Origin of the sequence: Hoylesella buccalis ATCC 35310 (genome assembly GCF_000177075.1) — a bacterium.
GTDB lineage: Bacteria > Bacteroidota > Bacteroidia > Bacteroidales > Bacteroidaceae > Prevotella > Prevotella buccalis.
The window spans coordinates 1-41,641 of record NZ_ADEG01000092.1 but is presented as its reverse complement, the minus strand read 5'-3'; the positions used below and the strand labels follow the sequence as shown (position 1 = coordinate 41,641).

35 protein-coding genes and 4 tRNA genes are annotated in these 41,641 nt (G+C 44.6%); 17 read left to right on the top strand and 22 right to left on the bottom strand.

All coding sequences use genetic code 11. From position 1 onward, the window contains the following. Positions 1–218: 218 nt before the first annotated feature. The 9 genes from HMPREF0650_RS10365 to rfbA all read right to left on the bottom strand — a co-directional run bounded on the left by HMPREF0650_RS10365 (position 219) and on the right by rfbA (position 11,113). Positions 219–1,067 carry an N-acetylmuramoyl-L-alanine amidase-like domain-containing protein gene (locus tag HMPREF0650_RS10365; protein ID WP_004350599.1) on the bottom strand — a complete coding sequence of 283 codons (849 nt, stop codon included), beginning with the start codon at positions 1,065–1,067 and terminating at the stop codon, positions 219–221. 8 nt (positions 1,068–1,075) lie between these two features. Further along, complete coding sequence (locus HMPREF0650_RS10360) at positions 1,076–2,167, bottom strand: DUF4421 domain-containing protein (protein ID WP_155813632.1); 1,092 nt, start codon at positions 2,165–2,167, stop codon at positions 1,076–1,078. A gap of 16 nt (positions 2,168–2,183) precedes the next feature. Then, positions 2,184–3,167 carry a Gfo/Idh/MocA family protein gene (locus HMPREF0650_RS10355; protein WP_004350597.1) on the bottom strand — a complete coding sequence of 328 codons (984 nt, stop codon included), beginning with the start codon at positions 3,165–3,167 and terminating at the stop codon, positions 2,184–2,186. Position 3,168: 1 nt separating this feature from the next. Then, a complete protein-coding gene (locus HMPREF0650_RS10350) occupies positions 3,169–4,470 on the bottom strand; it encodes an NCS2 family permease (protein WP_004350596.1) in 1,302 nt (433 codons plus the stop codon). A 31-nt stretch (positions 4,471–4,501) separates the two neighbouring features. Further along, positions 4,502–5,281 (bottom strand): NAD(+) diphosphatase, encoded by a 780-nt coding sequence (nudC, locus tag HMPREF0650_RS10345; protein WP_004350595.1) that lies wholly within the window; start codon positions 5,279–5,281, stop codon positions 4,502–4,504. Beyond that, on the bottom strand, positions 5,278–7,059 hold the full coding sequence (locus HMPREF0650_RS10340; protein WP_040563174.1) for a bifunctional metallophosphatase/5'-nucleotidase: 1,782 nt from the start codon (positions 7,057–7,059) through the stop codon (positions 5,278–5,280). The genes nudC and HMPREF0650_RS10340 overlap by 4 nt, the downstream gene beginning before the upstream one ends. A 102-nt stretch (positions 7,060–7,161) precedes the next feature. Next, positions 7,162–7,596, bottom strand: coding sequence for a BT0820 family HAD-type phosphatase (locus HMPREF0650_RS10335; protein WP_004350593.1), 435 nt, complete (start codon positions 7,594–7,596; stop codon positions 7,162–7,164). A gap of 63 nt (positions 7,597–7,659) precedes the next feature. Beyond that, complete coding sequence (locus HMPREF0650_RS10330; RefSeq protein WP_004350592.1) at positions 7,660–10,176, bottom strand: GumC family protein; 2,517 nt, start codon at positions 10,174–10,176, stop codon at positions 7,660–7,662. Positions 10,177–10,231: 55 nt separating this feature from the next. Next, positions 10,232–11,113, bottom strand: coding sequence for a glucose-1-phosphate thymidylyltransferase RfbA (gene rfbA / locus HMPREF0650_RS10325; protein WP_004350591.1), 882 nt, complete (start codon positions 11,111–11,113; stop codon positions 10,232–10,234). Between the two features lie 300 nt (positions 11,114–11,413). Between rfbA and HMPREF0650_RS10320 the strand changes: the two genes are divergently transcribed. The 4 genes from HMPREF0650_RS10320 to rny all read left to right on the top strand — a co-directional run bounded on the left by HMPREF0650_RS10320 (position 11,414) and on the right by rny (position 14,491). Beyond that, the gene (locus HMPREF0650_RS10320; protein WP_004350590.1) at positions 11,414–12,043 is read left to right on the top strand and encodes a DUF8491 family protein; all 630 of its coding nucleotides are present in this window, start codon (positions 11,414–11,416) and stop codon (positions 12,041–12,043) included. A gap of 138 nt (positions 12,044–12,181) precedes the next feature. Then, a complete protein-coding gene (locus HMPREF0650_RS10315; RefSeq protein WP_040563173.1) occupies positions 12,182–12,475 on the top strand; it encodes a coiled-coil domain-containing protein in 294 nt (97 codons plus the stop codon). A gap of 8 nt (positions 12,476–12,483) precedes the next feature. Then, positions 12,484–12,786, top strand: coding sequence for a cell division protein ZapA (locus tag HMPREF0650_RS10310; protein WP_004350588.1), 303 nt, complete (start codon positions 12,484–12,486; stop codon positions 12,784–12,786). Between the two features lie 172 nt (positions 12,787–12,958). Next, complete coding sequence (gene rny, locus HMPREF0650_RS10305; protein ID WP_004350587.1) at positions 12,959–14,491, top strand: ribonuclease Y; 1,533 nt, start codon at positions 12,959–12,961, stop codon at positions 14,489–14,491. Positions 14,492–14,880: 389 nt separating this feature from the next. Here the strand turns inward: rny and HMPREF0650_RS10300 are convergent, their stop codons facing one another. Then, positions 14,881–15,546 carry an MgtC/SapB family protein gene (locus HMPREF0650_RS10300; RefSeq protein WP_004350586.1) on the bottom strand — a complete coding sequence of 222 codons (666 nt, stop codon included), beginning with the start codon at positions 15,544–15,546 and terminating at the stop codon, positions 14,881–14,883. Between the two features lie 143 nt (positions 15,547–15,689). Between HMPREF0650_RS10300 and HMPREF0650_RS10295 the strand changes: the two genes are divergently transcribed. Continuing rightward, positions 15,690–16,895 (top strand): L-serine ammonia-lyase, encoded by a 1,206-nt coding sequence (locus tag HMPREF0650_RS10295; protein WP_004350585.1) that lies wholly within the window; start codon positions 15,690–15,692, stop codon positions 16,893–16,895. A gap of 27 nt (positions 16,896–16,922) precedes the next feature. On the opposite strand, the gene HMPREF0650_RS10290 is transcribed toward HMPREF0650_RS10295, so the two are convergent. From HMPREF0650_RS10290 to HMPREF0650_RS10280, 3 genes are read right to left on the bottom strand one after another with little or no spacing between them, the layout of a single operon-like run. After that, entirely contained in the window at positions 16,923–18,461 is a 1,539-nt protein-coding gene (locus tag HMPREF0650_RS10290; RefSeq protein WP_050774871.1) for a DUF5687 family protein, read from the bottom strand. A gap of 57 nt (positions 18,462–18,518) precedes the next feature. Continuing rightward, positions 18,519–19,151: an outer membrane lipoprotein periplasmic chaperone LolA1 gene (gene lolA1, locus HMPREF0650_RS10285; RefSeq protein ID WP_040563172.1), complete on the bottom strand. Its 633-nt coding sequence runs from the start codon at positions 19,149–19,151 to the stop codon at positions 18,519–18,521. A 13-nt stretch (positions 19,152–19,164) separates the two neighbouring features. Further along, the gene (locus HMPREF0650_RS10280; RefSeq protein ID WP_004350582.1) at positions 19,165–21,639 is read right to left on the bottom strand and encodes a DNA translocase FtsK; all 2,475 of its coding nucleotides are present in this window, start codon (positions 21,637–21,639) and stop codon (positions 19,165–19,167) included. 103 nt (positions 21,640–21,742) lie between these two features. Here HMPREF0650_RS10280 and HMPREF0650_RS10275 point away from each other — a divergent pair, with 103 nt between their 5' ends. From HMPREF0650_RS10275 to tilS, 3 genes are read left to right on the top strand one after another with little or no spacing between them, the layout of a single operon-like run. Continuing rightward, positions 21,743–22,411: a 3'-5' exonuclease gene (locus HMPREF0650_RS10275; RefSeq protein WP_004350581.1), complete on the top strand. Its 669-nt coding sequence runs from the start codon at positions 21,743–21,745 to the stop codon at positions 22,409–22,411. Beyond that, entirely contained in the window at positions 22,386–23,570 is a 1,185-nt protein-coding gene (locus tag HMPREF0650_RS10270) for a class I SAM-dependent rRNA methyltransferase (RefSeq protein WP_004350580.1), read from the top strand. Before HMPREF0650_RS10275 ends, HMPREF0650_RS10270 begins: the two co-directional genes overlap by 26 nt. Further along, on the top strand, positions 23,563–24,888 hold the full coding sequence (gene tilS / locus HMPREF0650_RS10265; RefSeq protein WP_004350579.1) for a tRNA lysidine(34) synthetase TilS: 1,326 nt from the start codon (positions 23,563–23,565) through the stop codon (positions 24,886–24,888). Before HMPREF0650_RS10270 ends, tilS begins: the two co-directional genes overlap by 8 nt. A gap of 172 nt (positions 24,889–25,060) precedes the next feature. Here tilS and kdsB read toward each other — a convergent pair whose 3' ends face one another. Beyond that, complete coding sequence (gene kdsB / locus HMPREF0650_RS10260; protein ID WP_004350578.1) at positions 25,061–25,813, bottom strand: 3-deoxy-manno-octulosonate cytidylyltransferase; 753 nt, start codon at positions 25,811–25,813, stop codon at positions 25,061–25,063. Positions 25,814–25,919: 106 nt separating this feature from the next. Here kdsB and HMPREF0650_RS10255 point away from each other — a divergent pair, with 106 nt between their 5' ends. Genes HMPREF0650_RS10255 through HMPREF0650_RS10245 form a run of 3 tightly spaced genes read left to right on the top strand, consistent with a single transcriptional unit; the run spans position 25,920 to position 30,337 of the window. Further along, positions 25,920–27,053 (top strand): MORN repeat-containing protein, encoded by a 1,134-nt coding sequence (locus HMPREF0650_RS10255; RefSeq protein ID WP_004350577.1) that lies wholly within the window; start codon positions 25,920–25,922, stop codon positions 27,051–27,053. 43 nt (positions 27,054–27,096) lie between these two features. Further along, on the top strand, positions 27,097–29,166 hold the full coding sequence (locus HMPREF0650_RS10250) for an alpha amylase C-terminal domain-containing protein (RefSeq protein WP_004350576.1): 2,070 nt from the start codon (positions 27,097–27,099) through the stop codon (positions 29,164–29,166). A gap of 49 nt (positions 29,167–29,215) precedes the next feature. Then, positions 29,216–30,337, top strand: coding sequence for a DUF6057 family protein (locus HMPREF0650_RS10245; protein WP_004350575.1), 1,122 nt, complete (start codon positions 29,216–29,218; stop codon positions 30,335–30,337). Positions 30,338–30,387: 50 nt separating this feature from the next. Here HMPREF0650_RS10245 and HMPREF0650_RS10240 read toward each other — a convergent pair whose 3' ends face one another. The 5 genes from HMPREF0650_RS10240 to HMPREF0650_RS10220 all read right to left on the bottom strand — a co-directional run bounded on the left by HMPREF0650_RS10240 (position 30,388) and on the right by HMPREF0650_RS10220 (position 33,467). Further along, positions 30,388–30,855, bottom strand: a complete 468-nt coding sequence (locus HMPREF0650_RS10240; protein ID WP_040563170.1) for a hypothetical protein — start codon at positions 30,853–30,855, stop codon at positions 30,388–30,390. A gap of 84 nt (positions 30,856–30,939) precedes the next feature. Beyond that, positions 30,940–31,533, bottom strand: a complete 594-nt coding sequence (gene ruvC / locus HMPREF0650_RS10235) for a crossover junction endodeoxyribonuclease RuvC (protein ID WP_004350573.1) — start codon at positions 31,531–31,533, stop codon at positions 30,940–30,942. Positions 31,534–31,545: 12 nt separating this feature from the next. After that, positions 31,546–32,190 (bottom strand): MBL fold metallo-hydrolase, encoded by a 645-nt coding sequence (locus tag HMPREF0650_RS10230; protein WP_004350572.1) that lies wholly within the window; start codon positions 32,188–32,190, stop codon positions 31,546–31,548. Positions 32,191–32,226: 36 nt separating this feature from the next. Next, on the bottom strand, positions 32,227–32,853 hold the full coding sequence (rsmG, locus tag HMPREF0650_RS10225) for a 16S rRNA (guanine(527)-N(7))-methyltransferase RsmG (protein WP_004350571.1): 627 nt from the start codon (positions 32,851–32,853) through the stop codon (positions 32,227–32,229). Next, complete coding sequence (locus tag HMPREF0650_RS10220) at positions 32,850–33,467, bottom strand: DUF3298 domain-containing protein (protein WP_004350570.1); 618 nt, start codon at positions 33,465–33,467, stop codon at positions 32,850–32,852. The genes rsmG and HMPREF0650_RS10220 overlap by 4 nt, the downstream gene beginning before the upstream one ends. Before the next feature lie 253 nt (positions 33,468–33,720). Here HMPREF0650_RS10220 and HMPREF0650_RS10215 point away from each other — a divergent pair, with 253 nt between their 5' ends. From HMPREF0650_RS10215 to HMPREF0650_RS10195, 5 genes are all read left to right on the top strand, one after another. Continuing rightward, positions 33,721–34,356: an HAD family hydrolase gene (locus HMPREF0650_RS10215; protein ID WP_004350568.1), complete on the top strand. Its 636-nt coding sequence runs from the start codon at positions 33,721–33,723 to the stop codon at positions 34,354–34,356. A gap of 110 nt (positions 34,357–34,466) precedes the next feature. Beyond that, positions 34,467–35,903: a right-handed parallel beta-helix repeat-containing protein gene (locus tag HMPREF0650_RS10210; RefSeq protein ID WP_004350567.1), complete on the top strand. Its 1,437-nt coding sequence runs from the start codon at positions 34,467–34,469 to the stop codon at positions 35,901–35,903. A 5-nt stretch (positions 35,904–35,908) separates the two neighbouring features. Continuing rightward, complete coding sequence (gene cdd, locus HMPREF0650_RS10205; protein WP_004350566.1) at positions 35,909–36,388, top strand: cytidine deaminase; 480 nt, start codon at positions 35,909–35,911, stop codon at positions 36,386–36,388. Between the two features lie 129 nt (positions 36,389–36,517). Continuing rightward, positions 36,518–36,604: transfer RNA gene (locus HMPREF0650_RS10200), tRNA-Ser, on the top strand. Positions 36,605–36,625: 21 nt separating this feature from the next. Further along, positions 36,626–36,697: transfer RNA gene (locus HMPREF0650_RS10195), tRNA-Glu, on the top strand. Between the two features lie 240 nt (positions 36,698–36,937). Here the strand turns inward: HMPREF0650_RS10195 and HMPREF0650_RS10190 are convergent. From HMPREF0650_RS10190 to feoB, 3 genes are all read right to left on the bottom strand, one after another. Then, positions 36,938–37,010: transfer RNA gene (locus tag HMPREF0650_RS10190), tRNA-Lys, on the bottom strand. 15 nt (positions 37,011–37,025) lie between these two features. Then, positions 37,026–37,098: transfer RNA gene (locus HMPREF0650_RS10185), tRNA-Lys, on the bottom strand. 103 nt (positions 37,099–37,201) lie between these two features. After that, entirely contained in the window at positions 37,202–39,631 is a 2,430-nt protein-coding gene (feoB, locus tag HMPREF0650_RS10180) for a ferrous iron transport protein B (RefSeq protein ID WP_004350565.1), read from the bottom strand. A 1,205-nt stretch (positions 39,632–40,836) separates the two neighbouring features. On the opposite strand from feoB, the gene HMPREF0650_RS10175 reads away from it, so the two are divergent. Beyond that, on the top strand, positions 40,837–41,641 hold an 805-nt coding region (locus HMPREF0650_RS10175; protein ID WP_004350564.1), incomplete at its 3' end, for a glycosyltransferase family 2 protein.

The following is a 41,641-nucleotide window of genomic DNA, read 5'->3' as shown; positions in this document are numbered from 1 at the left end:
ATTTTGTCATCACTCTGTAGCTTGATTGATTCCATTGTTTTTCTTTAGAAAACCAATCTCCATGACTTTGACTGCCAATGTCATTGACCTTAACTGCCAAACTCTATGACTTTGATAGTCAAACTCAATGAGATTACACGGCAATGGGAAAAACCTGTAAATAACAGCGTTTTGAGGTTGAATAAAAGAGCTGTTCAATTGGCCGGCAACCCTTGTGCTTACAGCCCGGCACACCTGACCGCCCTGATGCCAATTTGTGAGCGTTGCCCACTCATGTACGTCTTGAGCGTCATCGGTTCTTCCACCACTTTCCCGTGAATGGAGGAGGCATTGAGCAGATGCAGGCCATCGTCGTGCCAGATGGCGATGCCGACGTGACTGGTATCCAGCCCTTTTCGGCTGGTGAGCATGGCCAGGATGTCACCGTCTTTGATGCACCGCCTGAGGAGGGGCGTATTGCGAATGCTGTCCTTGGGAATGTACAGATATTCGTTGCCACTTAGCTCAATCTCCATTTCTCGAATGGCTGCGATGACCTCCGGCTTGCCCTTCATCATCGGATAATATTGCGGATGGGTTGTCATGTAATGCAGGTCAAGCACCTGTGTAGCCGAGAAAGGCGGGTCAAGCTCTTCAACATGCTGGATGTAGCCCATGCGCACGTTGTCTTCTATCCAGGATGAGAAGTAGTGAAGACGGTTGGGATAAGCTACTTTTCCATTGCGATATCTGACGAGTCGCAGAAATTGACAAAAGTCTTGAAAACGCTTTTGATGGTTCTTGTGGCATAAGAAAAGTGCCAAAACATTTTCCACATACGTTGTACAGTCAAGTTCGCGCAAGTTGATAACCAGGTTCTCCCGGTCGTTGTTTTCCAAGGTCTTGGCGATATAGGGCGTTCCAATCAACTGACGAGCAAAAAATATCACCATGTTTGTGCCTTTGTCTTGCTGACGGGCAGAAGCGAGAAGTTGTTCAACCTTGACACTGTCAGCTTTTTCATATTGCAGGGTTTGCCCGAAGACCTGTAGGCTGAAGGTGGATAATAGTAAAAATAGCAGTCGCATATATCAAATTATTTTTGTTTTATTTTTCCAAAATTAAATCCTACATAGATGTTGAAGTTACCGAAAATGGTACTTGTAGAAAACTGACCTTTCTGATAGTTGTATACGTGGAATATGGTACTTGTGCCTACATAATAGCGCGTATTGTTCCACACAACGCCAAGCCGGCCTACTGCATCGACGTTGAATTTTTTCAGATTGTAATCATGGGTGGTCGTTTGTTCTTTCAAAACGTCACCCACGCTGTGCTTGTACGCCAGCCCTAAGCATAGGGACGAGGCGAACAGCCAGTTGTGGGCAAACACCCAGTTGTAAGCATATCCGCCAGAAATTGAAATGTCGGAGTAGTGATAATTACCAAATGTCAGACGTGTGTCTTCTTTCGTTTTTCCCTCTTCCCCTGGTTTTAACACCGATCTGACCAGATGATTGAGTTCAGACAGGTCGATGCTCATCTTGTGCTTGGTATAGCCAATGCCCACCATAGGCGACCCATAACTTCTTCGTTGCACCGTAGATTGGCTGAAAGCGGCTGGGTAAGAGAATTTGCGGTGATTGAAAATGTAGTAGAGATTGAAGCCCTTGATGCTCGACTTGAAGCCATTGAACGGTTGTTTCTCAAGAGGTTTGGTGTCGATTTTATCATCAATATACAGGCTTCTGATATTATATAAGTTACCCGTTTTACGATAAAACAAATCTACGGTGAGGCGCGAAGAATAGAGGCTCAGGTCTATTTCTTGGCGATCCTTATTCTTGTCGTAGTGTTTGAGGTCGAAGGTATAGCCCAGAAAAAACCACCTATAGCCAACAAAAGGGCCTATCTTGATGCTCGGTTGAGGTGCCAAAGTGACAGATTGTCCTTTGTGGTTGCGCAAGCGATAGCCCTCATAGGTGTTGGTGTTTTGCAGCATCACGGTGTAGTAGTAATGCTGTGGTTCGACATAATTGGTGTCTACTTCCGAGAAACTCTCTACGAACCTGACCGCCCCCTGGGTTAGTTTCTTGAAGAAACCTTTTCTCTCAGGGATGGTATCAGCCAGCATGTGGGTCGAAAATACGACCAACAACAGTAGTGTGTATCGTTTGTAGTGTAGCATCAAAATAGGTATGCAGTTAAAATTTACCCAATATTCTGTCCATCACCCAATTTACTGGCGTGGCACTGACGCTCGTGCAGGTGCAGACACCGATACCTTGCAGGTCTTCGGTAACCGCTTTGATGATGGGTAGCTGAACGTATGATGGGTTAGGAACCGTGATGTTTCGGATGCCGTCAGAGGTGATTAACTGAATGGGATGATAGTTGTAAACCGAGAACGACAGTGAGCCTTGCTCGCCAACCACGTCGATGCTGTCTTCCTTTGCACTCTGATGACCCACGAAGCACCATGACCCGCTTCCCGGAAGACCATTCTCAAAAAGAAAACAGGCACTGATGGTGTCCTCGGCAGAGTATAGGTGTGCGCGGTTGGCACAATAGCCATGCGCTTGGGTAATCACACCAAAGAATTCTTGCAGCAAGTCAAGTTGATGGGGTGCCAGGTCATAAAAGTAGCCACCGCCAGCGATGTCGGGTTGCAGTCGCCATGGAAGATGACGGCTGCCGCTGTAGTCCAGATCCCGAGGAGGAACAGAAAAACGCACCTGCACGTTGGTCACCGTACCTATGGTTCCACTGTCCAGGATGCTTTTCACCTTCTGAAAATAGGGTAGGTATCTTCTGTAATAGGCTACAAAGCAGGGAACTCCCGTTTGCTGGCTTACTCTGTTGATGCGCGCACAGTCTTCATAACTGGCAGCCAAAGGCTTCTCAATGTAGACCGGCTTGCCCGCCTTCATGGCCATGATGGCGTAGGTGGCATGGCTAGAGGGTGGGGTAGCGATGTAAATGGCGTTCACCTCGGGGTCATCGATGAGCTGCTGCGCATCGGTATACCATTTCTTGATGTGGTGACGCTCGGCATACGATAGCACTTTTTCCTTGCTCCTACTGTACACAGCTTCTACATGCGACCCTTCAACCTCATTGAAGGCGGGCCCCGATTTCAATTCGGTGACTTCGCCGCATCCGATGAATCCCCAACTGATATGTTTCATATTAATTGAAAACGAAGTTAATGATGAACAGAATGGCTAACGTTACGAGTGTGATGTTGAGTTGTTTCCAACGGCCAACACACAACTTCAAAATCACGTAGCTCAAGATGCCAAGGCAGATACCGTCGGCAATGGAATAGCAAAGTACCATGGTAATCATGGTAATGAAGGCAGGGAATGACTCGCTTACATCACTCAAATCGAGCTTTTTCACCGAGTCGAGCATCAGCACACCTACCAACACCAATGCGCCACTGGTAGCAGCACCAGGGATGAGGAGAAAGATGGGCGATACCAAAAGGGAAAGGAGGAAGAGAATACCCACAAATGCTGACGTCACTCCGCTTCGGCCACCTTCCGCAATACCCGATGCACTTTCAATATAGGTGGTGATGGTGGAGGATCCGAGCATGGCGCCACAGGTGGTACCAATGGCATCGCTCATCATCGCTTCTTTCACTCTTGGAATGGAACCGTCGGGTTGTACGATGCCCGTTTTCTCTGCCAAACCGACCAAGGTGCCGATGGTATCGAAGATGTTGACAATGAGCAACGAGAAAAACACCAACAGGGTCTTGATGTTGAAGAACCCATTAAAATCGAAATGACAGAAGATGGGAGAGATGTCTTGTGGCGCGGAAACCGGCAGCCAGCCATCAGGTATCATGGTGACGCCCATAGGTATGCCAATGAGCGTTGCGGCAACGATGCCATAGAACAGCGACCCTTTGACATTGCGGGCCATCAGGATACCACTCAGCAGAATGGCGATGATGCCCAATGTCGACTCGGGGGTGAAGGCACCCAAGCCCACAAACGTGCCTTCTTTGGCCACGATGATGCCCGCATTCTTGAGGCCGATAAACGCAATGAACATGCCAATGCCCGCAGAGATGGCGTACCGCAGGTTTTTGGGTATGCTGTCGAGAATTAATTCGCGTACATTGAAAAAGGTAATGAGTAGAAACACGAGCCCCTCAATGAGCATGATGGCCAGGGCTTGTTCCCATGAATAGCCCATAGCCTGACAGAGCGTGTAGGCAAAAAAGGCATTCAGTCCCATGCTGGGAGCCTGTGCAAAGGGCAGTTTGGCCATGAAGGCCAGCAGCAAGGTGGCTATAGCAGCTGACAAAGCCGTAGCCGTGAAGAGCGCGCCCTTATCCATTCCCGTGCTCGAGAGAATGGCAGGATTGACGGCGAGGATATAACTCATTGTTAAGAATGTGGTTGCTCCGGCAATCAATTCTGTTTTCATTTTCATGTTCTTGGTATCGAAGCCAAGAAGTTTTGTGAATGGTTTCATGAGATATAATTTGAAGATTCTTACAGTTTGGTTATTCTTCGCCTTTCTCCAGCCAGGCATCTATGAGCATTCTGGCAATGGAAAGCTTCTCTGGGATGGTGGGGAGATTGTTTTTGGAGAACCAATCCCCCTTGCTTAATTCTGAACGCTGCAACCGTACCTCACCGCTCACATAGTCGGCATTGAAGCCCACCATCAAGCCGGAGGGGTAGGGCCATGGTTGCGAACTGAAGTAGGTTACGTTCTTGATCTTGATGCCCGTTTCCTCCATGACTTCGCGATGAACGGCTTCCTCCAGCGTTTCGCCAGTTTCAACGAATCCCGCCACCAGTCCATAGAAGTCGGTTTTGAAGTTTTTTGCATGAACCAAAAGCACCTCATCTCCGCGGTGTATCAGCACGATGACGGCTGTAGCCAGCTGTGGCCACACTTCTTTTCCGCATTGGGTGCAGCGTTTTGAAATGGCGGTGTGCATCTGCATGGGGCCACCACATACGCCGCAAAACTTGGTGTTGAAGTCCCAATAGAGCAGCTCGTGGCACTTTCCGGCCATTAAATATAAGTCGTGGGGCAGCTTGTAGAATGAAGCGCGCAGTCCACACATCTCATATTGTGGGTTGTTGGTGATGGGCTCATCTATTCGAAATGCCCGAACAGGAGTGCCGTCTGCCTGGTTTTCCACATCCATGATGTGTGTCCAAGGCTTAGTGGGTATGGGAGGTTCATCGGCAAGCGGTATGGTATATAGACCGTTTGCTTGTTTTTCGAGCACGAGGTCTGTTTTACAAAATATAAAAAACAGGGTTTTCATTTCTCATCTTCCTCTCTTTGTGGTTGTCCAAAGATAAGCATTTTATCTCGTTTCAATGCAGGTATGGTCCACGCTGCGGGTACAAACTTCCAATTGTTATTGGGTTTGGGATTTATTTCTCCACATTTTTCAATCCATTGCATGAGATAATAACGCTGATCATGCTTACTCTCGAACACAATACGTTGTTTCAATTCGGTCATGAAGATGCCCGCGCCACGTGTCAAGAGTTCACCACCGCCGTTGCCTCTGTAACTGTTCATAGCAACCTTATACGTCTTCTTGAGGCTGAATGGCGTACCATCACTCATTTTCAAGATGTTAACTTTGTTTCCTTTTGGCTTGGTGACATCAACTTCATAATCGATGCCGGCAGCACTATCAAAATTGAATGTGAAGTTTTTAAAGCCATAACGTTGTTGGTCATCCTTGGTCTTGTTGTCGATGAGGAGAATGTGGTCGTCAGGAGAGATCATGGTGTTGACCCACAAATCGTAGCTCATTTCTAAGTAATTGCGAATCTCTTCGCCAGTCATCTTGAGCACATAGATGTTGTTTTCGTATTTGTAGAGGTTGAAAAGGTCACTTACAAACACGTCGCCTGCCTTGATTTGGGCATCAAAAGCAAGGGGTGCGTTGAACGAGATGTCGGCCCCTGTAACCGTCAGCTGTAGGTTGTGAATCAAATCAGTAAAGGCTGAACTGCCAAAATAGCAATCACGGCTGTAAATAGTGTGTTGAAATGAGCCAATCTTCCTATTGACAAATGCGTTGACGGCATTAATTTCGTCTTGAAAATGTGCCAAGAATTTTTGGTCAATCTGCTCATTTCGAATGTCTACCACGCGTCCGTTGACCTGCTTGCGTAATACGACATGGGTTTTCTTTCCTTTTCGTATCTGCTCATTCAGCGTTATTCTAATTTCGCTGTCGGTTACGTTGATGGCGTTACAACCAGGATTAAGACAAACAACAGGTTGGCCTTTGCTGTTGAGAATGGTGCTGCTGTGAGGGGTATGATCGTGTCCAAAGAGTATCAAATCGAAGCCCGGAACCTCTTTTGCCACGCGCAAGGAGGCATCTTCTTCGTAGGTTGGGGTGGTAATGCCACCCTGTTTGCCCGAATGAAACAAACCAATGACGATGTCGGGGTGTTCGGTTGTTTGCAATACATTCATCCAGTGGCGTGCCGATTGCACCATGTTTTCAAACCGAAGTCCACTCCATAACTTTTCTTGAAGCCAGTTGGGTATGGCCGGAGTGAGCATGCCAAGGACGGCAATCTTGATACCATCCCGCTCAAGAATGGTGTATGGATGAACGTATGGTTGTTGAGTTTGGGTATTGACAATGTTGGCTCCGAGGGTAGGACACGACACTTCTCGAATCCACTTGTCGTATACGGCATGCCCAGTTTCGATGTCATGGTTGCCTATGGTCTGTGCGTCATACCGCATGTAGTTGATAACAGAGGCTGCGATGTTGGGACCTTGCGTGTTGACATAGTTGCTGTAATAACAGATTGGCTGTCCTTGTAATATGTCACCGTTGTCCAGTAGAATGAGATTCTTCCCATATTTTTCCCGCAGAGAGTCAACATACGTCGTCACTCGGGCAAGACTACCTGCCTTTGGTCTGCGATTGATGAAGTCGTAAGGGAAGAAACTACCGTGGACATCACTGGTTTGGATGATGCGTAGATCAATTGTTTTGTTCTTGGCCATGATGCTTGTACTGCAACAAAGTGCAATGAGGCACCCCGTAATATATCTTTTCATGTTTATCACTCATTTGTGCAAAGTTAGCAGAAAAAATGATTAACCGAAGCGAATGATAAGGTTATTTGGTCAATTCGTATACAGGTTGTTTGGCAGCACAACTCACCATTTCCACCAACGCTTTTTGGGTTTGGCCTCTTCGGCAGTTTGTCCTCGTAAGTATGCTTCACGAATCAAGTCTTTAGTTGTTTTATGGTCGTGTATCATGTGATATATTTGTCCCCAGTCGGGCAATCCGCCAATGTTGCGATCATCGATGAAAAGGTCGGCCTTAATCTTTCTAGAGAAGTGGTTGTTGTTGGAGGTACCTTCCTCTTCTGGATAGTCCTTGTTGACCGTCCAAAACTCTACCCCGCGTTCTTTGCACCAATCTACAGCTTCTTGCAGGAGAGTTCCTTCTCGTACGCTCCATAAGATGAGTCGATGATGCTCCTTGATGAGCATTTTGAGTGTTTCGGTAGCGAAAGGTATCTCTTGTCCTATCGCGGGGTACTTATGTTCTACGATGGTTCCGTCAAAATCAACTGCTATTGTCATCTATTTGAAATCAGTTTAAATGGTGGCAAATATAAAAATGATATTAGCACGCCATCAAGTGCATTAACGCTTGATGGACGTGTCGTTCTTGTCTCCATAGTGGCTGTTTGCATAGTTGCCGTAAGTACCGTAATTGCCATAGTGACCGTACGATCCGTATTTCCCATATTTTCCACCGTATCGTCCATACCTCCCATACTTTCCGTATCTGCCATATCCATAATAATATCCATGCTTCTTCTTGGACATGTCGATACCATTGATGACGATGGATATGTTAGGAAGTTTCTTCTCTTTTGCCAAGCTGTTGATCAGTCCGAAGCTTTCTTTTGGCGTATAATCAGCACGGCACATGTAAACTGTGGCGTCTGCTACACGTCCTATTTGCAACGTGTCGGTGACGAGACCAACCGGAGCAGTGTCGATGAGAATGTAATCGTACTTTTCCTTTAAGTGGTTGATGATGATGTCGAGCGATGGGCGAGCTATTAATTCGGCAGGGTTGGGAGGAATGGGTCCTGACATGAGAAGATCCAGGTTGTTGTTCACGCCCGATGGCAAAATTTGGCTTTGGATTTCTTCCCAGTTAGGCTGCTCCTTGGTCAACAACATGGTAATGCCATGATGATGGTCGTTTATTTCAAAGAGCTCGGCCAAGCGTGGCTTGCGGATATCCAATCCAACGATAATCACTTTTTTGCCAAGCAGTGCGAAGCTGACTGCCAGGTTGGACGCATTGAATGTTTTGCCTTCGCCAGAGGTACTCGACGTGAAGAGGATGACCTTCTGGTTTTCTTTCAACATGAACTGGAGATTGGTTCGCATGCTTCGGAAGATTTCTTCCATCTGGTTGTTCTGGTTCTCGTGAACCACGATGTCGGCTTTTGTCTTGGCTGTGTCACTTGCAACAGCGACGTCGGCCAAGATGGGAAGCTTGGTAAGCTTGGCAACATCGTCGTGTCCTTCAATCCTATAGCGGAAGAAGTTGATTAAGAATAAGATGAGTGCAGGAATACCCAGTCCCAAAAGCAAGGCGATGAGGAAGATGATTTGTCTTTTAGGACTTACTTGTCCACCGTTGGCGGGTTCGTCTATCAATATGCCTTTGTCGGCAGTTGCAGCAAGCGAGATAGAGTTCTCTTCTCGCTTCTGTAATAACATCAAATAGAGTCCTGACTTAACATCTTGCTGTCGGCCAATCTGAGTAAGCATTCTTTCTTGCTCTGGACTTGCTGTGAGTTGTCCTTGATACTTTCCGTATTGCGAAGCAACATTGTTGCGCTGAATTTGAAGTCCTTTCTTGGCCTGGGCCATGGCACGGTGGATGCTGTTGTTCAAATCATCCAATTGAGAGGTGAGGGGGGTTACCGTTGGTGAGGTTTCGGAAGCACTGCGAAGAAGTCTTTTTCTTTCCAATGCAATTTCATTGTACTTACTGATCAAGCCGTTCACCGTAGGGTCTGAGATGCCCACGTTGGCTGGTAGAGTCTGATATTGGTTGCTGGGTTGCGACATGCTTTCTTGTACGCTGTTGAGCAGGGCTACCTGTGTATTGGCTTCTGCCAGCTTCTGGTCGTACTCGTTTGCATTTTGCATGGCTTGACCAGCATTCATCGCTTGATCTACCATTCTGTTGCGTTTCTTGTAGCTTTCCAGCTGTCCTTCAGTAGCTCCCAATTCTTCACTGATCTTTTCCAGACGGCTATTGATGAAGGCTTCTGTATTGCGTGCTACCTCATTCTTGTCCATGTTGGCCTGTCGGTTATAACAGATGACCAATTGCTTTAAGTAATCGCTGGCGCGAGTAGGTACTTCGTCCTTGACTCCCAGAAGAGCAATGGATGTTGTTTTATTGTTCTGTGCTACAGAGAAAGCGCCTCTGTATCCTGCTGCTACGCTTTTGGGTGGAAGAATGGAAACCTTGAACGATTGTCCGTCTTTCATGGAGCCTGCATTTTCGTTCATGAACGATAGAATACCAACTTTGGTAACTATTGTGGATGGCAGTTGACTAATCTTCTTGTCAATGTTCGTGGTTTGCCATCCTCTTCCTTCGACGGGGCTATTGTAACTTCCTGTGACATGATATGTGTTGCCTACTCTCTGGATAACCATAGAGATGGGTGAGCGCAGCTTATCGAGATGGGCAGGATCGAGGTCCACGCTGATGGGCTGACTCTTATAGATAACCATGTCTCTCACTCTTCCTTCAGAGGTATATTTAACGTAGAGCTTCAGGTCTTTCACCGTCTGTTCTGCCAGGTTCAGGGAGGATAAGATCTCCATTTCATTATCTATACCCGTTGAGTTTGACATCATGCCAAGGTTTGATGAATAGAGCAATGAGCTTCTTCCTCTTCTAGTTTCTTCCTCTTTAATTAGCAGCTTGGCGAACGACTGATAGATGCGTGGCGTGTATCGCAGATAGATGGCTGCCGCTCCCAGACAAATAATTACAGACAGTACAAACCATTTCCAGTTGAGGATGAGTGTCTGTATGATCGTTTGTAAATTGAAGAATGAATTCTCCTCTTGTCCTTCAACGTTCTCCAATTCCTGATTCTTTATCTCTTCTTCCATTTTTTAGCTAAAATATAAATTCTTATTTCCTGTTCATTCCTTCCCAGCCATCCCGTTAAATGGTCCTGCTAGCGATGTCTAAAAGGTATTTTCCATAATTGTTTTTCAACATGGGTTCTGCTAGTTTCTTAAGTTGTTCGGCGTCAATCCATCCTTGCTTGAAAGCAATTTCTTCCAAGCAGGCGACTTTCAATCCCTGTCTTTTTTCAATCACCTCGATAAATGTGCTTGCTTCAGACAGACTGTCGTGAGTTCCAGTGTCCAACCATGCGAATCCACGTTGCAGAGTTTTTACCTGAAGTTGCTGTCGTTCAAGAAATGTTTGGTTAACAGTCGTGATTTCCAGTTCTCCTCGTTCGCTTGGTTTGATTTTCTTTGCAATGTCAATTACAGAGTTTGGATAGAAGTACAGTCCCACTACAGCATAATTGCTTTTAGGGTGTGCGGGTTTTTCTTCAATGCTCAGGCATTTCCCTTGACCATCAAATTCCACCACGCCATACCGTTCTGGGTCGTTCACATAGTAGCCGAAAACGGTTGCCTTATCTTTTTGTTCGGCGTCTATTAAGCTTTGTTTCAGCAGAGCGGTGAATCCCGAACCATAAAAGATATTATCACCCAGCACCAGGCATGCGGAGTCGTCACCAATAAAGTCTTCACCCAGGATAAACGCTTGTGCCAAACCATCAGGGCTTGGCTGCTCTACGTATGAAAACTTCACGCCAAGGTCATGACCATCACCAAGAAGTCTCTTGAACCCTGGTAAATCATGAGGTGTCGAAATGATGAGAATTTCTTTAATTCCTGCCAGCATCAAGACTGATACTGGATAATAAATCATGGGCTTGTCAAAAATGGGAATGAGCTGTTTGCTTATTCCTTTGGTGATGGGATAAAGGCGTGTTCCGGAGCCACCGGCTAAAACGATTCCTTTCATTCTTCGAATCTAATTGGTTATTAATCTGATAATCGCAACAGAATTATATTTGCTATGGCTATCACTCGAACAATCAACTTGCATGATTAGATGGAGCCTTTTGTTACCAACAAGGCTCAAACATCATACTTGTTGTACTTTTTCAAAAGTTGTGTACAAAGGTATAAATAATTATTGAAAGCGGAAAGTGCTACAGCTAAAATTGTTTCTTTTGTTTTGTATATTTATGGTTTTATCATACCTTTGTAGAGATTTAGGAAAAATCTCGTGGTTACGAAATGAATTTAATTTTACAATATAATGGCAAATTTATTATCAAAACTGTTTGGAAAGAAAGATCGAAATGACACTACTGGTGGAATGGAAGACTACATGACACTCATCAGGGTTTACTTTCAATCGGCTATAGCAGCTCAGTTGGGTATCAACAACTTAAAGATGCTGCCCGACCTCAGGACGTTCAAGATTACTTTGCACGTTCCTACTGTTAACAACAAGCTGGGAGTGGGCGAGAAAGCACGGTGCAAAAACATGTTGAAAGAAATGTATCATACAGATGATCTTTTTTTCAAAGAAATTGATCAGAGTATACGAAAGAATTGTCGAAGGTTGGAAGATGTGCAACCTTATTTGCTACAGTTTCAGGGCTTTACTCAAGAACTGATGATGCTTGTCGGAAACTTGATGAAGTTTAAGTTGCGCATGCCGTCCATCTTCAAGAGTGCGTTGTACACCATGACAGAAAAAACCGTGAACGACATCTTTACTAAAAATGACTATAAGGATGCTGGTGTCATCAAAGCAGCGGTCGCTGTTCGGCAGTATAACAAACGACTGGGATTCTCTCAAAAGTGGACCACCGATTTCATTCATCAGGTAGTAATGCTGGCTAAAAAAGAACCGAAGCCAGGAAATGAGAACCAAAAATAACCATCAATCACACAAAACATTACGACAACTTGGCGTTGCTCGCGCAATCGGCTAAGATTAAAGTGATGGACAAAAAAACAACCGATAATTTGTGATTGTCAATTTATTACGCTAAATTTGTGACCAAATTGTATGTCGATGGATGCTAATGAGAAAACTCTAACGCTCTTTACCACTCGCATGAGGCAGATGATTCTCCAGTACAAGGAAACAAAACAGGAGAACAACAGCTTGTATGCAATGGTTGACGAGCGTGATGCCAAGATAAAACAGCTCGAGGCGAAGTTGAATCAAGCACAAAATGACTACAACAGTCTCAAACTAGCCAAGATGATAGAAATTTCTACAACTGACCTTGAAGCGGCCAAGAAACGATTGTCAAAGCTGGTAAGAGACGTCAACAAATGTATCACGCTACTGAATGAAAAGTAATCGGAGCGATGGCAGGAGACAATAGAGATAAACTACAGATAAGATTGCATGTTTACGATACCGACATGAGCGTCACGGTCATGCGGCAGGATGAGGAGTATTATCGTAAGGCAGCCAAACTTATTACTGATACTGTAAACACTTACGCTTCTGTTTTCAAGGCAAAGAGAAGCGAGAAGGATATACTCTATATGGCTTTGATAGACATAGCATTGCGTTACAAAAAGGAGTTTGCACGCAATGATGTCACCCCGTATAGTAAAATCATATCTCAATTAACTTCTGAAATTGAAGAGGCACTGAAGGATTAAACCAACCTTCCACAACGTGCATTCTTGTACCAGGAAGTTATTTATCTTTCTAAGCCATTCTGATTTAAGCGGAAATGTATGGTGCAACGTGCGGATTGCCGCGCTTATGCATGATTCTTCCGACCTCTTTCATTTATGTAGTTATTATAAATGAAATTTAAATTTAAAAATAATGAGTATAGTAATTGTTGCCATCGTAGCGCTGATTCTTGGCGGACTGGGTGGCTATGCGATTTTCCGTTACATTGTTAAAGGAAAATATAATGAAATGGTAGCAGCCGCTAATAAAGAGGCTGAGGTTATTAAGGAAAAGAAATTGTTGGAGGTCAAGGAGAAATTCCTGAACAAGAAATCTGAGTTGGAAAAGGAAGTTCAACTTCGCAACCAAAAAATCCAACAGACCGAGAACAAGCTCAAGCAAAGAGAAATAGGATTGAGTCAGCGTCAGGAAGAACTCGGACGCAGAAAACAGGAGGTAGACCATCAGCAACAGCGCATCGACAATGAAAAGAAATTGTTGCAAATTAAGCAGGCCGAACTCGAAAAAATGCAACTGCAAGAGCGCGAAATGCTGGAAGAACTCTCCGGACTGAGCGCCGAAGAAGCAAAAAGCAGATTGATAGAAAGTCTGAAAGACGAGGCTCGTACGGATGCAGCCGGCTACATCAATGAAATCATAGACGAGGCCAAACTCAATGCCAACCAAGAGGCTAAGAAGATTGTCATACAGACTATCCAGCGCGTCGCCACTGAGACGGCTATTGAAAACTCTGTCAGCGTCTTCCACATTGATAACGATGAGGTGAAAGGCCGCATTATTGGACGCGAAGGACGCAACATCCGTGCTTTGGAAGCTGCAACGGGAGTAGAAATCGTTGTCGACGACACACCCGAAGCCATCGTTATTTCTGCGTTCGATCCAGTGCGTCGAGAGGTTTGCCGTTTGGCTCTTCACCAGCTTGTTGCCGATGGACGTATCCACCCCGCACGTATAGAAGAGGTGGTGGCAAAGGTGAAGAAGCAACTTGATAACGAAATCATCGAAACGGGAAAACGAACCGTGATCGACCTAGGCATTCATGGCCTGCACCCAGAACTGGTGCGCATCGTAGGCAAAATGAAATATCGCTCAAGCTATGGACAGAACCTCCTTCAGCATGCACGCGAAACCGCTAATCTCTGTGCGGTGATGGCGTCAGAGCTGGGACTCAATCCCAAGAAGGCAAAGCGTGCAGGACTTTTGCACGATATTGGTAAGGTACCTGATGAGGAAAGTGAACTGCCCCACGCACTGTATGGTGGCAAGCTGGCCGAAAAATACAAGGAGAAGCCAGATATCTGCAACGCCATCGCAGCCCACCATGATGAGGTAGAGATGCAAACACTGCTGGCTCCCATTGTCCAGGTGTGTGATGCCATCTCGGGTGCGCGCCCTGGTGCACGTCGCGAAATTGTGGAAGCATACATCAAACGACTGAATGACCTCGAAGCTATTGCCATGAGTTATCCTGGTGTCACCAAGACCTATGCCATACAGGCTGGCCGCGAACTTCGCGTTATCGTAGGTGCCGACCAGATGGATGACGCCGAGACACTGAAGTTGTCAGATGATATTGCCACCAAGATTCAAAACGAGATGACTTATCCTGGACAGGTAAAAATCACCGTCATTCGCGAAACACGCAGTGTGGCCTACGCTAAATAAGAGGCGCTAAGATTATAATTATATCCACTAAGATAAAAAGTAAAGGGTGTGTCAAGCTGTTGATGCACCTTTTTTTGCTTCGTCACTCCAAAAAATATACCGCTATATGTGTTTCTCCTATGTATGGCAGAGCACAAAATACGAAATAAAGTACAGGCTGCGATAGCGTGCTAGACGCTGGCAGCCATGGAGATGAGTTGTAAATGGTGGCGTTCCGCCAAGCACGTCGTCTGGTCAGCCACCGACTGCTTGACGTGTAGTGGATTCAATCCCATTGAGTTTAGCATCCAATCTCTATGACTTTGCCAATCAAAAGCATTGACTTTGGATGTCAAACTCATTGACTTTGAAAATGGATTGATAGTTTGTTGCCGAACAAAGCAAAAGCTTTACTCAATACTTTTTACCGTAACTCCCTCAAAATGAGATATTAAAGACAAAATGTGGTTATTGGCTTTGGCTCGCTTAATGGTTATTTCCATTTCGACGTTGTAGCCAGTTCCTGCGCCAGATTTTTCAGGGTGAATCTCGTATGAGTTGATGGTTATCTTTTCTTGGTCAAGATGATTCAGGATGTCTTGAATGCGTTTCTTGTCAGAAGCGGTAAATATGAGATTAATGTTTCGGTTGCCAAAACGCTTCATCGTATAATTCAACGTTTCCAGGCAGGCAAGCACCATGACTGTTGAAGCCACAGCAATGACGTACATACTAGCACCACAGGCCAAACCGATGGCGGCCGTTGCCCATAAACCTGCGGCTGTTGTAAGTCCGCGGATGACCTGTTTTTGGAAAATAATGGTGCCGGCACCGATGAAACCAATGCCCGATACAACTTGTGACGCAATACGCGAAGGATCCAAAGACACATTTGGCTGTGTGGCAAGTATGTGCTCAAAACCGTACTGAGATACCACCATAAAGAGCGCACTGCCCAGGCCTACGAGGAAGTGCGTGCGAAAACCTGCTTCTTTGGCTCTGTATTCGCGTTCTAAACCGATGAGACCGCCTAAAAGGGCAGCTATCATTATGCGAAGAATCAAATTGATGTCCATATTATACCTTTATTCGTGCGAAGATAAATAAAAATTCATGGAATAGCAAACTAGCATTAGAAAAAATAGCTACCTTTGTACCAGATTGTATTTCGAAGTTATCAAGACATCGATTTGAGTCGATCAAAAACAAACGTGAAGTTATGAAATCGTTGAAAGAATTGTATAAAATAGGTAGGGGACCCTCCAGCAGTCATACCATGGGACCTCAATTGGCTTCAAAGATATTCTTGGAGAAATATCCTCATGCCCATAGTTACGAAGTGACGCTCTATGGCAGTTTGGCCGCAACGGGCAAAGGGCACATGACCGACGTGGCTATCATTGACGTATTGGGAGTGAACCATAAGTTGGAAATAGTGTGGAAGCCCAAGATATTTCTTCCATTCCATCCCAACGGAATGGAGTTCAAAGCTTTTGGTGACCATCAGGAACTGTTGGGCAGCTGGGTGGTATATAGTGTCGGTGGCGGTGCCTTGTCGGAAGGAAAAGGGGATGATGATCTGTTCAATACCCAGGATGTGTACGATCTGAACACCATGAAGGACATTATGAAATGGTGTGAAACCAATGGTCGAAGTTACTGGGAATATGTCGCCATGTGTGAAGGTGATGATATTTGGGACTATCTCATGGAATGTTGGAACGTGATGAAAGCGGCTGTGGAACGAGGCATCAATCATGAAGGAGTGCTGCCCGGTCCCCTGAATCTTCGTCGAAAAGCGCCCAGCTACTATGTGAAGGCGACGGGGTACAAGAGGTCTTTGCAAACACGTGGACTTGTATATGCATACGCACTGGGGGTGAGTGAGGAGAATGCTTCCGGTGGAACTATTGTCACAGCCCCCACCTGTGGTGCATCTGGTGTGATGCCAGCGGTGTTGTATCATTTGGCCAAGGGACACGAATTCAGTGATACGCGCATCCTACACGCTATGGCCACGGCCGGACTGTTTGGCAACATCGTGAAGCACAATGCGTCTATCTCTGGCGCTGACGTAGGATGTCAGGGCGAGGTGGGCGTAGCTTGCGCTATGGTTGCAGCGGCAGCGTGCCAGTTGTTTGGTGGCAGTACCATGCAAATAGAGTATGCGGCCGAGATGGGACTTGAACACCATTTGGGTATGACTTGCGATCCGGTATGTGGTTTGGTTCAGATTCCGTGTATCGAGCGCAACGCTTTTGCCGCAACCCGAGCATTGGATGCGAACTTATACTCCTCGTTTTCAGACGGCAAACATCGTGTGTCGTTTGATAAGGTGGTGAGAGTGATGAAGAGAACAGGACACGACTTACCTTCGCTTTATAAAGAAACCAGCGAAGGAGGATTGGCCGCAGAGAAGTTTTAGGCTAGTGCTCCAATTTGTGTGTCAGCGTTATCGTGAGCTTTGAAAGCCTTCCAGCAGTTGGTATTTCTTGCGCATCATCCTGTTGTAAATGTTGCGTAGCCAAAACTTACTGGTGGCGATGAAAGCTACGCCTACGACCAACATGAAGGCATAGACCTGTTGTTCGCTCATGAAACCGCTCAACGTGGTAATGAGGATGCTGGGTACAAAGAGACATCCCATGGTGACAACCAGCTGTCTGTAGTTGTTTTCCATTCCGGCCTTACTTATGTATTTGGTGTTGAGCGGTAAGGTTTGCTTGTTGTAGACGGCCATTTGGAAAAGGATGAAATATTGAAAACCTGCCGTAAATACAGCATAAGCCAGAAGCATGAGTAAAGACCATTTGCCGACAACGACTGTTGGAATCATCAACAGGAATGGTACTAACAACATAACGCAGTAGAATATATATTTCGCTTTGAGGAGCGATAGAATGTTTTCCTGGTGTACCATGAGACAATCAATGTAGTTGCCTTCATTGCACATGATGCGTGTCAGCATCACCGCACCAAAGACAACAAAGTTGTAACAACCCAAGAATGAGACCATGGCACCGCTGTCATAGATGTCTGTAAAAGAGAGCAATGCAGAGAATAGCAACACCACACTGACGGAGGTAATGAAGCTTTTTTGGGGATTCTTGTTGCGCAATAGGGTTTTTACTTCAAGTTGTAGGTAAAGACCTGTTTGTCCAAATCGCTCAAAGAACGAAAGCTTATTGACACGGTGCAGGTTCGTTTTTTCTAAATGCATCAATTCTGACAGGATGTGTGCATACTGGATGCGTCGGTTGAGGAAGAAAAGAAGAACCAATAAGGCTACAAGGATGAGGTAGGGGAGAAGGCTCCCGTCTGTGAAGAAATGTCCTATGCCAGTATAAAAGTCAAACAGATGCTCCAGGCTGGCATGCTGACCTAGGTACCAGGGCATGGCCATGATGGCATAAACCACGCCCACCAATATCCACCAAAGTGCACTGTCATTGATCAAGGTTCGTGCTATATAATACCATTGTGTATTGATCAGCATGAGTAGCCAAAAGAAGAATAACACGCCGAGTGATACCCATACACCAGAACTGAAGACAACCGACATCAGTATATAGGGAACATAAAAGGAGAACCAGGTGAAGTTGTATCCAGAAAGAAGTGATGTTCCGATGAAATTGTCAATGCAAGCATACTTCGAAATGGGCAACAGAACGTAGGGCTTGATGAGCTGTGCGGGGATTTCTTGGAAGGCAAATCTAAATAAAAAATCAAGCACAAGGATGAAAGGAACTGTTCCGCAAACGAATTCAACTGGGGTGTAGGAGCGGCTGTCATTGGCTGCCAATGAAAAAAGAATGGCGATGAAGCAAAAATAAACGAACCCAAAAATGGTCATTCCCCACATGACGTACTTGGCAGCCTTGTTTTGTTCAAAACTTAAATTGCGTTTCTCGGCAAGTTTCCGATGACGCCAAATCATCTTGAACAAGTCAAATCGTTGTTTGAAACCTGCTAACAACAGTGATTGTTCCATTGACTTCATGTGGTAAAATATTGATAGGTGATTTCTTGTTCGCTAGCTTAATGCAGGCTATCTCAAATCAATGACCTCGGCAGACGGCAAGTCTTTCGATCGGAATACGAAAGTACTGTTGGGAAGGTTCTTGGCTTTAAAGTTGATGATGTTGATGACGGTCCAGCTACCCCCTTGTTTAATCTTAACTTGCGACGGACTGTAGGTTCGCTTGTTGATGTAGATGTACATATCTGGTATGCCATTGTTCTTGTTTTGGGCAACCATGTGTACTTCGTAATTGTTTCCCTTTACTCGGTGACTCAGTTGATATCCCGCCTTATACATATTGATGAAGGTGTAGGGATTCATGGAGATTTGCTGCGAACGCGATGGGGTAGAGATGTTCACCTCGTTGGTGCTCTTCATGTAGCTCCACTGCGTTTTGCCGTCAAACCACACCATGGCTTGGGGTGTTCGTGCATGAAACTTGTTGCCCTTGATGGCAATTGTACCGGAAGTCTTTCCCATCTTCGCACTTGAAATCGTGAAGTTGGCACTCGCACCACCTGCTCTTCCAACCACTTGGGCTGTCCTATCCAGTATTTTTCGGGTCTGCGAATTACTTTGACTGTTTGCATTCGTATAAATAGTGACTGCAAATAGGAATACGATTACTCTCTGTATGTTTAAAAATAGATATCTTTTCATTTTATATTTTCTTTTATGTTGAATGGATGACAGCAATAATTGAATTGAGTGAAGCTTCGTCTTGCACCAGCACATCTCTTGGTTTGCTTCCTTGAGCGGGACCAACAACGCCCGCTGCTTCAAGCTGATCCATGAGCCTTCCCGCACGGTTGTACCCGATGGAGAACCGCCTTTGTATCATACTGGTTGAGCCTATCTGACTTGTGACGATGGCATGAGCCGCTTCTTCGAAGAAGGGATCAAGACTTTGTATGTCGCCACCTCCGGCACCACCGTTACCTGTTTTTCCGTCAACAGCAGGTTCAGGCAACTCCAAAGGTGACACTGGACCGGGCTGACTGGCTATAAATTGATTGATTCTTTCAATCTCTGGCGTGTCAACAAATGCACACTGAACACGAACAGGCTCGTTCCCGTTGAGGAAAAGCAGGTCGCCTCGTCCAACCAACTGGTTGGCACCAGGACGGTCAAGGATGGTTCTCGAGTCAATCATGGCACTTACTTTAAAGGCCATTCTGCCTGGGAAGTTGGCTTTGATGTTACCGGTAATGATGTTGGCAGTGGGTCGTTGAGTGGCGATGACCATGTGTATGCCCACGGCACGGGCCAACTGTGCGATACGAGTGATGGGGGCTTCAACCTCTCTTCCAGCAGTCATGATCAGATCACCATACTCATCAATCACAACAACGATGTAGGGCATGTATTCATGTCCTTTGGTTAAGTTTAGCTGGTGATTGATGAATTTCTTGTTATACTCCTTGATATTTCTCGCTCCGGCTATCTTCAGCATGTCGTAGCGATGATCCATCAAGGTGCAAAGTGAATTAAGCGTCCTGACAACTTTCGTCACGTCTGTGATGATAGGCTCATCATCATTGTCAGGAGCTGATGCCATAAAGTGGTCTGTAATAGGTGAGTAAACACTGAATTCCACCTTTTTGGGGTCGATTAAGACAATCTTCAACTCATTGGGGTGCTTCTTGTAGAGCAGCGAAGTGATGATGGCATTCAGTCCAACAGACTTTCCTTGTCCCGTTGCACCAGCAACTAAAAGATGGGGAATCTTTGCTAAATCCACCATAAAAACCTCGTTGGTGATGGTTTTTCCTATGGCTAAAGGCAACTCCATGGTTGACTCTTGGAACTTTTTAGAGTTCAAAATGCTTTCCATGGATACGATGGTCGGCTTCTTGTTGGGCACTTCGATACCAATAGTGCCCTTTCCTGGGATGGGAGCGATGATACGTATTCCCAATGCGGCAAGGCTTAAAGCGATGTCATCCTCCAGGTTTCTGATTTTAGAGATACGCACTCCCTCGGCTGGTGTAATCTCATAGAGGGTGATAGTTGGGCCTACAGTGGCCTTAATCTCACGGATTGAAACACCAAAACTGTTGAGTACTTCTACGATACGAGCATTGTTAGCCTTGATTTCGTCCATGTCTACCAATGGCTTGTTGTCGCTCTCGTATTTCTTTAACAAGTCAAGTCCGGGATATTTATACTTCAAGAAAGGCTCTTTAGGGTTGATAGGCGTCTTCAAGACCTCTTCAGCTGTCAATGTCTTGCCAGACGCTTTCTCATCTTCAGCAGCCACTTCGACCGTCAGATGTGATGCCCCGTCTTCACTTGAAGGCTGTGTGGAAGCAGTCTTTCCGTTGGATTTTTTCGTAGAGGTGTTTGTAAATTTGGACACATCCGTTAAATCTACCACCGTTGGCTTTGAGTCATCAGCATCAGCAGATGACGTGTTGTCAATGGTCTGAGCCTCATCTTCCTCCTCTGACTTAACCGCAGAAGCAGTGTTATCATGACGGGTAAGATTCGTTACCGTGAATGGAATCTTACGAGTTAAGTACTTCACGGGGTTCAATGCCTTTCGAATCACTTCTATTGTTTCGGCACTTAAATAAGTTAAAAACGCCAGTGCCACCAACAACAAGATGGCGGTTAATCCAGGAGGACCTACCAAATTCTCTAATTGTTGTACGCAGAACATGCCATGCCGGCCACCGGGATTGAACACAAGCTCACCCATCAGCGGCGTAGCAAACTTGGCAAGCGTGACAGAACTCCATATCATGACGAGCGTCATGCCAAGAAACCATTTCCATAGGTTAATCTTGTATACTTTCATCAAGCTAAGTCCCAACAAAATAATGAACAGAGGTATCAGAAATGCGGGAATACCAAAGTTGACTGTAATCAGCGTATAAGCGATGATAGCACCGATACTTCCGCAATAATTTGAGAAGGTACGATCAGCATTCATCCATTCTCTTGGCCGCAAATCCTCCAGGATACTTTGGTCTGCCTGTCCCGTATAAAAATAATTAACCATTGCAACGATGACGTACAGCGCAATGACCGATAGGATAGCACCTAAGAGAAAATCTGTTTTTTCGTTGCTGAAGATATTTTGAAAGCCTACAGCTTCACCCACATTCTTAGGTTTTCGCTCAGGCTTTTTCCTTTTTATTCCCATATCAAGTCTATGTGATTTGAATGCAAAAATAGCGTAAATATGTCAGAATCCTTCACGTTTTGATAACTTTTTTCTATTTTTGCAATTGATAAGAATACGGGTTATGAAGAGAATTATCTATAGCAAATTCAACAAGGAAGCCATCCACACACTCCCACAAGTTTTATTTTCAGGTCGAATCATTGTCGTGACCACTGAAAAAATGGCAGAAAAAGCGGTGAAATTCTTGTTGACTCAAGACATTTTAGGTGTAGATACCGAAACGCGCCCCGTATTCAGAAAAGGACAATCTTACCAAGTTTCTTTGCTTCAGGTTGCTACCAAGGAGGTTTGTTTTTTGTTCCGTCTTAATATGTTAGGCATCACTCCAGCCATCAAACTTTTGTTGGAGAACACGCAAACCAAGATGATTGGATTGTCGTGGCATGACGACTTGTTGATGTTGCATAGAAGATCAGAATTTAAGAAAGGATATTTCATTGATTTACAAGATATTGTCGGTGAACTCGGAATCAAAGATTTAAGTCTTCAGAAGTTGTATGCAAACATCTTTCATCAAAAGATTAGCAAGCGTCAGCGCCTCACCAATTGGGACCAGGAGAGCCTCACAGATAAACAAAAGTTATACGCAGCCACTGATGCATGGGCCTGTATCATGTTGCATGAAGAAATTCTTAGGCTGAAAGAAACTGGCGATTATACGCTCATACCTGACGAAGAAGAAAATAACACTAAACAAGTAAAAGATGACAACCAAAACCATACAGCTTAAAAAGGGTAAAGAAGAGTCGCTCAAACGCTTCCATCCCTGGATATTTTCTGGTGCAATCCTTCGGATGGACGATGGAATTGAAGAAGGCGAACTTGTCAAAGTAGTGACCTTTAACCGAGAGTTCATTGCGATAGGACATTACCAAATTGGCTCCATCGCTGTGCGAGTATTGTCGTTTAGGGACATCACCATTGATCAAGAGTTTTGGGAATCAAGACTAAAAGCTGCCTTGAACATGCGCATTGCCATTGGTATTGCTGACAATCCAACAAACAACACCTACCGATTGGTGCATGGTGAAGGCGACTTATTGCCTGGCTTAATCATTGATTGTTATGGAAAAACGGCCGTCATGCAAGCGCATAGTGTTGGCATGCATGTTGAACGACTGCCTATATGTGAGGCTCTCAGGAGCGTGATGGGCAGTCGTATCGAGCATGTTTTCTATAAAAGCGAGACCACTTTGCCGTTCAAAGCCGAATTGGGCCAACAAGATGGATTCCTCTACGGTGGCAGTGATGACAACGTGGCTATCGAGAACGGATTGAAATTCCATGTGGATTGGTTGAAAGGGCAAAAGACAGGGTTTTTCGTAGACCAGCGTGAAAACCGTACTTTGCTGGAAAAATATGCCAAAAACCGCTCGGTACTCAACATGTTTTGCTACACTGGAGGCTTCTCCGTGTATGCCATGCGCGGTGGGGCCAAGCTCGTTCATTCGGTTGATAGCAGTGCTAAAGCTGTAGAGTTGACCAATGCGAACATCAAGTTGAACTTCCCGTCGGATGCCAGGCATGCGGCTTTCTGTGACGATGCGTTCAAATATCTCGATGCTCACGATGCACAATACGACTTGGTAGTGTTGGATCCTCCCGCCTTTGCCAAGCATCGGGCGGCGCTACGCAATGCTTTGAAAGGCTACACCCGACTGAACGTTAAGGGGTTCGAGCGCATTAAGCCCGGTGGAATACTGTTTACCTTTAGTTGTTCGCAGGTGGTAACGAAAGAAAACTTCAGGAATGCTGTGTTCACCGCGGCTGCCCAGGCCAAGCGCAAGGTTCGTATTCTGCACCAATTGCACCAGCCAGCCGACCATCCTATCAATATTTACCATCCCGAAGGAGAATATCTGAAGGGCCTCGTCTTGTACGTTGAATAAGTTTGAGCATCATATTCAGCAATATATCTCATCTTTATCGTTGCTTCACAAAGATGAGTTGTATCTGGTAGCCCTTTCTGGTGGAGCCGACAGCGTGTGCCTGCTTCGCTGCCTGAAGGCACTGGGTTACCACTTAGAAGCCATCCACTGCAATTTTCGTTTACGCGGTGAAGAGTCGGATAGGGACGAGCTTTTTTGCCAAGAGTTGTGCCAAAAACTTGAAATTCCCCTGCATTTGGCGCATTTTGACACACGCTCTTATGCCCAGTTGCATCATGTGAGCATTGAAATGGCGGCGCGCGAGTTGAGATACGCCCATTTCAAAAACCTTTGTAAGGCCATGGGTGCTGGTGGCGTGTGTGTGGGTCATCATCAGGACGACAGCGTAGAAACCATTCTAATCAACCTGGTTCGCTCAACGGGCATTCATGGGTTGACGGGCATTGCGCCTAAAAACGATTACATATACAGACCACTACTTTGTGTAAGTCGCAAAGAGATAACGGATTACCTGAAAACTATTCAACAAAATTATATCACAGACAGCACCAATTTAGTGCCAGATGTTCAGCGCAATAAAATGCGGTTGGAAGTGATTCCGCATTTGGAAAGCATCAATCCGGCGGCACAGCAAAATATCTTGCAAACGGCCCAGCGCCTGGCTGATGTCGTGAGCATCCTTGACGGGTGGATGGAACGGGTGGCCCAGTGGAAACCCCGTGGACCTTATTGGTGTTTCCCCCTGAAGGAGGTTACGCACGAATACATATTGTGGTATCTACTGAAAAACTATCAATTCACCTCCAAGCAGGTTGACAACATTTATGAAAATAGAAACAATGGCAGCGGAAGAGTGTGGACATCCAAGACACACGAGTTGCTGATTGACCGCGACCAACTGGTGTTGGCACAGCGCAACAATGAACCACAGAAGCCACTCACCATTCTCGAACCAGGTGTTTTCCGCTACGATGCTAAGTTGAAAGTGAGGCTTTCCGTCACCACCGCACCCATATCGGCTCAAACCGTGAAGGACAAACGCTGTGCCTACATGGATTTTAACCAAGTAAGTTTTCCATTAGTACTTAGACCCGTCCAGCCGGCCGACCGCTTCCAGCCTTTCGGTATGAAAGGAACCAAATTGTTGAGCGACTACATGACCGACCGCAAGATGTCGCTGTTTGAGAAACGGCAGCAACTGGTGCTGATCGACCATCAAGGTCATATACTTTGGGTAGTGGAGGAGAGGCTGGCCGATCCCTATAAGATGACAAAAGACACGCAAACGATTTTAAAAGTTGAAATGCTTCGCAACTGAACACCATCTTATCAGATGTTAACGGTGTTCATAACTAATTGTAAACCATGATTATACGCAGGCAGTTCAATTGCATTGAGTTTTGCGCTCAAACTCAATGCAATTGAACCCCAAACTCCATGACTTTGGAGGCCAAAGTCTATGCTATTGAAAATCCAACATTATGACATTGTTATCTCACCTGCTGAAAGTGGCCTAAAAAGCGTTCGGCCCGCTCCAAATCTTCAGGCGTGTCTATTCCAACAGTTTCAATGTCAGTGAGCCCAACCTTGATGCGGTAACCATTCTGCAACCACCTTAACTGTTCCAAACTTTCGGCCAATTCCAGCGAAGATTGGGGCAAGTGGGTGATTTCCTTGAGAACCTCTCTGCGGTAAGCGTATATACCCAGATGCTTTAAAAAAGGATATTGGCTCATCCACTCGTCACCTTTTTTGTTTCTGATGAATGGGATGACCGACCTTGAGAAATACAGCGCATACCCATCTTTATCCACCACAATCTTCGGCGAGTTGGGATTTTCCAGCGCCTTTTGGCTTTCAAACCGTTTTCCCAGCGTTGCTATTTGCGTCTTGGAGTTGTCGAAGCAATGGCACAACGTTTCTATTTGCTGTCGCTGAATGAACGGCTCGTCGCCCTGAATGTTGAGCACAACGTCACACGTCAGCCCCAATTGCTCTACAGCTTCCTCAATTCTGTCCGTTCCACTTTGATGGTTAGCACTGGTCATCACCGCTTTTCCGCCAAAAGCAGTGACGGCATCAAAGATGCGCTGGTCGTCAGTTGCGACGAAAGCGTCTTCCAAAACCTGTGAAACTTGCTCGTACACCCGTTGGATAACGGTCTTGCCACCCAGCATGGCCAACGGTTTTCCGGGGAAACGGGACGACCCATAGCGCGCCGGTATGATACCTGTAAACTTCATAAAAAATCTAATTTAAGACGCACAAAGATACTAAATAATACTAATAGTCTTTGCTGTCTCACTAAAAATAAGTACTTTTGGACGGTACAATAAAACCCGTTATCACGTGAAGAAAGAACTATTATCTATCATATTGTTACTATTTCCATTCTATGTTTTTGCCCAAAAACTCACCTTGGGTTCTTGTATGATATCCGAAGGCGAGGGCAAAGCTCGCGTCACTGGACAATACAAAGGCGAAATGTCTGGCGGCAAGCCTCAGGGAAAGGGCAACGTACTTTACAGCAATGGCAACACTTACGAGGGCGAGTTTGTAAAAGGCAAACGGCAGGGGTATGGCATCTATACGTTTGCCGATGGAGAAAAATATGAAGGTCAGTGGTTTCAAAACCAGCAACATGGCCGGGGAACCTATTATTTCGCAAACAACAACAAGTATGTAGGACTGTGGTTTCGCGACTATCAGCAAGGTCACGGTGTGATGTATTATTATAATGGTGACCGCTATGAGGGCAATTGGTATCAAGACAAACGCCAAGGCAAAGGAACTTACACCTTTTCTACCGGTGCCTATTACAAAGGGCAGTGGAAAGATGACGAGAAAAGTGGCAAAGGATACTTTGACTGGGGCGATGGTTCCAGCTATGACGGTCAGTGGCTGAACAATGTGCGTGAAGGAAAAGGACTTTACAAATACCCTGATGGCGACGTCTATTCAGGCGACTGGCGGGGCGATATCCAGAACGGAAAAGGTATTTATAAATTCCAAAACGGCGACTTGTACGAAGGTGAATACGTTGACGGCGAACGAACCGGAGAAGGCATCTTCCGTTTGGCCAACGGTGACAAATATACCGGAACGTTCAGAGATGGCGAGAAAAACGGTGTGGGAACGATGACATGGGCCAATGGCGACCGCTACACTGGGTTGTGGAAAAACGACTTGCAGAACGACAAGGGGAAGCTGGTGAAGAAGAACGGTGATGTTTTTGAAGGTGACTTTAAGGCCGGGAAGGTGCATGGTGAAGTGATTATTCATTATGCCGACGGCAGCAAATACAAGGGTACGTTCAAGAATGGTAAGCGCAACGGCCCTGCCATAGAAGAAACTAAAGACGGCAAGAGATTTGAAGGGTCGTATGTAGACGATGCCAGAGATGGCAAGTTTGTAGAGAAAGACCGCAACGGAAAGGTGATCACACGAGGTCACTACGAGCGAGGTCGCCGTTATGTAGATTAGACATTTCATATATATCATCATCCTATATTAAGTCAGGTCTATCATGAAAAATAAAACGTCACACCACCCAAAAGGTGCAGAAAAAAAACATAAAGAAGAGGTAGCGAGTGAGTTGGGTATCATCAGGAATGATCCCTATCTGGAACCTTACGCCAACGCCATCCGCGGCAGGCATGAGCATGCGATGGTGACGCAGAGACGTTTGACACAAAACGGAAAGTTGACCTTAAGCGAATTTGCATCGGGACACCATTATTTTGGTTTGCATCCAACTGCAGAAGGGTGGGTGTTCAGAGAGTGGGCACCCCATGCTACGGCCATTTATCTGGTTGGCGACTTCAACAACTGGGAAGAACGGCCTGAATATGCCGCCAAACGTATTGAGGGAACGGGCAACTGGGAACTGATGATGGACAAGACTTCCATTCACCATGGTGATCTGTACAAGATGCATGTTTATTGGGAAGGTGGTCAGGGTGAGCGCATTCCCGCTTGGGTGAACCGCGTGGTGCAAGACAATCACACTAAGATTTTCTCGGCTCAGGTATGGTGTCCAGAGGAGCCTTATGCATGGAAAACAACCAACTTTAAAGCCTCCAGAGATCCGTTGTTTATCTACGAATGCCACATAGGCATGGCGCAGGATGCCGAGAAGGTTGGTACGTATACCGAATTCAAGGATTATGTGCTGCCGCGTATCGTGAAAGCTGGTTATAACTGCATACAGATTATGGCCATACAGGAGCATCCTTATTATGGCTCTTTTGGCTATCATGTCAGCTCGTTCTTTGCAGCATCGTCGAGATTTGGTACACCGGAAGAACTGAAAGAGTTGATAGATGCAGCCCATCAACAGGGCGTGGCCGTCATCATGGATATCGTTCATAGTCATGCCGTCAAGAATGAGTTGGAAGGACTGGGTAATCTTGCGGGCGATCCTAATCAGTATTTCTGTTCTAGTGACAGACGCGAACATCCTGCATGGGATAGTTTGTGTTTTGATTATGGCAAGGATGAGGTGATGCATTTCCTGCTGTCCAACTGCAAATATTGGTTGGAAGAATTCCATTTCGATGGGTTCCGTTTCGATGGAGTCACCTCGATGCTCTATTATAGCCATGGGTTGGGAGAGGCGTTTACCAACTATTCCGATTATTATAATGGTCACCAGGACGGTGATGCCATTTGTTATCTGACATTGGCAAACCAGGTTATTCATGAAGTGAACCCAGATGCGATAACTATTGCCGAAGAGGTTAGCGGCATGCCGGGCTTGGCGGCCAAGGTAAAAGATGGCGGCTTGGGCTTTGATTACCGCATGTCCATGAACATACCCGATTTCTGGATTAAGACCATCAAAGAGCTGAAGGATGAAGATTGGAAACCCAGCTCCATCTTTTGGGAAATCAAAAACCGGCGTTCTGACGAGCAGACCATCTCTTATTGCGAAAGTCATGATCAGGCCTTAGTTGGTGATAAAACCATCATCTTCAGGCTGATTGACGCTGACATGTATTGGCATTTCAAGAAAGGTGATGAAAATGCCCTGGTTCATCGGGGTATAGCACTTCACAAGATGATTAGGTTAGTCACTGCATCCACGATGAATGGAGGTTACCTTAACTTCATGGGTAACGAGTTCGGACATCCTGAATGGATTGATTTTCCAAGAGAAGGAAATGGATGGAGCCATAAATATGCTCGAAGACAGTGGAACCTGGTGGACAATCAGGAGCTGGATTATCATTATTTGGGGGACTTCGACCGCGCGATGGTCAACCTGTTGAAATCACAGAAAGGATTCAACAAAACGGCGATTCAGGAAATTTGGCATCATGATGGCGATCAAATTCTGTGCTACATGCGTGGAGATTTGGTGTTTGTGTTTAATTTCTCACCCTCCCAATCGTTTGTTGATTACGGCTTTCTCGCTCCGGCAGGAAGCTATCAGGTGGTGTTGAATACGGATAATCCCAAGTTTGGAGGTCATGGTTTGACTGACGACAGCGTGGAGCATTTAACCAACTTCGACCCTCTGTACAAAGAAGCAAACAAGGGTTGGCTTAAATTATACATCCCGGCACGCAGTGCCATGGTTTTGAAGAAACGCTAAATATCTCCTCTTGGTCACACAGTCTATAACTCGTTTAAATGATACGTTATTGATACGTTGGGTGAGCAGCATTCTCTTTTGTTGCTTTACTTTCGTGTATCTGTATGTGTACCAAGCTGATGTTTTGGCCGTGGCGCAACATGTACTGTCGGGAGGAAGAACCGCTTACCATGCCGGTGTCGGTGCGGTATTGATTACCTTGACGCTCTATTTGGTGCATCTTGGCGTGTCTTATGCATGTCGTCCTTCAGGAATAGGCTTCTCGCTTACCTTTTTCCCCTCATTACTACTGCTGACGATTCTGACTGATGTCAGTAATGATATTGACCGTCACTTCTCATTGGGATGGTGGTGGATAGCGGCACCTTTGCTGCTGTTGGCCTATGGAGGCCTGATGTGGGTTCTCAAGAGAAACAGGCACGAAGTGGAAGAAGGAAAAGCGCATGAAGGGCTAGTGCATCTCTTGTGGCAAAATATCATGGCGCTGGGCGTGATGTTTGTGCTGGTAGGTTTGTTCAGCAATCATGATGTGGTTTTTCATGAGCGAGCCAAAATAGAACAAGCGATTGTCAACGAGGAATACAAAGATGCGCTGGAGGTTGGGAAAAACAATTTGAAAACCGATTCAAACCTGGTGATGCTGCGTGCCTATTGCTTGTCAAAGACGCATAAAATGGGGGAGAGCCTGTTTGAATATCCTTTGATAGGAGAGTCTCAATCGCTGCTGCCCAATGGTAGTTCGGTAAGAATGCTGATGACACCGGATAATGATGTATACCGTTACATCGGTGTCGTACCTAAGCGACAGATGCCTGTCATGCGCTATTTGGAACTCATCACGGCGAGCAGAAAGGCGAAGAACCCAGCCAAAGATTATTTATTATGTGGCTATTTGTTAGATAAAAATTTGGATAAGTTTGTGGTTCATCTTCCTCATTACTATCATGTTGACAGCTTGTTGCCTAAACATTATCGTGAGGCATTAGTGCTTTATACCCATTCGCGTTCAAATCCAAAGCTGGTATATCATGATGCGGTGGCAGATGCGGATTACAAAGATTATCAGGATTTGGAAAAAAAATATCCCGAAAAGATGGTCAGACAAACCAAAATTCGGGATATCTATGGGAAAACTTATTGGTACTACTTTCATTATCACCAGAAAAAGTGAGTACCAATGTACCTAATGGGCTTTATATATACCTTAGTTGCAACCTCTTGTTATTTCACTGCATTTAATGCTTTTACCCAATCGGTGTCAATGGAAAACTGCGTGATGAATTTTTCATTGTCAACGTATGCGTAGGTGATTTCTTTCTCAGGATCGTTGAATAATGGATTTTGAACGGTGGCATTCTTGAATCGCGCCATCAAGATTTCTTTGTCCTGCTTATTGGATGAGCGAGCCAACCGCTTGACATAGCTGTTGACAAAGTCAATCATGGCATTGGTTTGTTTCCCCAATTCCAACTCGGTGAAATGGTCGTTTTGCGCTGCCTTTGAAATAAGGTAGAAGATGGCATCGGCCTTGAAAGTGGCAATTTTCCGCTCTTCCAAGTTTCTTTTCGTATCATTCTTAATGGCTTCAGCCTGGTGCATGATGCGATTTACTTCTTTGTAGATTTCTTGTGACATGGCATTCACTGCAAACGTGCAGGTGAAAGCGAATAGCATAATGATTTTTTTCATAATTCTCTTATCTTTTTTGTTCTTGTTCTTAATTTGATATAATTGGGTGGTTATCAATTTTTTGAATGTTCTTTTGTTGTTCTGTTACTTGGTAGACGGGTGTGAAAGTCTGTTTTTATTCTTATTGATAAAGTCTTTCCAGCCGTGGTACTTGTTGTCGACGCTGGGTCTTCCCATCTGAAGAAAATGACAGTAGGCTGCCCCGAGGGCATCTGTGGCATCCATGAAATGTGGCATTTCGCTTTGATTGATTTTCAAAAGCCTTTGAAGCATTCCCGCCACTTGTTCCTTACTGGCCTGACCTTGACCTGTTATAGCCATCTTAATCTTGAGCGGAGCATATTCATGAATGGGTACATCGTGGTGAATAGCTGCAGCGATGGCCACCCCTTGGGCACGTCCTAACTTTAACATCGACTGCACGTTTTTTCCGAAGAAAGGTGCTTCAATGGCCATTTCATCGGGTAAATATTCATCAATAATGCCAGTGATACGATCAAAAATATGTCCCAATCGAAGGTAAGGGTCATCAGTTTTTCGCATGTCAATCACCCCCATGGCCACCATGGAAGGCTTTCTTTCAAGAATCTTAATGACGCCATAACCCATTACATTGGTACCAGGATCTATTCCCAGTATCACTTTTTCTTTGATTTGCTGTTGTTGGAGGGTTGTCATTGCGTATTCGTTTTAGCGATCCATGTAGGGATTTCCTGCGAGTTCAGTGCCGATTGTTGTTGGTTCTCCATGTCCAGGGTATATCTTAGTGTTGTCAGGAAGCTGTGAAAGCATCCTTAAACTCTGAATCATTTGGAACATGGAGCCTCCTTGAAGATCAGTTCTTCCGATGGATAAGTGAAACAACGTGTCACCTGAAAATGCAACATCCTCTTCTTGACAATAAAAGAACACGCTTCCAGGTGTGTGTCCTGGAGTTTCTATCAGTGTGAATTGGTGTGATCCAAAGGATATGGTATCATCTGAGTTGAGATACTGACCCACACTTGGGAAATCGTCAGATAGCTTAACACCCGCAAATGCTTCAGCTTGTTCTTGCAGTAGTTGCATCAGAAAAGCGTCTGCCCGATGAACTTTCACCTTTAATCCGTATTCTTCATAGACAAACTGATCGCCGAAATGGTGGTCGACATGTCCGTGCGTAGCGATGGAATCGACAGGTTCTAAACCTTGAGCTTCGATGTATTGTGCTATGGCTTTCTGCTCTTTTTCATAAAAGGCCCCACAATCAATAATGATACACTCCTTGCTTTCATCACTGACTACATAGCAGTTCTCCTGCAGCATATTGCACTCGAAGCATTTGATATTGAGCATAAATTATCGTCTTTTAGTGTTGTTGTTTTTATGAAATTAAAGTGGCAGATAGACAATGTTCTTTTCTTTGAACCACTCTTCGTCAAACCAATTGGATATCGGACAGGTCTCAACGATGCGTTTGAACGGTTTCGTCTCAGCGTCAAGATCTCCACCTTTCAAGCAGATGATTCCGTTGGGCAGAGCGTTTCGTTGCTCCTTGGAAATGTTCTTCTTGGCGATTTTGACCAAGTCGGGGAGAGACATGGCGGCTCTACTCACCACAAAATCATAGAGACCTTTTTCTTCTTCGCCTCTGATATGCTTGGTTGTGACATTCTTTAGACCGATGGAATGGGCAATTTCTTCGGCCACTCTAACTTTTTTCCCCGTTCCATCGATGAGCGTGAAGCTGCATTTTGGAAACATAATGGCCAAGGGAATGCCTGGAAATCCACCTCCTGTCCCTAGGTCTAAAACCTTTGTTTCATCGATGAAACCGATCAATTTGGCAATAGACAGCGAATGCAAAACATGATGTTCATACAGATGGTCAATGTCTTTGCGTGAAATGACATTGATTTTTGCGTTCCAATCGCTATACAATTCTTGAAGCATGCCATATTGTTTTTTCTGCTCTTCGGTTAACGAAGGGAAATATTTCAGTATCGCTTCTATGTTCATTTTAAGTATTTCTTTAATTCAGATTTGCTTAAATCAACCCTCACCTCGCCATATTCATGGGGCACAATCTCATCTTCACAGTAGATGAAAGTTATTTTATTCTTGCCAATGACATAATTATCAGTGATGTAAATATCGCCATCTTTCAATCTTTCTTCCTGTTTCTGGAATCCAGTTCGATGATTTTTCAAACATTTTTGAAGCTTTTCAAGAATGATGTCTTTTACAGATTCTTCATAACCCTCAATGAACAGGTCTGACAAAGTGATTAGCTCTCCTGTCTTCAAGTTGAAGTTTTTTGCGATTGTTTGATTTGATGTTTGTGACGATCCCACTGCTGTTGACAAGTAAATGATGTATGTAAGGATGTCTTTTTGGTTATTTTGGAGTTCTGATTTCAGTTGATAACGTCTGTTATAGGTGGTTGGATTGACAGAATCTGCACGGTAAAGCGGACTATAAGTATTGATGTATTCATCTATATATTGGCTTACAAATGTACGCAGGGTCTTCTCCATGTCGGTTGACTCGTTTGTCTGAGATAAGCTATTTGTCACCAGAAAACCAGATTGAATCAACGCTTGGTTGATTTTGGGAGCGTTATTTCCTCGCATACATTGCATTTGGATGGATACTTCACACTTGGGGGAGTGAGCGTTGTTTGCCAGATACGTGGTAGAATCTATCGCAAAGGATATGGCTTGCAAACCGTATCTCTTTAACACATTGTTGTGATTGTCATCACATCCTGATGCAAAAAGGGCGAGGACAATGACCTACAACAGATTCCTCATCTTCTCTTTTTTGTGCAAAAATACGAATATTTTTTGTACCTTTGACATGTCATTCTATAAAATAAGGTAAATAATGTTTAACACAGCACTTTTTGATTTAGATGGAGTCGTACTGGATACCGAGTCTCAGTATACCGTTTGTTGGGATCGGATAGGTAAGGTTTACAAACCTGATATACCGCATTTTGCCCATCTTATCAAGGGACAGACACTGACTCAGATATTCGATCGATATTTTAAAGATGAAGAGAAGGTTCAACATGAAATAGAGAATCAACTCATTGAGTTTGAAAAAAATATGGATTACGCATACATCCCAGGCGTTGTTGCCTTTATCAAAGACCTGAAACAGCATCACGTTAATACGGCCATTGTAACAAGTAGCAACCAACAAAAAATGGCAAATGTATATCAATGTCATCCAGAATTTGCAACGTTGTTTGACGTAATCTTCACCAGTGAGGACTTTAAACGAAGTAAACCTGAACCAGATTGTTACCTTACAGCAGCTGCTCATTTTGCTGTTTCGCACAACCAATGTGTTGTATTTGAAGATAGTATCAACGGATTGAAGGCGGGAAAGGCCGCTCAAATGAAGGTTTGTGGACTGGCAACAACAAACTCTATTGAAACTGTCAAGCCATTATCTGATATGGTTATTAAAGACTTTGTTGGGATGAGCTACGAAAAGTTGTGTGAGATAATTTAAACATTTCCATACTGCATCACTTGCATTCATCATTGCTTGTTTTACATTTCTTGTCAATACTTTATTAGGTCTTTCAAAAATAAATAATCACTTTTAGCGTTTATTCATTAATGAATATTCGATTGTCTATTATAGTTTGCTTGTTGGCACTGATTGGTTTCACCGCATGTCATGATGAAGATACCTTTTCTTCATCACCTAATCATTTGCTGACATTCTCTTCTGACAGTATCAAACTTGATACCGTCTTTTCCAATATTCCCTCGGCAGCCAAATCATTTTGGGTTTATAACCATTCAGGAGAAGGCATTAGATGTTCTAAGGTTAGGTTAGAACGGGGCAATCAGACAGGTTTTAGAGTCAATGTAGACGGTATTTACCTAGGTAAAGATGTGGGATATGCAACGTCAGAGATTGAGATTAGGAAGAATGATAGCATTCGCGTGTATGTAGAGCTAACCGCTCCGGCTAAACATGCCGATGTGGCGCAACGCATTGAAGACAATATTGTGTTTGCATTGGAGAATGGAAAGGAACAAAAAGTTAATCTGAATGCTTATGCTTGGGATGCCGTTTTCTTGCGCAACCATCATGTTATGAACGATACTGTACTGACAGGAACCAAGCCCATTGTGGTGTTTGGAAAGCTGACTGTTGAAGAAAACAAGACTTTGCGCATAGCTGCCGGTACGACATTGTATTTCGATCAACGTGCAGGCATTGATGTTTATGGCCGACTGTCCATTGAGGGAGAACCGCAAAATGAAGTTGTTTTGCGTGGCAACCGACTGGATCGTATGTTCGATTACCTGCCTTATGATGGGCTGAGTGGTCAGTGGCAGGGAATACATATTTATCCTTCGTCCAACGAAAACACCATTTCGTACGCCGATATCCATGGCGCATACAATGGTTTGATTATCGATTCTGCCGACATAGCCAAGCAAAAACTGATCATGGCCAATTCTACCATCCACAACTGTCAAGGATATGGCTTGCTGATTCGTCATTCGAAAGTTTACATCAACAATTCTGTTTTCAGCAATACCCTCAACGATTGCGTTTCAATTAATGGCGGCGATGTGATGATGAACGGCTGTACCTTGGCGCAATTTTACCCATTTGACTCTAACAGAGGTGTGGCTCTAAGACTGAGTTCGACGTCTTCACCCTTAAAACAATTCGTTTGTAACAACTCACTTGTTACGGGCTATTCCGCCAATGAGGTGATGAGAAACCCTGGAAAAGATGCTGCTCAGTTGCATTTCGCCTTCGAGAACTGTCTGCTACGCATGCCTCGTGAAGAGTCAGCAGATAGTGTTTGTTTTAAAAACGTGCTATACGAAGATGTAAAAGATACGATCCAGGCTGGTCACAAGAATTTCCTTTTGATTGACACAGATAGCCTGAGGTATGATTTCAGATTGCGAGAAAAATCTTTGGCCATAGGAAAGGCCAACCAAGCAACATCCTTACCCTTGGACAGGGATGGCAGAAAGAGAGATGAACTGCCGGATATCGGCGCCTATGAATACTTTAAACCCTAACATGCATGGAACAGATTGACATTAATATTTCGATTGAGAGTTATCAGCTTGATGAACTTTCACCACAAGACCAAGAGTTGGTTCAGGCCGCCATCAAGGCCACTCACAATGCCTACGCAAATTACAGTCGCTTCTATGTGGGTGCCGCTTTAAGACTTGAAAATGGAAAAATGGTGATAGGAGCCAACCAGGAAAATGCTGCATTCCCATCAGGTTTATGCGCAGAGCGTACTGCTGTCTTTGCGGCTCAAGCCAACTATCCCGACAGTCCCATTGAAACATTGGCCATTGCAGGCCGGAACGAGAAAGGCGTTTTGCCAAATCCCATCACACCTTGTGGAGCTTGTCGACAGGTTATACTGGAGATAGAAGACCGATACAAAAAACCTATCAAAATTCTTTTATACGGTACCCAGAAAATATATTGTGTCAGAAGTGTGAAAGATCTGCTTCCGTTGTCGTTTGTAGACGATAATATGCGCTGAAATCTACTTGTTAATAAATTTTAAAATCAATCTTTTTTCATTACATAGGTTGCGGTATTCAGAAATAAACCATTACCTTTGCAACCGCATTTGAGACAAAGTGCATTCTCCTTTACGATGAAAAGGAAGGGAAGTGTGGGTGAGTGGCTGAAACCACCAGTTTGCTAAACTGACGTGCGGGTTACCGTACCGGGGGTTCGAATCCCCCCGCTTCCGCCCAAGATGCATTTGCAAAACGGTCGGTTCATCTAACGGTTAGGATACAAGATTCTCAATCTTGGCATACGAGTTCGATTCTCGTACCGACTACAAAGTAACAAAACGCTTGTAAACTATTTATGGTTTGCAGGCGTTTTTCTTTCCCCTTCACCGCTTGTTTTCAAAAGTTGCTGGTACTTCAGCATAAAGCTGCTAGCTTACATTCCTTATCATTTTGTCATCATGTCGTTGAAAATTGAACTTCAGCTGATGGTGCGAAGTTAAGAAAAAAGTAAAAGGTAAATCAAAATGTCCTCATTCAGACCTATTGATTTACCTTTATATTGATTGTACACCCTTAGGGATTCGAACCCTAGACCCACTGATTAAGAGTCAGTTGCTCTACCAACTGAGCTAAGGGTGCAAGCGTAGAAAGAAGTACACCCTTAGGGATTCGAACCCTAGACCCACTGATTAAGAGTCAGTTGCTCTACCAACTGAGCTAAGGGTGCAAGTTTCTTTTTTGCGTGTGCAAAGGTACATTGATTTTCTTAAAATGCCAAACATTTCGTTTATTTTTTTGAAATTAATGTTGGACAGTCCAAGAATAGGCAACTATGAGATAAACAGACTTCCTATTTGATAGAAGGCTGCTGACACAATCCATGCCAGAAGAGTGGTGTAACCGGCCGAAAACAATGCCCATTTCCAACTGCCTGTTTCGCCTTTGATGGCAGCAATCACGGCCACGCAGGGGAAGTATAACAGGATGAATAGCAAGAAGGCATAAGCGGTTAGGGGTGTGATGCCATCGGTTGTCATTTGTTTTCTCAGTCGTGAATACTTCTCGGGTTCATCTGATGTTGCGTCATCTTCATCAACACTCCCTTCTGACGAATAGAGCACACCTATCGTTGAAGCCACGATTTCCTTAGCTCCAACACCTGCCACGATGCCCACATCCAGTTTCCAACTAAAACCTTGCACCCTGAATACTGGTTCTATGGCCTTGCCAATGCGCCCTATGTAGCTCTGTTCTTGCTGTTCAGCCCTGGACAGATGCTCGTTATGGGGAAAATAGCCCAATGCCCAGACAATGATACTGGCCACCAAGATGATGCCACCCATCTTCTTGAGATACAATTTCCCCTTCTCCCAAGTATGTCTGGTGATGGCTTTCCAGGTTGGTAGACGGTAGGGTGGAAGTTCCATCACAAAGGGGGTGTCTTCGCCCTTGATAACGAATTTGCTGAACAACCAGCCCAGAAAGACGGCCATGAGGATGCCGATGAGATACAGCGACATCATCATTGTTGACCGATACTGAGCCGAGAAGAACGTGCCAATGATCATGATATAAACAGGAAGTCGGGCCGAACAGCTCATCATGGGTAAGATAAGCATGGTGATGAGCCTTGACTTACGGCTTTCAATGGTTCGTGTTGCCATCACGGCGGGCACATTACAGCCGAATCCCACGATGAGAGGAATGAACGATTTGCCGTGCAATCCCATCTTGTGCATCAGCTTGTCCATGATGAAAGCCGCACGAGACATGTATCCGCTGTCCTCCATATAAGAGATGAAGAAGTACAGAATTAATATTTGTGGCAAGAAGACAATGACGGCACCTACGCCCCCTATGACACCGTCGACAAGCATGTCTTTGATGGGGCCGTCAGGAAAATAGGTTGAAATGGTCTGTCCCAGCCAGGCAACGCCAGATTCTATCCAGTCCATGGGATATTGACCGAGTGAGAAGGTTACTTCGAACATCAGCCACATCAAAGCTATAAAGATAGGGAAACCCAAAACTTTATTCGTGATAAAGCTGTCCAGCCAGTGCGTAAGCTGGTAGGTATCTTTCTTGTTTCCAGTCTGGTAGGCAGCCTCTTTCAGCGCTCCGTGAATAAAACCGTATTTCGCATCCATCACCGCTGTCTCGCTGTCGGTATTTGTTTCCTCCCTTACACGTCTGTCAGCTTTATCCCTGGCAGCAAATATCTTGTCTGCCTGGGGTAGGGAGCCAATCATTTTTTCCACATCATGGTCGTGTTCCATCAGCTTGATGCCCAGATATCGAGTAGAGTAGCGCTGCCGTATGTTTTCGTCTTGCTTCAAGAAAGCCTGGATGTCAGCAATGCCTTGCTCTATTTCATGCCCATGATTGATATGTACATGGCGGAATTGTGGTTGGGCATCTTCCATGCCTTCGTATGTCTCGATAACCTGATGAAACAGCTCTTTGACACCTCTTCCATTTTTAAATACGGTAGGGACCATCGGGATACCGAAAAGCTCGGACAACTTGTCGATATGAATCTGGTCTCCTCGATCTTCCGACTCATCGTACATGTTTAATGCGCAGACGATACGAAGGTGCATGTCAATGAGTTGTGTCGTTAAATAAAAGTTCCGCTCCAGGTTTGAAGTATCTATGACATTGATGACTACATCTGGGGTTTTCTCTATGATTTGTTTTCTTACATATAGCTCTTCTGGCGAGTAAGCCGAAAGCGAATAAGTGCCGGGAAGGTCAACTATGTTGAACTCATAGCCTTCAAAACTGGCATGACCTTCCTTGGCATCGACGGTGACACCCGAATAATTGCCCACTCTTTCGTGTGCACCGGATGCGAAATTGAACAGCGATGTTTTCCCGCAGTTAGGGTTTCCCACTAAGGCTACATTGATGGTTCGGCTCTTCTGCATGGCAACAGCACGGATTTGTCGTTCTGTTTCACGCTGGATGTCGTCGCAATCGTCATCAGAAATGGCTCCTTGGTAATTGTTTTCAGCTGGTTTTTGCGTTCGGGCCTCTTCAAGTGATACTACCTCAATCATATCGGCTTCGGAGTGTCTGAGTGACACTTCGTAACCCATCACCTTGTATTTTACCGGGTCTTTCAGAGGTGCATTCAATAGCACTTCAACCTTTTTCCCGCTGATAAAGCCCATTTCAACGATGCGTTTGCGAAAGCCACCATGACCAGTAACTTTAACAATAACCCCTGTTTCGCCTGTTTTTAACTCTGATAACTTCATCTTTGTCTCTCTATCTTATGCACAAAAATACAAAATTTAATATGCAACAGAGTTGCAAATGACGATGCATTGTATAAAATACCTAAAAATAATGATACAACTCCCGATGAAATGGGCTTTTATTGGATATCAATCCTCATAAATTAGTATGCGTGAAAAGTCTTAGGCCATCTTCTGAAGCTACAATTTGATGGCTTTCCCTGTCCTGTTGCTTTCGATGGCTGCTTCAAGAATTTGAACAACCGTTAGGTTGTTTCATTGTACCATTGCCTACAGGCCGGTTGTTTTTTGTCCTTTCATTAGTGCTTGTCATCAAATGCAGCAGTGTGAATAATACCTTTTTCATAGTGCAAAGTTTTTAGTTTGGTTGTGCCTATAAAAATATAAAAAAATACTCGTATCGGGTGTAGAGATAACTGTGTTTGTTTACAACTGATATCAATGCAAAATCAAAAGCATTGAGTTTGACGTCCAAAGTGCATGACATTGGCGGTTAAAGTCATTGAGATTGGAGGCCAAACTCAATGAGTTTGCTCCGATTGTTTTCAAGTGTTTGCAATTGATTGATTGTTAGATTCTTATCTTATTTATCCTTATTGCTATCAGATGGAAAGCAATCAGTATCATCAAAAGCTATCGCAGCCTTTCGTTTAAGCGTAATGTTGGTGAACAACAAATGCAAAAGAGGTTAATCTAGGAAATGAGGTGACAGAATAATAACGATCTTCACTCCACATGTAGGATGAACCGTAATTATTTCACATTATCACATCAACTTTGCCATGTATTTTCACATAATCACACTATAAAAAGACGATCATTTCACATTTTCCGAATTCTCCTTCTACGAACTGAACGGTTAAAATGCCAAAAATTGAAAAATAAAACGCTATTTAATTGACATATACGCTTGGTTCGGTGTTGAAACAAAAGTTCAACATCGGAAACGTAATAAAATTTGTTTTTATTCGTTCATCCTAAGATGATAAACGAGAATCGCAACAAAACCTATACCCATGTATTAAAATACGCTGGTGGTGTTACAAGGTCTTGCTATCTTAGTAGGCACTGTTCGCAACAAATTGTTGGCTCATTTTCTCGGTGTCGAGGGTATGGCCCAGCGCTTGTGCTGCTCTGGGTATGTGGCTGTCAGTGCGTAGATGGAGGAAAATTACCGATTTGTGGACATATTTAAAAACACGAGTGTGGAAAAAACAGCATCATTTGCCATATTGGTGGCGGTTTATAATGGTAGCAAGTATCTGAAAAGATGCTTGGATTCGTTGCTGCAACAAACCCTCAAAGACATTCAAGTGATTTGTGTAGACGACGGTTCTACGGATAATTCTTGGGAAATATTACAATCGTATGCAGCTGTAGACCAACGGATTGAGATTCATCATCTAGACCAAAACTATGGAGCAGCACATGCACGCAATGAAGGAATTCGGCATATCAACGCTCGTTACACCACGTTTTTAGATTGCGATGATAATTTTGCGCCAGATGCTTTAGAACGAGCTTTACAGGTTTTTGACAAGCATCCACAAGTAGACTGTGTGCTTTTCAAGCTCATCACTATTGGAGGTGACAATTCAACCGCACAGGAGTATGCCATGGACTTTTTTGAAGAAAGGTCTGGATACGAAGCTTTCAAAGACAGTTTAACCTGGAAAATACATGGCGTTTATGCAGCGAAAACCTTCCTCTTCAAACAGTTTCCGTACGATGACACGTGTAAAACCTACAGTGATGACAACAGTACACGACTGCATTATCTGTTTTCTAAGAAAGTGGGTTGCTGTCATGGAAAGTACTACTACCACTACAATCCTCATTCGGTAACACACATTATTAGTGGAAGCAGGTTTGACTATCTTCGCGCTAACGGAAGTATGAAGAAGCAGTTGATAAAATTCAACGTAAGCGATGAAGTGTTAACTATTTACGAGAATGAGCGTTGGCTGGTATTGATAGATTTATACTATTTTCATTATTCCTACAGACAAC

What these genes read in the sequence shown, in the direction of transcription:
- HMPREF0650_RS10365 (WP_004350599.1), bottom strand. Translation starts at nt 1,067, where the DNA reads ATGCGACTGCTATTTTTACTATTATCCACCTTCAGCCTACAGGTCTTC.
- HMPREF0650_RS10360 (WP_155813632.1), bottom strand. Translation starts at nt 2,167, where the DNA reads ATGCTACACTACAAACGATACACACTACTGTTGTTGGTCGTATTTTCG.
- HMPREF0650_RS10355 (WP_004350597.1), bottom strand. Translation starts at nt 3,167, where the DNA reads ATGAAACATATCAGTTGGGGATTCATCGGATGCGGCGAAGTCACCGAA.
- HMPREF0650_RS10350 (WP_004350596.1), bottom strand. Translation starts at nt 4,470, where the DNA reads ATGAAACCATTCACAAAACTTCTTGGCTTCGATACCAAGAACATGAAA.
- nudC (WP_004350595.1), bottom strand. Translation starts at nt 5,281, where the DNA reads ATGAAAACCCTGTTTTTTATATTTTGTAAAACAGACCTCGTGCTCGAA.
- HMPREF0650_RS10340 (WP_040563174.1), bottom strand. Translation starts at nt 7,059, where the DNA reads ATGAAAAGATATATTACGGGGTGCCTCATTGCACTTTGTTGCAGTACA.
- HMPREF0650_RS10335 (WP_004350593.1), bottom strand. Translation starts at nt 7,596, where the DNA reads ATGACAATAGCAGTTGATTTTGACGGAACCATCGTAGAACATAAGTAC.
- HMPREF0650_RS10330 (WP_004350592.1), bottom strand. Translation starts at nt 10,176, where the DNA reads ATGGAAGAAGAGATAAAGAATCAGGAATTGGAGAACGTTGAAGGACAA.
- rfbA (WP_004350591.1), bottom strand. Translation starts at nt 11,113, where the DNA reads ATGAAAGGAATCGTTTTAGCCGGTGGCTCCGGAACACGCCTTTATCCC.
- HMPREF0650_RS10320 (WP_004350590.1), top strand. Translation starts at nt 11,414, where the DNA reads ATGGCAAATTTATTATCAAAACTGTTTGGAAAGAAAGATCGAAATGAC.
- HMPREF0650_RS10315 (WP_040563173.1), top strand. Translation starts at nt 12,182, where the DNA reads ATGGATGCTAATGAGAAAACTCTAACGCTCTTTACCACTCGCATGAGG.
- HMPREF0650_RS10310 (WP_004350588.1), top strand. Translation starts at nt 12,484, where the DNA reads ATGGCAGGAGACAATAGAGATAAACTACAGATAAGATTGCATGTTTAC.
- rny (WP_004350587.1), top strand. Translation starts at nt 12,959, where the DNA reads ATGAGTATAGTAATTGTTGCCATCGTAGCGCTGATTCTTGGCGGACTG.
- HMPREF0650_RS10300 (WP_004350586.1), bottom strand. Translation starts at nt 15,546, where the DNA reads ATGGACATCAATTTGATTCTTCGCATAATGATAGCTGCCCTTTTAGGC.
- HMPREF0650_RS10295 (WP_004350585.1), top strand. Translation starts at nt 15,690, where the DNA reads ATGAAATCGTTGAAAGAATTGTATAAAATAGGTAGGGGACCCTCCAGC.
- HMPREF0650_RS10290 (WP_050774871.1), bottom strand. Translation starts at nt 18,461, where the DNA reads ATGGAACAATCACTGTTGTTAGCAGGTTTCAAACAACGATTTGACTTG.
- lolA1 (WP_040563172.1), bottom strand. Translation starts at nt 19,151, where the DNA reads ATGAAAAGATATCTATTTTTAAACATACAGAGAGTAATCGTATTCCTA.
- HMPREF0650_RS10280 (WP_004350582.1), bottom strand. Translation starts at nt 21,639, where the DNA reads ATGGGAATAAAAAGGAAAAAGCCTGAGCGAAAACCTAAGAATGTGGGT.
- HMPREF0650_RS10275 (WP_004350581.1), top strand. Translation starts at nt 21,743, where the DNA reads ATGAAGAGAATTATCTATAGCAAATTCAACAAGGAAGCCATCCACACA.
- HMPREF0650_RS10270 (WP_004350580.1), top strand. Translation starts at nt 22,386, where the DNA reads ATGACAACCAAAACCATACAGCTTAAAAAGGGTAAAGAAGAGTCGCTC.
- kdsB (WP_004350578.1), bottom strand. Translation starts at nt 25,813, where the DNA reads ATGAAGTTTACAGGTATCATACCGGCGCGCTATGGGTCGTCCCGTTTC.
- HMPREF0650_RS10250 (WP_004350576.1), top strand. Translation starts at nt 27,097, where the DNA reads ATGAAAAATAAAACGTCACACCACCCAAAAGGTGCAGAAAAAAAACAT.
- HMPREF0650_RS10240 (WP_040563170.1), bottom strand. Translation starts at nt 30,855, where the DNA reads ATGAAAAAAATCATTATGCTATTCGCTTTCACCTGCACGTTTGCAGTG.
- ruvC (WP_004350573.1), bottom strand. Translation starts at nt 31,533, where the DNA reads ATGACAACCCTCCAACAACAGCAAATCAAAGAAAAAGTGATACTGGGA.
- HMPREF0650_RS10230 (WP_004350572.1), bottom strand. Translation starts at nt 32,190, where the DNA reads ATGCTCAATATCAAATGCTTCGAGTGCAATATGCTGCAGGAGAACTGC.
- rsmG (WP_004350571.1), bottom strand. Translation starts at nt 32,853, where the DNA reads ATGAACATAGAAGCGATACTGAAATATTTCCCTTCGTTAACCGAAGAG.
- HMPREF0650_RS10220 (WP_004350570.1), bottom strand. Translation starts at nt 33,467, where the DNA reads ATGCGAGGAAATAACGCTCCCAAAATCAACCAAGCGTTGATTCAATCT.
- HMPREF0650_RS10215 (WP_004350568.1), top strand. Translation starts at nt 33,721, where the DNA reads ATGTTTAACACAGCACTTTTTGATTTAGATGGAGTCGTACTGGATACC.
- HMPREF0650_RS10210 (WP_004350567.1), top strand. Translation starts at nt 34,467, where the DNA reads ATGAATATTCGATTGTCTATTATAGTTTGCTTGTTGGCACTGATTGGT.
- cdd (WP_004350566.1), top strand. Translation starts at nt 35,909, where the DNA reads ATGGAACAGATTGACATTAATATTTCGATTGAGAGTTATCAGCTTGAT.
- feoB (WP_004350565.1), bottom strand. Translation starts at nt 39,631, where the DNA reads ATGAAGTTATCAGAGTTAAAAACAGGCGAAACAGGGGTTATTGTTAAA.